At 29.4% G+C, this 57,671-nt stretch carries 56 protein-coding genes and 1 pseudogene; 10 read left to right on the top strand and 47 right to left on the bottom strand.

The genetic code is table 11. From position 1 onward, the window contains the following. A pseudogene (locus tag KPL37_RS01960) lies at positions 1 to 304 on the bottom strand (hypothetical protein); the annotation flags it as partial. 762 nt (positions 305 to 1,066) lie between these two features. On the opposite strand from KPL37_RS01960, the gene KPL37_RS01965 reads away from it, so the two are divergent. Then, entirely contained in the window at positions 1,067 to 1,249 is a 183-nt protein-coding gene (locus KPL37_RS01965; protein WP_071612906.1) for a hypothetical protein, read from the top strand. Positions 1,250 to 1,362: 113 nt separating this feature from the next. Here the strand turns inward: KPL37_RS01965 and pulA (KPL37_RS01970) are convergent, their stop codons facing one another. Continuing rightward, positions 1,363 to 3,255, bottom strand: a complete 1,893-nt coding sequence (gene pulA, locus KPL37_RS01970; protein ID WP_216145625.1) for a type I pullulanase — start codon at positions 3,253 to 3,255, stop codon at positions 1,363 to 1,365. A gap of 201 nt (positions 3,256 to 3,456) precedes the next feature. Between pulA (KPL37_RS01970) and KPL37_RS01975 the strand changes: the two genes are divergently transcribed. After that, positions 3,457 to 4,044 carry a protein kinase gene (locus KPL37_RS01975; RefSeq protein ID WP_216145628.1) on the top strand — a complete coding sequence of 196 codons (588 nt, stop codon included), beginning with the start codon at positions 3,457 to 3,459 and terminating at the stop codon, positions 4,042 to 4,044. Between the two features lie 118 nt (positions 4,045 to 4,162). Here KPL37_RS01975 and KPL37_RS01980 read toward each other — a convergent pair whose 3' ends face one another. Next, positions 4,163 to 4,651, bottom strand: coding sequence for a PIN domain-containing protein (locus KPL37_RS01980; protein ID WP_216145630.1), 489 nt, complete (start codon positions 4,649 to 4,651; stop codon positions 4,163 to 4,165). A 304-nt stretch (positions 4,652 to 4,955) separates the two neighbouring features. Here KPL37_RS01980 and KPL37_RS01985 point away from each other — a divergent pair, with 304 nt between their 5' ends. Next, positions 4,956 to 5,141 (top strand): hypothetical protein, encoded by a 186-nt coding sequence (locus tag KPL37_RS01985; RefSeq protein ID WP_216145632.1) that lies wholly within the window; start codon positions 4,956 to 4,958, stop codon positions 5,139 to 5,141. A 50-nt stretch (positions 5,142 to 5,191) separates the two neighbouring features. Here KPL37_RS01985 and KPL37_RS01990 read toward each other — a convergent pair whose 3' ends face one another. Next, complete coding sequence (locus KPL37_RS01990; RefSeq protein ID WP_216145898.1) at positions 5,192 to 7,207, bottom strand: YgiQ family radical SAM protein; 2,016 nt, start codon at positions 7,205 to 7,207, stop codon at positions 5,192 to 5,194. 262 nt (positions 7,208 to 7,469) lie between these two features. Between KPL37_RS01990 and KPL37_RS01995 the strand changes: the two genes are divergently transcribed. Next, on the top strand, positions 7,470 to 7,856 hold the full coding sequence (locus tag KPL37_RS01995; RefSeq protein WP_216145633.1) for a hypothetical protein: 387 nt from the start codon (positions 7,470 to 7,472) through the stop codon (positions 7,854 to 7,856). An 86-nt stretch (positions 7,857 to 7,942) separates the two neighbouring features. Here KPL37_RS01995 and KPL37_RS02000 read toward each other — a convergent pair whose 3' ends face one another. The 3 genes from KPL37_RS02000 to KPL37_RS02010 all read right to left on the bottom strand — a co-directional run bounded on the left by KPL37_RS02000 (position 7,943) and on the right by KPL37_RS02010 (position 9,744). Beyond that, positions 7,943 to 8,257, bottom strand: a complete 315-nt coding sequence (locus KPL37_RS02000) for a hypothetical protein (RefSeq protein ID WP_216145634.1) — start codon at positions 8,255 to 8,257, stop codon at positions 7,943 to 7,945. Between the two features lie 44 nt (positions 8,258 to 8,301). Next, a complete protein-coding gene (locus KPL37_RS02005; RefSeq protein ID WP_216145635.1) occupies positions 8,302 to 9,255 on the bottom strand; it encodes an ROK family protein in 954 nt (317 codons plus the stop codon). A gap of 165 nt (positions 9,256 to 9,420) precedes the next feature. After that, on the bottom strand, positions 9,421 to 9,744 hold the full coding sequence (locus KPL37_RS02010) for a hypothetical protein (RefSeq protein ID WP_216145636.1): 324 nt from the start codon (positions 9,742 to 9,744) through the stop codon (positions 9,421 to 9,423). A 183-nt stretch (positions 9,745 to 9,927) separates the two neighbouring features. Here KPL37_RS02010 and KPL37_RS02015 point away from each other — a divergent pair, with 183 nt between their 5' ends. Together KPL37_RS02015 and KPL37_RS02020 are read left to right on the top strand one after the other, a co-directional pair. Beyond that, complete coding sequence (locus KPL37_RS02015; protein ID WP_216145637.1) at positions 9,928 to 10,080, top strand: lmo0937 family membrane protein; 153 nt, start codon at positions 9,928 to 9,930, stop codon at positions 10,078 to 10,080. A gap of 206 nt (positions 10,081 to 10,286) precedes the next feature. Next, positions 10,287 to 10,586, top strand: a complete 300-nt coding sequence (locus tag KPL37_RS02020; RefSeq protein WP_216145638.1) for a hypothetical protein — start codon at positions 10,287 to 10,289, stop codon at positions 10,584 to 10,586. A gap of 63 nt (positions 10,587 to 10,649) precedes the next feature. On the opposite strand, the gene KPL37_RS02025 is transcribed toward KPL37_RS02020, so the two are convergent. The 4 genes from KPL37_RS02025 to KPL37_RS02040 form a co-directional block, all read right to left on the bottom strand. Beyond that, a complete protein-coding gene (locus KPL37_RS02025) occupies positions 10,650 to 11,594 on the bottom strand; it encodes a TRM11 family SAM-dependent methyltransferase (RefSeq protein ID WP_216145640.1) in 945 nt (314 codons plus the stop codon). 60 nt (positions 11,595 to 11,654) lie between these two features. Further along, entirely contained in the window at positions 11,655 to 12,569 is a 915-nt protein-coding gene (locus KPL37_RS02030) for an alpha/beta hydrolase (protein WP_216145642.1), read from the bottom strand. 121 nt (positions 12,570 to 12,690) lie between these two features. Continuing rightward, positions 12,691 to 15,429, bottom strand: coding sequence for a type I pullulanase (gene pulA / locus KPL37_RS02035; protein WP_246578094.1), 2,739 nt, complete (start codon positions 15,427 to 15,429; stop codon positions 12,691 to 12,693). Between the two features lie 436 nt (positions 15,430 to 15,865). Beyond that, positions 15,866 to 16,102, bottom strand: a complete 237-nt coding sequence (locus KPL37_RS02040) for a TIGR04540 family protein (protein WP_216145643.1) — start codon at positions 16,100 to 16,102, stop codon at positions 15,866 to 15,868. 412 nt (positions 16,103 to 16,514) lie between these two features. On the opposite strand from KPL37_RS02040, the gene KPL37_RS02045 reads away from it, so the two are divergent. After that, positions 16,515 to 17,138 carry a DUF47 domain-containing protein gene (locus KPL37_RS02045; RefSeq protein ID WP_216145645.1) on the top strand — a complete coding sequence of 208 codons (624 nt, stop codon included), beginning with the start codon at positions 16,515 to 16,517 and terminating at the stop codon, positions 17,136 to 17,138. Beyond that, entirely contained in the window at positions 17,131 to 18,129 is a 999-nt protein-coding gene (locus KPL37_RS02050) for an inorganic phosphate transporter (protein ID WP_216145647.1), read from the top strand. Before KPL37_RS02045 ends, KPL37_RS02050 begins: the two co-directional genes overlap by 8 nt. Positions 18,130 to 18,286: 157 nt before the next feature. Here the strand turns inward: KPL37_RS02050 and deoD are convergent, their stop codons facing one another. After that, positions 18,287 to 18,997, bottom strand: a complete 711-nt coding sequence (gene deoD / locus KPL37_RS02055; protein ID WP_484793062.1) for a purine-nucleoside phosphorylase — start codon at positions 18,995 to 18,997, stop codon at positions 18,287 to 18,289. A 387-nt stretch (positions 18,998 to 19,384) separates the two neighbouring features. On the opposite strand from deoD, the gene nudC reads away from it, so the two are divergent. Next, positions 19,385 to 20,212 (top strand): NAD(+) diphosphatase, encoded by an 828-nt coding sequence (gene nudC, locus KPL37_RS02060; protein WP_216145651.1) that lies wholly within the window; start codon positions 19,385 to 19,387, stop codon positions 20,210 to 20,212. Positions 20,213 to 20,270: 58 nt separating this feature from the next. Next, positions 20,271 to 21,446, top strand: a complete 1,176-nt coding sequence (locus tag KPL37_RS02065) for a DUF4317 family protein (RefSeq protein ID WP_216145652.1) — start codon at positions 20,271 to 20,273, stop codon at positions 21,444 to 21,446. A gap of 73 nt (positions 21,447 to 21,519) precedes the next feature. Here the strand turns inward: KPL37_RS02065 and KPL37_RS02070 are convergent, their stop codons facing one another. The 35 genes from KPL37_RS02070 to alaS form a co-directional block, all read right to left on the bottom strand. Further along, the gene (locus KPL37_RS02070) at positions 21,520 to 21,885 is read right to left on the bottom strand and encodes a hypothetical protein (RefSeq protein WP_216145654.1); all 366 of its coding nucleotides are present in this window, start codon (positions 21,883 to 21,885) and stop codon (positions 21,520 to 21,522) included. A gap of 126 nt (positions 21,886 to 22,011) precedes the next feature. Next, a complete protein-coding gene (locus KPL37_RS02075; RefSeq protein ID WP_216145656.1) occupies positions 22,012 to 22,743 on the bottom strand; it encodes a TIGR03915 family putative DNA repair protein in 732 nt (243 codons plus the stop codon). Beyond that, on the bottom strand, positions 22,736 to 23,998 hold the full coding sequence (locus tag KPL37_RS02080) for a putative DNA modification/repair radical SAM protein (RefSeq protein ID WP_216145657.1): 1,263 nt from the start codon (positions 23,996 to 23,998) through the stop codon (positions 22,736 to 22,738). Before KPL37_RS02080 ends, KPL37_RS02075 begins: the two co-directional genes overlap by 8 nt. Before the next feature lie 90 nt (positions 23,999 to 24,088). Continuing rightward, a complete protein-coding gene (locus tag KPL37_RS02085) occupies positions 24,089 to 24,292 on the bottom strand; it encodes a hypothetical protein (RefSeq protein ID WP_216145659.1) in 204 nt (67 codons plus the stop codon). A gap of 158 nt (positions 24,293 to 24,450) precedes the next feature. Then, positions 24,451 to 25,929, bottom strand: a complete 1,479-nt coding sequence (spoIVA, locus tag KPL37_RS02090; RefSeq protein WP_216145661.1) for a stage IV sporulation protein A — start codon at positions 25,927 to 25,929, stop codon at positions 24,451 to 24,453. Positions 25,930 to 26,097: 168 nt separating this feature from the next. Then, a complete protein-coding gene (locus tag KPL37_RS02095; protein WP_216145664.1) occupies positions 26,098 to 27,090 on the bottom strand; it encodes an NAD(P)H-dependent glycerol-3-phosphate dehydrogenase in 993 nt (330 codons plus the stop codon). Position 27,091: 1 nt separating this feature from the next. Further along, positions 27,092 to 28,408 (bottom strand): ribosome biogenesis GTPase Der, encoded by a 1,317-nt coding sequence (gene der / locus KPL37_RS02100; RefSeq protein WP_216145667.1) that lies wholly within the window; start codon positions 28,406 to 28,408, stop codon positions 27,092 to 27,094. Next, positions 28,408 to 29,745 carry a DUF512 domain-containing protein gene (locus KPL37_RS02105; RefSeq protein ID WP_216145671.1) on the bottom strand — a complete coding sequence of 446 codons (1,338 nt, stop codon included), beginning with the start codon at positions 29,743 to 29,745 and terminating at the stop codon, positions 28,408 to 28,410. Before KPL37_RS02105 ends, der begins: the two co-directional genes overlap by 1 nt. A 297-nt stretch (positions 29,746 to 30,042) precedes the next feature. Beyond that, on the bottom strand, positions 30,043 to 30,867 hold the full coding sequence (locus tag KPL37_RS02110) for a substrate-binding domain-containing protein (RefSeq protein ID WP_216145674.1): 825 nt from the start codon (positions 30,865 to 30,867) through the stop codon (positions 30,043 to 30,045). Positions 30,868 to 30,943: 76 nt separating this feature from the next. Beyond that, entirely contained in the window at positions 30,944 to 31,600 is a 657-nt protein-coding gene (gene phoU, locus KPL37_RS02115; RefSeq protein WP_216145676.1) for a phosphate signaling complex protein PhoU, read from the bottom strand. 23 nt (positions 31,601 to 31,623) lie between these two features. Next, the gene (pstB, locus tag KPL37_RS02120; RefSeq protein WP_216145678.1) at positions 31,624 to 32,376 is read right to left on the bottom strand and encodes a phosphate ABC transporter ATP-binding protein PstB; all 753 of its coding nucleotides are present in this window, start codon (positions 32,374 to 32,376) and stop codon (positions 31,624 to 31,626) included. Between the two features lie 12 nt (positions 32,377 to 32,388). Beyond that, the gene (gene pstA, locus KPL37_RS02125) at positions 32,389 to 33,276 is read right to left on the bottom strand and encodes a phosphate ABC transporter permease PstA (RefSeq protein ID WP_216145680.1); all 888 of its coding nucleotides are present in this window, start codon (positions 33,274 to 33,276) and stop codon (positions 32,389 to 32,391) included. Further along, positions 33,276 to 34,193 carry a phosphate ABC transporter permease subunit PstC gene (gene pstC, locus KPL37_RS02130; RefSeq protein WP_246578101.1) on the bottom strand — a complete coding sequence of 306 codons (918 nt, stop codon included), beginning with the start codon at positions 34,191 to 34,193 and terminating at the stop codon, positions 33,276 to 33,278. The genes pstA and pstC overlap by 1 nt, the downstream gene beginning before the upstream one ends. Positions 34,194 to 34,287: 94 nt before the next feature. After that, complete coding sequence (locus KPL37_RS02135; RefSeq protein ID WP_216145684.1) at positions 34,288 to 35,181, bottom strand: phosphate ABC transporter substrate-binding protein; 894 nt, start codon at positions 35,179 to 35,181, stop codon at positions 34,288 to 34,290. 174 nt (positions 35,182 to 35,355) lie between these two features. Beyond that, complete coding sequence (gene pnpS, locus KPL37_RS02140) at positions 35,356 to 37,059, bottom strand: two-component system histidine kinase PnpS (RefSeq protein WP_216145686.1); 1,704 nt, start codon at positions 37,057 to 37,059, stop codon at positions 35,356 to 35,358. 2 nt (positions 37,060 to 37,061) lie between these two features. Next, complete coding sequence (locus KPL37_RS02145) at positions 37,062 to 37,757, bottom strand: response regulator transcription factor (protein WP_216145689.1); 696 nt, start codon at positions 37,755 to 37,757, stop codon at positions 37,062 to 37,064. Between the two features lie 53 nt (positions 37,758 to 37,810). Next, positions 37,811 to 38,527 carry a peptidoglycan editing factor PgeF gene (gene pgeF / locus KPL37_RS02150; RefSeq protein ID WP_216145692.1) on the bottom strand — a complete coding sequence of 239 codons (717 nt, stop codon included), beginning with the start codon at positions 38,525 to 38,527 and terminating at the stop codon, positions 37,811 to 37,813. A gap of 63 nt (positions 38,528 to 38,590) precedes the next feature. After that, entirely contained in the window at positions 38,591 to 39,058 is a 468-nt protein-coding gene (gene nrdR, locus KPL37_RS02155) for a transcriptional regulator NrdR (RefSeq protein WP_216145695.1), read from the bottom strand. Between the two features lie 79 nt (positions 39,059 to 39,137). Continuing rightward, complete coding sequence (locus KPL37_RS02160) at positions 39,138 to 39,398, bottom strand: YlmC/YmxH family sporulation protein (RefSeq protein WP_216145698.1); 261 nt, start codon at positions 39,396 to 39,398, stop codon at positions 39,138 to 39,140. A gap of 240 nt (positions 39,399 to 39,638) precedes the next feature. Further along, on the bottom strand, positions 39,639 to 40,346 hold the full coding sequence (gene sigE / locus KPL37_RS02165) for an RNA polymerase sporulation sigma factor SigE (RefSeq protein ID WP_216145701.1): 708 nt from the start codon (positions 40,344 to 40,346) through the stop codon (positions 39,639 to 39,641). A 57-nt stretch (positions 40,347 to 40,403) separates the two neighbouring features. After that, positions 40,404 to 41,210 (bottom strand): sigma-E processing peptidase SpoIIGA, encoded by an 807-nt coding sequence (spoIIGA, locus tag KPL37_RS02170; RefSeq protein WP_216145704.1) that lies wholly within the window; start codon positions 41,208 to 41,210, stop codon positions 40,404 to 40,406. Positions 41,211 to 41,486: 276 nt separating this feature from the next. Beyond that, positions 41,487 to 42,581, bottom strand: a complete 1,095-nt coding sequence (ftsZ, locus tag KPL37_RS02175; RefSeq protein ID WP_216145707.1) for a cell division protein FtsZ — start codon at positions 42,579 to 42,581, stop codon at positions 41,487 to 41,489. Between the two features lie 15 nt (positions 42,582 to 42,596). After that, positions 42,597 to 43,850 carry a cell division protein FtsA gene (gene ftsA / locus KPL37_RS02180; RefSeq protein ID WP_216145710.1) on the bottom strand — a complete coding sequence of 418 codons (1,254 nt, stop codon included), beginning with the start codon at positions 43,848 to 43,850 and terminating at the stop codon, positions 42,597 to 42,599. Between the two features lie 476 nt (positions 43,851 to 44,326). Then, complete coding sequence (locus KPL37_RS02185) at positions 44,327 to 45,382, bottom strand: type IV pilus twitching motility protein PilT (RefSeq protein WP_216145712.1); 1,056 nt, start codon at positions 45,380 to 45,382, stop codon at positions 44,327 to 44,329. A 144-nt stretch (positions 45,383 to 45,526) separates the two neighbouring features. Then, complete coding sequence (gene sigK / locus KPL37_RS02190) at positions 45,527 to 46,228, bottom strand: RNA polymerase sporulation sigma factor SigK (RefSeq protein WP_246578102.1); 702 nt, start codon at positions 46,226 to 46,228, stop codon at positions 45,527 to 45,529. Between the two features lie 104 nt (positions 46,229 to 46,332). Continuing rightward, on the bottom strand, positions 46,333 to 48,033 hold the full coding sequence (locus KPL37_RS02195) for a penicillin-binding transpeptidase domain-containing protein (RefSeq protein WP_216145716.1): 1,701 nt from the start codon (positions 48,031 to 48,033) through the stop codon (positions 46,333 to 46,335). A gap of 57 nt (positions 48,034 to 48,090) precedes the next feature. Next, the gene (udk, locus tag KPL37_RS02200) at positions 48,091 to 48,723 is read right to left on the bottom strand and encodes a uridine kinase (protein ID WP_216145717.1); all 633 of its coding nucleotides are present in this window, start codon (positions 48,721 to 48,723) and stop codon (positions 48,091 to 48,093) included. Then, complete coding sequence (locus KPL37_RS02205; RefSeq protein WP_216145719.1) at positions 48,723 to 49,946, bottom strand: peptidase U32 family protein; 1,224 nt, start codon at positions 49,944 to 49,946, stop codon at positions 48,723 to 48,725. Before KPL37_RS02205 ends, udk begins: the two co-directional genes overlap by 1 nt. 14 nt (positions 49,947 to 49,960) lie before the next feature. Next, positions 49,961 to 50,620 carry an O-methyltransferase gene (locus KPL37_RS02210; protein WP_216145722.1) on the bottom strand — a complete coding sequence of 220 codons (660 nt, stop codon included), beginning with the start codon at positions 50,618 to 50,620 and terminating at the stop codon, positions 49,961 to 49,963. Between the two features lie 169 nt (positions 50,621 to 50,789). Continuing rightward, a complete protein-coding gene (typA, locus tag KPL37_RS02215; RefSeq protein ID WP_216145724.1) occupies positions 50,790 to 52,616 on the bottom strand; it encodes a translational GTPase TypA in 1,827 nt (608 codons plus the stop codon). A gap of 249 nt (positions 52,617 to 52,865) precedes the next feature. Then, positions 52,866 to 53,318 (bottom strand): Fur family transcriptional regulator, encoded by a 453-nt coding sequence (locus tag KPL37_RS02220; RefSeq protein WP_216145726.1) that lies wholly within the window; start codon positions 53,316 to 53,318, stop codon positions 52,866 to 52,868. A gap of 177 nt (positions 53,319 to 53,495) precedes the next feature. Beyond that, on the bottom strand, positions 53,496 to 53,753 hold the full coding sequence (locus KPL37_RS02225; protein WP_216145727.1) for a DUF1292 domain-containing protein: 258 nt from the start codon (positions 53,751 to 53,753) through the stop codon (positions 53,496 to 53,498). 71 nt (positions 53,754 to 53,824) lie between these two features. Then, positions 53,825 to 54,244: a Holliday junction resolvase RuvX gene (gene ruvX / locus KPL37_RS02230; RefSeq protein WP_216145730.1), complete on the bottom strand. Its 420-nt coding sequence runs from the start codon at positions 54,242 to 54,244 to the stop codon at positions 53,825 to 53,827. A gap of 73 nt (positions 54,245 to 54,317) precedes the next feature. Further along, complete coding sequence (locus KPL37_RS02235; RefSeq protein ID WP_071612958.1) at positions 54,318 to 54,575, bottom strand: IreB family regulatory phosphoprotein; 258 nt, start codon at positions 54,573 to 54,575, stop codon at positions 54,318 to 54,320. Positions 54,576 to 54,748: 173 nt separating this feature from the next. Beyond that, the gene (gene alaS, locus KPL37_RS02240; RefSeq protein ID WP_216145733.1) at positions 54,749 to 57,394 is read right to left on the bottom strand and encodes an alanine--tRNA ligase; all 2,646 of its coding nucleotides are present in this window, start codon (positions 57,392 to 57,394) and stop codon (positions 54,749 to 54,751) included. Between the last annotated feature and the right edge of the window lie 277 nt (positions 57,395 to 57,671).

Genomic DNA, 57,671 nt, shown 5'->3' on the forward strand with positions numbered 1-57,671 from the left:
TATCGAGAAGCTCAGCATAATGGGTAAAGTTTGCTTCGTGATATTTAGTTTTATATAGATCTATAATCATATGCCTAATATCTTTTGAAATTGTATGAACAGGTTTAGTTCCTTTATTACCATGGATAAAGAATTCCTTACCATTAGAACAATATCCTTTAATCATACGATTTAGATGTCTAACAGTGCACCCAATACGAAGGGCAGCAGCTTTCTTATTACCATTAACTTCTACTAATTTTTTGATGATTTGATATTTAAAATCTTCTTTCATACTTAAGTCTACCTTTCTGATTACGAACACCTCATTTATAAATTCTTATGAGGTAATTCTACACTATATTTTTGTCTGTTTGGGACATAATCAAAAATGGTATACTAGGACATTATCATAAACGGATCATAAATTTTGTACTTTATTTTAAAATTTACTTGCATTTAAATCTAAAATGTTATATACTAAGAAAGTTACCTAGTAACAATAAAACACATACAAAACTATCTAATACGTACTAACGCATTAAAAATTGGATCATTAAATCACTTAACAAAAGAAAAGACATGAATTTTAAAAACCCACGCTTAAGTTCTTACCCTTTTCATTCGAAAATTTCTTAATGAATCCCTTATTAAAATTTTGTTGAATAATGTACTGATAACACTTATAACATATTATTTGTTATAACATGAATTAAAATCACATTATATGAGTTATAATCAATATTTTTGTGTACCCATATACTATCAAGGAGGTGCCTAAATGAGAACAGATTACGTATTTGAAATTACAGAAGATGTAATAAATGAATGTTTGGAATGTCTAGACTAACAACTAACAACTAACAAATAAAAAGCAAATCTATCACTACTACGGCTCTAGTGAAGGTTTCTTTTTTTTATAAATACATATGTATAATTTTAAATTTAAAATGGATACTGGAGAGTATTTCTAGAGTATATATCCTCTTAATATTTTCAAATAAAAAATGTTAAAAAAAGAGGAAATTCCTTTTAGATATAGAATATATATTATAAGAGACTATTTACTTGAAAAGGAGTGACTAAAATGTTAACGATTTCTTTTATTAGTGGTGAAAGTGAAATATTGGATTTAAAACAATCTGAAAGTGATTTATTTAAAAACTGGTTTTATAATTTTGAAAATACAAGGCCCCATGAAGTTAATACTATGGGTAAAAAATATTTATTTAATAAGAAGGCAATAGCTTATATTGAGATAGAACCTTAGGTTCTAGTACTTTATTAAGCAAGTAAACGTTTTGTTATATAAATTAAATAAAAGAAACTGCATTTTTAAAATGCAGTTTCTTTTATTGTTCATAATCATTTTCAAATAATCTATTAGCTTTTACATAATATAAAGGTAGATAAGGATGATATAAGTATCTCATTTTGGCAAGTTTTAGCGCCTCTACATACTCCCCTCATATTCACTTCAAATTCATTTGCTATAATTAACCATTCATCAGTATCTGGCATAATAAATTTAATTTCATTCTTGTTAGCATTATGAATTATAAGTAATTTACTATAATCATCCGTGAAAGTTGAGGTTAGTTCATATGCAACGCATTTATAAGGTGATTCAAGGAATTTAAGCGAATTTCTTACATCGTTATCATTGTCTAGAGTCAAAACTTTTTGACTTTTTCTTAAAGCGATAAGTCCTTTAATGTATTCATAAGTTTCTGTAAATTCAGATTTTCTATCCCAACTTATTTTATTAATCATGTCTCCGGCATTATAACTATTATGGTTTCCTTGTTTAGTCCTTAATATTTCTGTTCCTCCTTGGATAAATGGAACCCCTTGCGAGGTAAGCACTATGGATAAGGCTAACCTATTCATTTTCTCTCTTTCTAACGGAGTATTATTAGGATTGCTTTTCTCAAATTTGTCATACAAACATAAGTTATCATGAGAGCTTACATAGTTTATTGTTTCTCCAGGATTCTGGGCAAAATTGTATATACTATTGTTATATCTTATTCCACCAACAATACCTTTTTTAATTTCTAACTCAAAACCTTCTCCACCGTTAACAAACCCTAAACTGTTGCCATCATTATCTCCCTTTATAGCATTTCTTAGATCATCATTAAATATGGATATCTGCATACCTCTTTGGCTTCCTTTCCTTAGTTGCCTATACTCAGGTAATGAAGTTGGTCCACCTGTCCATGGCTCACCATAAATAATGATATTTGGATTAATAATTTTAACTTCATTTTCAACCTCTCTCATAGTATCAATATCATAAAGTGACATTAAATCGAATCTAAAACCATCGATTTTGTATTCCTGAGACCAAAACTTAATACTATCAACTATAAATTTTCTCACCATTGGTTTTTCAGATGCAATTTCATTTCCACAACCAGAACCATTTGTATAGTTGCCATCATCATCTGTTCTATAATAGTATTTTGGAACTAAAATATCCATCGGAGAACTTTCTTTAGTAAAAGTGTGATTATATACAACATCCATAATTACAAAAATTCCATTTTCATGTAAGGTCTGAACCATTAATTTGAACTCTTTTATTCGTACAGTACCATCACTAGAATTAGTAGCATATGAACCTTCTGGAACATTGTATAAATATGGATCATATCCCCAATTATATCTCTCTTTAGTCTCATCCAGGCTTGCAAAATCATAAACAGGTAATAAGTGAACATGGGTTATTCCTAAGTCTTTGAGGTGATCAAGTCCTGTAATAACACCATTAGGTGTTTTAGTGTTTTTCTCAGTAAAAGCTAAGTATTTTCCTTTGCTTTTTATTCCTGAGTCTTCTGATGATGAAAAATCTCTAATATGTATTTCGTATATAATTGACTCTGTTCTATTAATTGATGTAGGTCTTTTGTGATTTTCCCAATTATCTGGATTTATAGAAGAAAAATCAACAATCATTCCCTTTTTACCACTATCACTTGCACCTTTGGTGTATATATCTGGTGTTTCTCTTTCTATTCCATCGTTTAATACCAAATAATTATAATATTTATTTTTATAATTTCCAATAAGTTTAAGTTCCCAAACTCCATTTTCTATTTTATTCATTTCATATTTTTGTCCTGATTTATCATTAAATGAGTTATAAACTATTACTGATACTTTATCTATGGTGGGCGCCCATACCTTAAATATTGTATTATCGTGTGAATAAACAGTGCCTAAGTCATTTCCATTATATATAAATTCATGAGTATCTAATATTTCTACCATTATCAAATCTCTCCTTAAAAATCCACTAATGTGGTCCAATTAATTTTATTCCAATATGTAATTGTATATATATTCCTTAACAGTATAATATTAATTGTAATATTAATCAAGATAGACTTATATATAATATTTATATATAGTAAATACAGACAAGCCTTTACCATATAATATAGTGATATCTATTGTAAAGAAGATGATAATATGAATGATGACAAAAACTACTACATTCAATTAAATAGTAAAGTTGAAAAAATGCTTAAAACTTCAGAATTTTTAGGGTCTGGTCATAATGGAATAGTTTATTTACTTCCTAACAAAAGAGTAATTAAAATTTTTAGAGATAAAAAAGTTTGTGCTGGAGAATATAATATTTTTATTAAAACTAGGAAAAGCAAATATTTTCCTAATGTTTATGAGCATGGAGCATACTATATTGTACGAGATTATGCAGGTGGACAACGTCTTGATAAATATATTAAAAAACATGGCATTAATGAAATAATATCTCTTAACATAATTAAACTTATTGAAGAATTTACAAAACTTAAATTTAATAGACTAGACATTAGGTGCAAAGATTTATATTTGATGGATGATTTTTCTCTTAATGTAATTGATCCTAAAAATAGTTACTCTAAAAATGTAGCTTATCCAAGACATTTAATGAAGGGATTAAATAACTTAGGGGTAGTAGATGAATTTTTATCAGTAGTTAGTGTAAAACGCCCTAAAACTTATAAGCTATGGAGTGTTAGATTTAAACAATATTTAGAAAAAAATATTAAGTAGGTATAAAAAATTTGTACTATAAACTTTCTCATATTTATATAATATGAATATTAGGTAATAATTAAAATAGAATAAGAGATTGTAATCCGTAAAGGTTACAGTCTCATATTCTAATGGTTTATTGCAACACATTTAACTCTCTTAAATCATCTAGAAATTCTTGAAAGTTTAGTGCTCTTGAAGAATTTAATATTATTTTTGCATTTCGAATTAACTTTTTATCATCCGTTACAAGGATATATTCTTTATTTTTTTCGCAAATATCAATTAAACTATAATCATTTATTGAAATTTTATCTCCATTAACTAAATATATCCTTTTATTTTGTTGATATTTAATAAAATCACTTGATAAACTAGAATCGATTAAATTTGAAGCTATTTCATTATTAGTAATGATATGTCCTAATAATTTCAAAAATTTATTTGAAAGTACAAAATCTTCATTGAATTTTACATATTCTTTTACTGATAATTCCCCTGCTATATCCTCTGAAATTTTAAAATCAATTGATTTTATATTTTCAATATCATCAAGCAAAGTAGGATATTTACTCCACACCTTTATAATAATATTAGTATCCAATAAATACTCTTTACATATCATAATCTTATCTCCTTTAGAAGTAAATGTATAGTAGTTTTTTTATTAAAAGATGGTTGGATAACTATTTTATTAATATTATATTCATTATTATCTAAATAGTTAACTAATATTAGTCTTTTATTTTATCTTGATAAATGTATATATTACCATTATAATTTAGATGATATTATATAATTTCTAGCTTTCTAAGGCGAATATTATTTAATAAAACTAACTTATAATACTAATATAAATACAACATTAATATTATTAAAGTGAGAATATAAAGAAAGGAGTAGCTGATTCGCAGCTAATAGATGAAACTATGGAAATACATGTATTTTTAAAAGGAAGTAAAAAAGCTGTTATTTATAGCGGTGATAGAATTGATGTTTTAGATTTTGAAATGAACAAAGTTAAATATAAGCAAATTAGATATTTTAGGAAGGGTTTCAGCAAAAGTGAGCTTATAGAACAAGAAAGTATAAACAAAATAATTACAATAGATTGATAATAAATACCTACATTCTTCAATTGAATGTAGGTATTTATTATCATTAATTATTGTCTTTTCTTAAGTTTTGATTTCTTTTTGTTAACACTTTTAATTGCCTGGTTTGTCCTACCTTGAGTGATTATAGGTTTACCTTTCTCTTTAAGTTTTTTATTTATAGGGGTATCCTTAGTCTTACTCCTTGTGGTATTAACTTTATTTCTATTTTCACTTTTATATTCTTTTTGCTTTCCATTTAGATTATCAGATGGTTCTTTTTTCTTTTTACCTCTAGGTTTTACTAGGCACTTAGGTCCATAACCAATGAGGTCTTCTCTTCCAGCTTGAGTTAAAGCTGATAATACTAAATCATATTTCATAGGGTCTTTATACTGAAGAAGCGCCCTTTGCATAGCCTTTTCGTTTTTTGTTTTAGGTATATGAACTTCCTCAAGAGTTACTGGATCAAATCCTGTGTAAAACATTGTTGTAGAAAGGGTTCCAGGGGTTGGATAAAAATCTTGAACTTGCTCTGGCTGATAATTAATATCTCTAAGATATTCTGCTAGTTCTATTGAGGACTCAAGTGTGCATCCAGGATGACTAGACATAAAATAAGGAATAACGTATTGCTTCTTTCCAATTTTATCAGTAGCTGCATAGAATTTCTCTAAAAATTTATTATAAGTTTTTCCGGCTGGCTTACCCATGTATTTTAAAACTTTATGAGATACATGCTCTGGTGCAACCTTTAGCTGTCCACTTACATGATGCTTTATAAGTTCATTTAAAAAAGTATCATCCTTGTCTGCCATAATATAGTCATAACGTAGTCCTGATCTTACAAACACTTTTTTTATATTAGGCAGTTCTCTTAATTTTCTAAGGAGTTTTAAATACTCCATATGATCAACATCTAAATTTTTACATGGGCTAGGATGAAGACATTGTCTATCCTTGCAAGCACCTACTTTCAACTGCTTATCACATGCTGGCTTTCTAAAATTAGCTGTAGGACCTCCTACATCATGAATATATCCCTTAAAATCCTTAAGTTTTGTAATTTGAATTGCTTCTTCAATTAGTGAATTTTCACTTCTACTTTGTACAATTCTTCCTTGATGAAAAGTTATGGCACAAAAAGCGCAGCTTCCGAAACATCCTCTTGAACTTACTAAACTAAATTGAACTTCCTCTATAGCAGGTATTCCGCCCATTGCTTCATAACTAGGGTGATAATTTTTCTGATAAGGCAGACCATAAACTTTATCTAATTCTTCTCTCGTAAGAGGCATTTCTGGTTTATTTTGTATAAGATATTTATTAGCATGTTTTTGTACAATGCCAATTCCGCGAATGGGATCTTGCTGATCATATTGTATTTTAAAGGCTTCTGAATATTTATGTACATCTCTACATACTTCTTTATAAGATGCTATTTCAATGTAGCCTTTTATGTTTGATATATCGTCAGTAACATAACAGGTGCCAAGTACTTGTGTAATATCTTTTATATCTATGCCTTCATTTAACTGCTCAGCAATGTTAACAACTTGTTTTTCACCCATACCATAAATCAACAAATCTGCTGCGCTATCTATAAGCATAGATTTTCTTACTTTATCACTCCAATAATCATAATGCGCAAAACGCCTTAAACTTGCTTCTATGCCACCAATAATAAGAGGAACATTTTTATATGCTTCTCTTATTCTATTGCAATAAACTATTGTTGCTCTATCTGGTCTCAGACCCATCTTTGCACCAGGAGAATATAAATCTTTTTCTCTTATTTTCTTGCTTACAGTATAATGATTAACCATAGAATCCATATTCCCGGAATTAACTAGAAATCCTAGCCTTGGTTTGCCCAATTTTTTAAAATCATCTATATTTTTCCAGCCAGGTTGGGCAATTATCCCTATTTTATAGCCTTCATTTTCTAGAACCCTAGAAATGATTGCAGTTCCAAAACTATGGTGATCTACATATGCATCACCAGTAACTATAATAAAATCTAATTCTGTCCATCCTCTATTTTCAATATCCTCTTTGCTTATAGGTAAATATTTATTATCCTTAATTAGGTCCACCTTCTTTTGATTTAATCGTAAGTTTGAATATATAATTCAAAATACAATTATATCATGCTTTACAGATTAATTCTCTAAAAATAATAAATTGAACTATATATTTAATTTATCTCTTATATTAAAAAAATTACAATTTCTTGTAATTTTAATAACAACATTTTTTATGTGTTTGCGTATAATATAATGAATTCATGTTGTGAAGCGAATTAGTTTAAACTATAATTTAATATTTTATAAAACAAGGAGGAAATATATGAAAAGTTTAATAGATAATGTGAAGAATAAAAACATAGGATATAGTGAAGAAGCAATAACAAGCACTACTAACAATATTCAACAAGATTTTAAAATAAATATTCATAATGGAAAAGGTTTTTTTGAAACTGGTATTAATAATTCCTTTTGGTCCAGCTTAATTATTACTGCTAAAATATTTCAGCCTCAAAATGGAGCTTTCGATATTGTAATTAGAGACAAAGCAAAAAGAAATTTAATAGTTTACGAAAATCACAACATGGTACATGATAAAGAGATATCATTTAAATATAAAACAGGCTTAAAGGTAAATCTTCTAATTGAAGCTATTTGGACGCAACCTAAAGATACAACTCTATGTGGAGAAATATCTATTAATTACTAATTCTTATATTTCTAATCCTATTTAGGTTTATTAAATTATTTATTATTAAATTATTTATTATTAAATTTAATAAACCTAAATAGGAATTAGACTTGTTCATTTACTTTTTCAAGTAATATTAAAAAGTCGTCCTGATTTTTCCTTTCCAAATACATATCTATAAGTGACTGAGTAGACAATTTATTAAGACCTTTATATCCATTATCTAAAATATCAGTTAAAACATTCATAAAATAGTCTTTACTTTTATCTATATTCTTAAGCATCTTTGTAGATATATCATTTATTATTTCTTCTTTTATATTTTCTCTAAGCTTTTCTGTATATTCTTTCATAAAAATTTGCGTATCTTCAGGGTACTGAGAAAAATCACCTGACATTATATCTTGAATTTTCATCATAACCACTCCTTAATAAATTATAACATTATTATTTAATATTAATGTTATACATCTCCATGTTTTGCGACCATTGCGGCACCAATTACACCTGCTTTATTACCTAACTGCGCTAAAACAATTTTAGCAATAGGTAAATCCTTATAATACTTATTTGCTATTACTTCTTTTGTAATCAAATCCAAAAGATATTGACCTGCACCTGCAATTCCACCACCCAATACAATTATTTCTGGATCAATAAAATTAACTATGTTAAGTATGCCTATACCTAAATATTTTATTAATCTATTAACAGCTAAGGTGGCTATTTTATCTCCTTTTTTAGCACAATCGAAGATTATTTTTGCATTTAGATTATCTATATTACCCTCCACATTTCCCAAAATTGTAGTAGGTTCATTCATTTCCATAATTAGTTTTTTCGTATATTTTATTATAGCAGTAGATGATGCAAATGTCTCTAGACAGCCGTTTCTTCCACAATTACAATTATAGAAATTTTCACCAATAACTGTATGTCCAAGTTCAGAGCCTACACCATTAAACCCACTATATATTTCACCGTTTATTATAATCCCACCACCAATACCTGTACCTAAAGTTAACATTAAACCACTTTTACAATTTTGCATTGAACCACTCTCATATTCAGCAAGTGCAGCCACTGTTGCATCGTTATCTATGTAAACCGGTGTATGAAGTGCGTCTTCTAACATCTTTCGTAATGGTACATTTCTCCAACCAAGATTTACACAAAATATTACATTACCATCCTTATCAGCTAGACCCGGGATTCCGACCCCTATAGCGGTTATTTCGTTAAGTTGAATATGAAATTCGTCTAGAACCTTTAGAACTAGAGCTATCATATCATCTATTAGTTCTTGGGGCTCTCTTTCTGACCTTGTTTCACATGATTCTTCGTGTACTATTTTTCCATTCTCATCAACAATACCAATAGCTATATTAGTACCTCCTAAATCAATACCTATATACATAAACTGCTTCCTTCCATAGCTTCTGCTATCATTTATTTTGGTTAAAAATATTTTTAGTTATAATTATATTTTTAAAAATTATATAATTTCATATACAAGTAAATTATAGCATATATACGTATTCATGCTTTGTAAATTTTTAAAATTGCCAATTTATTTATACATTTATTTTCTATGATACTTATAATATGCAATAATTTCTATATATTCACTTGTTTTATCATCAGTATAACTTAGAATTATTCCATTTTGGCTCATTAATTCTGAAGACTGTAAATTTTCTATGGAGTGTGTAAAAATAACATTATTATCATTTTGAATGTTAAATTGGTTATTTAAAATACTCATTATACAATTCTTCCCTATTATAGATTCACTATATTGAGTTGGATCTCTAGTTGTGACATATCTTACTTCAAAATTATTAATTCTTTTAAGTCTTGCTTCATTTTCTTTTTTTGCTCTTATTTTTTTATTATTAAAAAACATTTTATCACCCTATCTTATATAATAATTACATTATACAGTAAATCGTTAAAAAATAGTGTCACTAATAATGATGATTATTCTACAAAAATAGTTGCGAATTTCTTTGTATAATTAAAATGACTTCGGGTTATTATAATAATTAATGATAATAAATAAACATATATTAGAAAGGTAGTGTTTTATATGGGATTTTTACGTTGGATAGGTGGTATAATAGTATTCTTTTGGGCCTTAGGACTTATATTTAAAATAGGTGGTGGTATGATCCATATATTGCTTGTAATAGCTGTAATAGTATTTATATTGGATATGATTTCAGGAAGAAAAAAAGTCTGAAAAACTATTATCTAAATAATTATTCGTGAACTATAATTACATCATATTAAAACTATAGCATAATTGGCTCTTATTAATACTCATAAATAAGTATATTTGCATAAAAGCAGATATACTTATTTTTGTTAGTTAATTTAATATTGTAATGAATTATAGTTTTAACGTATAATATATATTATAAATGAATAAAATTGTGAGGGACAATAATGACAAAACAAGAAATTAGTAATGATATAAAATGTAATAAATCACTTGCTCAAAAGAATAAGAAATGGTGCCAACTTAAAAAAAAACAACAAATATATGTTTCAGATAAATTAAGAAACCAATATATTGATTCTGTATTAGAAAAAAAAAGAAAACCAAATAAAAATGAAAAAGAATTTATTATAGCTTGTGCTTATTTAGAAATAGTAGAGCATCAAATTTATATAACTGTAAATGATATAAGAAAATATTTTCAAACTAGAATACCTAAATATGATATTTCTATAGAAAAATTATAATTAGGTAATTCAAATCCAGATTTTAAAACCAAGGTGTATATAAATTTATGCACCTTGGTTTTATTAACTACATATGTATATGTATCTTTTAAAAGTTCCTTTAGATACGCTGCACCTATCATCTATGTGAAATCCAACAGATTTAATTTGTTCTTTCATATCCTCAAAAGTAACGATTACCATTTTAGATGCTATTCTACGTGTACTATCCATGATAGCTAACTGTTCATCTGCCGTAATTTGAGTAAAGATACCATATGGAAGATCGACTATGGCTACATCGTACTTATTTTGAATATTATTCATATCACCAATAGTTATCACATCTTCATATCCAAAATACCGGAGATTCGTCTTAGCGTTTTCCCCAATTAAAGAGTTTATCTCATAGCCTTTAATATTAATACCCATTGAAATAGCTTCAATTAATACTGTTCCAATGCCACAACATGGATCTACAACACTACAGCTTAGATTATTACCTACAGCTATATTAACAAGGGCTCTACAAACGTTAACCTTTAATGCATTAGAATAAGAAAAAGGTTTTTTATTTCGTTGTAGCCATTCAGAGGTGTTACTTTCACATTTACCAAATATCCATGTGTTCCCTATTTTTGTTATACCAAAAATATTTTCCGGTTTTTTCATTTCACATTCTCCAAGTATGCTAAAACCTATTTCAAATTCAATTCTACGACCCTCGTGAAAACCTATGTTTTCATGAGGAGCATTAATATAAACAACTTTATATTTATTACTAGTTAATTTGTCATTATTAATTTGTTCAATAATTCTTTCCATGGCATCTCCCACATACACCATTGAAATGCATTTTTTTATGAAAGGACTTCTAGATGGATTTATGTGTATATTAGAAAACAAATATTTATCATTAAGAGGCTTATCGAAAAGATATTTGATTTCCATTTTACATAAGCTTTCTTCGTCACTAGAATAATTAGTAATGTATAAATACTTTTTTTCATTTTGTGATAGATTAAACATTAAAACACAACCTCTCTATATAGAACATTCTATTTTATATTAGTTACACGCCTTTACCGTCTAAATTATATTAATATTTGTTAAAAACTTATAAACTCGTTTTGTATATTCATCTTTGTTATTCCAGTATGATTGAGCATGACCAGCCTTGGTCGCAATATATATATCTTTGTAACTATTGGTCTTTAAGTACATTTGTTTGCACATATAGGTAGGTACATATTCGTCATCTTCTCCGTGAATAAATAAAATCGGAATTCTTATTTCTGGAAGAGTTGTTATAGGTGACGCATCTTTAAAATCCCAGCCTGTTCGAATCTCACTAATTTTACTTGCTAATTTTATTAAAGCAAAATTATTTATATTATAATCCTTCTTCAGTCTGTGGCTAAATAAATCTTGCGCATCAGAGTAACCGCAGTCTTCTATACAAAAATCAATTCTATCATCGATTGCAATATATTGAAGAGCTATGCCAGCACCCATTGACTCACCATGTAAACCAATTATAATGTTTTTACCTAGTTTATCAAATAACCAATCAGTGCATTTTTTTAAATCAAACTTTTCGTAATAACCAAATGAAGTGTTACTTCCACCACTTAAACCATGATTCCTATGATCATAAATAAAAACAGCAAAATCTTTTTTTAAAAACATATCCATGTACTTAACAGAAGAATATAAACTACAAGTTATTCCATGACACAATATAATAACTTTTTTTGAACTATTATTTGGAAAGAAAAATCCATGAATTTTGTAATCATATTGAGAATCTATATATACTTCTAGCTTTTCTAAATTGTTGAATTTTTCTATTACTATTTTTCCATCATTTACTTCAGCATCATAGGTATAATTATAGTTTCTAACTTTAGGATAGATAATTATACTAGAAAAATGCCACCCTATAACTAAAATGATAATAGTAATAATAATTAGTGTTAATATAAAAAACATTACAATTAACATGCTAACACCTCTCTTTGATTATATTTCAAATGCGAAATACGTATAAATTTAATTGATTATTAAGCAAAAAAAAGGGCCCTTATTTTTAGGGCCTTTTAAAAATATGCTAAGTAGTATATTTTTAAACTTTCTTTCTTTTTTTCAGAAAAAACATTATACAAACAACTATACCTAGAACTAATATAATACAAGTTCTAAAAGTTAATGATGTAAATATATTTTCTGATTCATAATAAATCACAATGGAACTTAGTGCAGGAACAACTAAAGATTCTCCGCTAAATTGTTTTATAGTTTTAACTCCTGCTTTTTCGCCATCTACTACGATATTCCATGTACCCTTCTTTGATAATTTTATAGTTTTATCTTCCCTATTTGCATTATATGCAACTACAATGTGTGCCCAACTATCCATATTTGCATTATAATTCATTTCATATGCTACCATATTTTCAGGGACTACTAAAAATTTCAAGTTTTTCTTAATCATATCCGCAGAGGTCATTCTAAAAGCAGGATGTGCTTTCCTTAATTCAATTAAACCTTTGAAATAATCAACAGTTTCAATGTTTTTAGATTCCCTTGTCCAATCGATCTTATTTATATTATCACTTGACTTATAAGAACTTTTAACACCCGCTTTAGTTCTTAAAAATTCTTGACCAGCTTGAAAAAATGGAATGCCTTGTGAAGTAAGAATCATAGAATCTGCCATTTTGTGCATTTTTGTTCTTATTTCATCACTGTCCTTAGGGTTTGTTAAGAGGAGCTTATCCCATAATGTATTGCTCGAGTGGGATTCAGCATAATTAACAATTTGTACAGGTTCTATATTTCCATAGGTCTCTATAATATTAGAGTAATCTATACCTCCAACTATTCCTTTTTTTATATCTGTCTCTTTTTGAAATGCACCATTAATAAAGCCACTTGTTTTTGGAAAAAATACACTTCCTATTAGCCCATCTCTTATTTCATCATTGAATTGTGCTATTTCAGTCATTTTGCTTGCATTTTGTTTATTTGCTTTTGCTTCTGGGGAAAGGGTAGTTCCTTTATCTGATCCATCTCCCAAAACAAGGATTGAAGGATTTATGCTGCTTAGTTTTTTTCTAATTTCATTCATAGTCTTTACATCAAGAAGTCCCATCTGATCAAATTTGAACCCATCTAGATTATATTCTTTTGCCCAATACACAACTGAATCAACAATGAATTTTCTTGCCATAACATTTTCAGAAGCTACTGTATTCCCATAACCACTTTCATTTGAATTAGTACCATTTTGATTAGTTCTAAAATAGTACCCGGGTACTATTTTATTGAAATTAGAATTGGTACCGCTGTACATATGATCATAAACCACGTCCATGTTTACTCTTAATCCATTATCATGAAGGGCTTGTACTGCTTGTTTTAATTCTTTAATTCGCGTACTTGGATTATATGGATTTGTTGAATAGCTTCCTTCAGGTGCATTGTAATTCTTTGGATTGTAACCCCAATTAAATTGTGATTTATTTAAAGTCTCATTTATAGTAGAGTAATCGAATATGGGCATAAGCTCAACATGTGTTACTCCTAAGGCTTTTATATAATCAATTCCTGTTGGGTTACCATCGATTCCAGTTGTGCCTATTTCAGTAAATGCTAGAAATTTACCTTTATTTTTCATACCACTGTTTGGGTCTATAGAAAAATCTCTAACATGTAGTTCATATATAATTGCGTCAGTTAAATTTGAAAAGTCAGGTTTTTCATTCGGCTTCCAAATTGTAGGATCTGTTTTTTTAAGATCTACAACAGCACCCTTGTCGCCATTTGCGGATACAGAACGCGCATAAGGATCAACTGCCTCATTCCAAACTCCTTTAATGTTAACTTTATAAGTATAAAATATACCATTTTGATTTCCATTTAGGTCAAAAGTCCATGTTCCTTTTTCGCTCATCTTCATTTTGATTTCAGTACCAGTTTTATCATTCCAATTTTTATAGGTTACTAGCTTTACTTCAGATGCAGTTGGTGCCCAGACTCTAAAACTCGTTTTACTAGTAGAATAAGTATTACCTAAATCATTTCCTTCGTAAGAAAACATTTTTTCAAAACTAGCACTTTGTAATACATCACCAAATACTACATCTTTTTCTGAAAAAGCTGTCTTTGAGATTGTAATCTTTTGATTTAAATTTACATTTTCACTAAGTTCTATATTTACAACTGTTGTAAAACCACCAATTACCTTTGAACTTGTTATTTTATTTATTTTTAACACTTTTCCATTTGATTTAACTATAAAGCCTTGATCACCCACTGAGACAAATGGAAATGATACATTGGTTTCTATGTTTATGTTTTTCAAATCGTCTAGTTTTGCACTTACAAATTTATTGGGCTTGTTTATAATCTTACTAGGTATAATTGTAACTTTTGATTTGGTTGCTTCAGCTAAAGAATAGTAAATTTTAGGGTCACCACCATTAATCCAAACTTCACCTACACCATTCTTAAATTTTTCAATAAATCTATCATCGTCCGTATCTTTTTCCCACTCATTTGTGTAAATTATAAAACCTACTTTATTAAAGTCTCCAGCGAACTCAGTTTCACAAATCTGGCCAAATGAATCTTTACTTGTAAAATCAAACTTAGCTCCCTCTTTTTTGTCCGGCCACAACCACATCTTCCATATTGAATTATTATCTGGATTTTTGGCATAATGAATAATTATTTTTGTTCTATCACTCTGTGCAAAAGTATTGCTAGTTGGCAATATAAAAAGAAAACCTGCCATAACTAAAACAGTTGCAAGAAAAATAATTAATGTCTTTCTTTTGTTATTTTCGTTCCAAAAGTTCATAAACTTCTCCTCTAAAAATAAAATTATGGTCTATATTTTTTTGATTCACCTATAGCTTATGTAATAATTGTGTGTAAATTTAGTATATATTATATTGAAATATTTTACAACAATCAACTAATTTAAATAACTATTTTGTTAAGTTTAAGCAATATACTATTTAATGCTGTTTATATAAAATTAGTTTTACACATAAATAAATAGAGCTAATGATTAAAATATCAAGACACAAATAGCAGACTAAAAGCCTGCACACTTGATGTCTTTTTAAAATCAAATAGCCCTAAACGAATTTTATCATTTATTTTTATTCAACATACCAATTCTTGCTATTTAAACATTTTGTCTTAATACATTATATGATTTAAGTAAGATATATACAAGTTGTTTGTTATTCTATCATACATAGCTTATTTCTTTTATAGAATCATAAAAATTAATTTTCTTTTTCAGATAATACTTTCTTAATGATATCTACTCTAGAGGCACCTAGTATATTCGAAATTTTTATAGGAATATTACCATCTTTATAAAGTCTATCCCCATTGGCATTAGCTAATATAATTATTTTTTCTTTTAGCTTATTATATTCCATAACATCATCTAAATAAAAATCTACTAGATCTTTTAAACATGTTCCAAGTTCTTTTGGGTTCTTATAAGTTTTTCTCATATTTTACTCCTTATTGATTTATAATTAATTTTTTTAATAATATGTAAGTTAAATCCTAAACTCGACTAAAATTATATCACAGATTTTTATTATAATCTTATATTAATGATAAAATATTTAGTTTAAATTTATATAGGGTTACTTCATTTAGCGAAGATACTCTAAAATAATTATTTTATTTTCCTTAATATAGAATTTATAGAAAAATAGTTTAAAGTAAAAAATTTCATTATATTCCTTAATATTACACGCTACGTTAAGTTATGTTAAATATGTTAATACAATATTGTACTTTGTTAAGTAATATCATATAATTAGGCTTGTACGATTTAAAATATATCTTATTTTTAAGTTCAGTAGTACAAATCTTTGTTTGAAACATGTTTTTTATTTATCGAAGGAGGAACAATATATGTTTAATTTTAAACCACAAGACAATTTATTTTTTGAGCTTTTCTCGAAGGGAGCTCAAATATTCAATAGTTCCGCAAAAGAGCTGAAATTGTTAATGAATGAACTCGATAATCCTAATGAAAGATTAAAGAAACTAGTAAATCTTGAGCATGAAGGCGACCTTGTAACCCATGAATTAATTGAATATACTAAGAAAATGTTTATAACTCCATTAGACAGAGAAGATATATTTAATATAACAAAAGGAATAGACAATATTACTGATAGTATAGAGTCAACAGCCCATTTGTTCTATATGTATAACGTGACATCGGCTACTCCAGAGGCTATTGAACTTGTTGATAAACTTACGGTTGTTTCGTCAGCCCTTGTTAAGGTAATTTTAGAATTAAAATCTCTTCGCAAAAGCACTATCTTAGTGGATAAAATCATCGATATAAACACCTTGGAAAATGAAGCTGATTTGATTTATAGAAAAGCGATGAGAAAACTATTTGAAAATCCCCAAGATATTTTGTTCGTAATGAAATGGAAAGATCTATACCATTATCTAGAAGATAGCATTGATGCTTGTGAAACACTTGCAAATGAAATTCGAGGAGTTGGTATGAAATATGCTTAGTTCTTCAATTATATTATTTGTAATAATTTTAGCTCTTGTCTTTGATTTTATAAATGGATTTCACGATACGGCTAATTCTATTGCTACAGTAATTGGGACTAAAGTACTTACTCCTATGCAAGCATTAGGAATGGCTGCAGTGCTGAATTTTGTCGGTGCTATGTTACATACAGAAGTTGCAAAAACTATAGGAACAGGGATAATAAACGAAGGCATAGCTACTCCACAGATTGTAGCTATAGCTTTAGTCGGCGCTATTATTTGGAACCTACTAACTTGGTATTTCGCTATTCCTAGTTCTTCTTCCCATGCACTTATTGGTGGACTTTTAGGTGCATCTATTACTACTCATAAACTAGATTTTTCTGTAGTTAATTGGAAAGGATTTTTTGATAAAATCATAATTCCACTTATATCGTCACCAATAATAGGACTTGTATTTGGATTTTTATTTATGTTCATTCTTACTTGGTTATTCCATAAAGCAACTCATAAAAAAGTTAATGGTGTGTTTAAAAAATTACAAATTTGTTCTGCAGCTTTAATGGCATATAGCCATGGTTCTAATGATGCTCAAAAATCTATGGGTGTTATAACTATGGCGCTAATTGCTGGAGGATTTTTAAATGCAACTAACTTTGCCATACCATTGTGGGTAAAAATTGCGTGTGCATTATCAATGGCATGTGGTACAATGATCGGTGGTTGGAAAATAATCAAAACGATGGGTGTTAATATGATAAAGCTAGAACCGATTGATGGATTTGCAGCTGAAACTGCAGCTGCACTTACTATTCAAGCAGCGACTGCATTAGGTGCTCCTGTTAGTACAACTCATGTAATAACTAGTGCAATAATGGGTGTAGGGTCTTGTAAGAGGCTTTCTGCCGTTAGATGGAGCCTTGCAAGAACTATACTTGTTGCCTGGGTTTTAACTATTCCGTGTAGTGCCCTTATATCTTCGTTAATTGCTCTTGTATTTTATAGATAACTCAATGCATTTAAATAAATTTCATATCGTAGAATTAAAACTTTTAATGCATATATAATGAAGACTTCTATTAATGAAGTCTCCATTAATAAAACTTCTTTAAAAATCCCCAATAATTTTATATTGAGGATTTTTTTATTATTTAATTTATTTAATATTATTCTGCCATCTCCAAAGCTATTTCTATCATATGTGTAAACGACTGTTGTCTTTCTTTAGATGTAGTTAACTCATGAGTTACTAAATTGTCTGATACTGTTAATAAACAAGCTGCTTTCTTATTTAATACCTTTGCATTACTAAATAAAGCAAAAGATTCCATTTCTACGCAAGTACAACCGTACTTTTCATAAATATCCTTATAAGTATCAATGTTTTTACTATAAAACACATCCGAAGAATGGACTTTTTCTTTATGCACCATGATTCCTAAAGCATCGGCAATTTTTTCTAACTTATTATTAAGTAAAGAAGATGCGCCAATAGTATCTTTATCATATCCACTTTGAACTTTTGCATACGTAGATTCACTCCAAGCCTCAGTACATAATACTACATCATATAACTTTAGATCAGTAGTGTAGGCACCACAAGAACCAATACGGATAATATTATCTACATCATAAAAATCAAAGAGCTCATACGAGTAGATACCTATGCTTGGCATACCCATACCACTAGCCATTACAGAAATTTTACGACCTTTATATGTACCAGTATATCCAAATATATTTCGTACAGTGTTAAATTTACAAACATTTTCTAAAAAAGTTTCTGCAATAAATTTTGCACGTAATGGATCCCCCGGCATTAATACTGTTTTTGCAATAATTCCTTTTTCTTTTACTTCAATATGTGGTGTAGGTATCATATTGAACCTCCTTATAATTGATTTCTAGTTTTAAGTAGCAAAAATAATAATTATAATATAGTTTAATTATACCAAATAATATTATAAAAAGAAGGTTATAGGGTATATATATTTTTTCTATTTCGTATTTATATTAGCGAGTATTTATTTATTATTGGTTTACATTTTAGGATTAGTTTACATAATTATAAATATGTAAACTAACTATTAGCTAAAGATAATATTTGTCTTTACCATTCATATATGCTCTATTTATATATTATTATTATTTTTTACAATATTTTCTTTTAAATATCAAAACATATATATATATGATATAATTACGTGATATTTATATGAATAATAAATAACATACGTATTAAATAGATTGGAGATATGATACTAATGTTTAACAATGGAAAAAGTACAAATTATATTCCTGGAGTAGTTGCAATTTTACCCAAAACAAATATGGATTTATATTTTCTGTTTTGCAATAATAAATTACTAGTAAAACTAGAAAATAATATAGCAATTATACCGACTTTTAGTGAATTAAAAAAATTAGAAATAGATAAGCTTCAATATCTTGGTTCTGTAAACGGTAAGAATTGTTACTGTGGAGAAATAAATGAAGACTTGGTTATTCCAAATTTCATGATATGTATGAATCTTAAAGATTTAACTCACAAGCTACCAGAAGATATATTTTGGATTTGTGGTAGGGCAGTTCAAGTTGTAAATTGGAAAAATGATCATGTATATTGTGGGAGATGTGGTACATTAACTCAAACGGTGGATGGAGAAAGGGCTAAAAAATGCCACAAATGTGGACTTTCAAATTACCCTAGAATATCACCAGCAATAATTGTAGCGGTTGTGCGTGAAGATAAATTACTTCTTGCTCATAACCTTCAATTTCCTAATGACCTATATAGTGTAGTTTCTGGATTTGTAGAGGTTGGAGAAACTTTGGAGGAATGTGTTATTCGTGAGGTACAAGAAGAAACAGGCATTACTGTAAAAAACATTAAATATTTTGGAAATCAACCTTGGCCTTTCCCGAATTCCATAATGATCGGATTTATAGCTGAATATGCAAGTGGAGAAATACAAGTGGATGGAGAAGAAATAGGCCATGCTAACTGGTATAGTTCAAGTGAGATGCCTATAACACCCGACAGTATAAGTATAGCTAAAAAATTAATTGATTGGTTTGTGGAAAATTATTAATTAATCAAACCACGTGGCATAATTTTAATATAAAATAACAACGAAAAGAGGGTTAATAATGAATAAAAAAGAGCTTTCAGACATAAGAAAAGAATTTAAATTGGATAATGGTATGATAAAAATAGAAGAAATTTATAGCGTTTATCTAAAAAAAGATAATGTACAAATTGATTTTGAACCTGTTATTCATTCAGAGTTTGATTACTTCGATAGAATGGATGTTGATAAAAAAGAGTTATTTATTGGAAATTTCAAGAAAGTGCTCACTGGTGCGCTTGATACTAAAATATTTGAATTAGATTTCCAACATGTTGAAGATGAAGATAACACTCAGAAGTTTTTAACCAGCGCTTTGAAATCAAAAACCAAAGATGAAATAGAGAATTATATTAATAAAATCATTAATAAAATTGCCGCTAATTATAGATATGAAACAGATGTTGTTGTTACATTTATAAAAGCTGAGTACTATATAGGGTCAAGCCATAAACATAATGATGTAGATGAAAGTATCAATGATTCAATGAAAGCTTTTAATTTTATTTTATCAAGTGTAAATAAAATAGACATTCCCAAAAGAACCCTAAAATTTGATTATACTGATAAAGAATTTAAAGCAAATTCAGTTTTAGATTCAGTTATTAATCTCAATGCTCCACTAGAGGGGTTTATGTTCCCTAGCCTTAGTAATGGTTATTCAGATTTCAATAAGTGTGTGTATTATGCTTCAAAGCCTAAGGAATTAAATACATATTTTATAGAAAATGTTCTTAACTGTGGTTTCAAATTTACTGCTGAAGATGAAAAAAATTGTTTTGGGGATATTTTAAAATCTATAATTGGGGATAAAATAAAACCAGAACTTATGCAAGATATCTATGCTAATATACATGAATTAGCAGAGCAAGCAAACGACGGTGAAACACCAATCCTTGGAGTTACAGATGTAAAAAATATTCTTAGTAATTGCGGTGCAGATATTATATCTGATATAGAAACGGCATTTGAAGAGACTTGTGGTAGCACTTATGATTTTAAAATAAATAATATAGTACCAGAATTCAATTCTAAATCAATTAAGATTACTAGTGAAATAGCAAATATCACTTTAACTCCGAAGGATCTTAACTCTATTAAACAGGTAAGAAACAAGGATGGTAGAAGATGTCTACTTATTGAGATTGAGGATGATATAGTTATAGAAGGTTTTAAATTAGAAACTGAAGAATTATAAAAAAAAATAAGTCTTATAATTAAGACTTATTTTTTACTTCTTATGCATTTAAATTAGCTAATAATTATATAAATTACATATCTCTAGGGTCTATATCTTCAATCTTTTTTTTGTTACCTCTAATATACCATGTAGTTTCTCCCTTTTCTACACTATACACTTTTCCTATTATTTTTGCTTTAGACATAACTCCTGAAAGTGAACCTACAAATGAGGGTGTATTCAATTGCACTTTCTTGATCTTTTTTCCAGTATCTATGTCTTTAACCGTAGGTTCGTCAGGAATACAATTGTGTATCTCCTTACTAGTTTTTGCCGTTTCCTTACTAATAGCTCCTAAGTCTTCTAATGTTTTGTAAATTGTTTCCATCATCTTTTTTCTTTTTTCCATACTTATAATAGGACTTTCAACCTGTATGTATTCTTCAGTTTTCTTCATAATAATCGTTCCTTTCTTTAACTAACAATAATTTAGTAAATATACTCATGTCTATTATATCACGATTTTATACATTTTAAAAAGAATCAATAAAATATAAGAAAAATGCCCTGATATTTCCAAGCATTATTTCATCTCAATTAGATTATTCCAATACTTTTTAGGCATGTTTTGCATTTGCAAACTTTCATTCTTTCTTTCTTTTATTGAAACACTTTTATGGAATACCTTCCATAATTTTTGATAAAATAACTCTTCCTCTTCATGACTCTCTAATTTCTCAAAATTCAGTTCTCTAAGTATCCATTCATTATTCTCATAAACTATACCAAATTTTCTCTTAACATCATGTATTATCCATTTTTCATTGGCAAGTCTTTCTTTAAAATGATTCGCAATCAGTTCTGAAATATTATATGTTGGTTCTATTGCCGCATATAATATACCTTTAAATTCTTGAAATCTAACTAGTCCTAAAAATCTGTGAGCTTCCGCCCCTACTTTTCTAGAATATTTTTGTACCTCATCCACAAATTCATTTAACAAATAATCATTAAGCTTACTTCCCATTTTGAATCCTAATTGTATATATTTAAGTAATTTTAATTCTATGCCTTGGGCCTCAGATAAAAATGATTGATACACATGAATTAATGCTTCTGTTGATATTTTCTGGGCTATAGCTTTTGATACTTTATTGGATTTAACTAAATCACTTGTTATGATATTATCCTCAAATAATATATTAAATGTATACCTATCTTCCCTCTCTATACAATCAGGTATTTTATTATAATAACAATTATATATAACGGATAAGAATCCATCAAAGGTAGAATCATAAATATATCTAAGCAAATAAATCACCCCTTAGATTAAACAAGCTTATTTGTTGTGGATTATCAAAACTTTCTGGATCTAATAGATGATTTTTAAGAATCACTCTCTCCATACTCTTGTCCCCATAAAATTTACCACTACAAGTTATAAAGAACCTAGCTCTTTTAAGTACTACTCCTAGTTTTTTTAAGTTATCATATGAAAGATTACAAAGTCTCCTTGCTCTTACAATTCTTAAGGCAGATTTCACTCCTAGTCCAGGTACTCTAAGAAGCGTCTCATATGATGCGTTATTTACCTCAACTGGAAATTTGTTTAAATTATTCAAAGCCCAAAATGCTTTAGGATCTAAATCAGTGTCAAAGTTAGGGTTTAGATCATCTAATAATTCATTAGCTTTAAATCCATAGTGCCTTAAAAGCCAATCTGCCTGATACATTCTATGTTCTTTAAGCAGTGGTGGCGTTGTTTGAATCGCTGGTAGATTTACATGCTCCATCACTGGCACATAAGCAGAATAATACACTCTCTTAAGGCCAAAAGTGTTATATAACCCTTCTGTAAGTCTAATGACGCTCAAATCGCTTTCATTAGTTGCTCCAACCATTATCTGCGTACTTTGGCCACCTGGTGTAAATTTAGGGGCTTTAAAACCTTTCTTCCTATATTCATTAGATTCTATTATACTATGTTTAATAAGACCCATAGGTTTTAAAATGTCCGCTTTGTTTTTTTGTGGTGCTAATAGTTTCAAGCTTTTCTCAGAAGGCAATTCGATATTCACACTCATCCTATCGGCATATAGTCCTGCCTCATAAATAAGTTTTGGATCAGCTCCAGGAATAGCTTTTACATGAATGTAACCATTAAATTTGTAAACTAATCGTAATTCTTTTATTATTTTCACTAAATTTTCCATAGTGTAATCTGGACTTCTTTCTACACCAGAACTAAGGAATAATCCTTCAATATAATTTCTTCTGTAAAAATTTATAGTCAAATCTACTATTTCTTTTGGTGTGAAGCTCGTCCTTTCTAATTCGTTACTAGAACGATTAATACAGTATTTACAATCATATATACATTTATTACTGTACAAGATCTTAAGTAATGAAATACATCTACCATCTTGTGACCATGAATGACATATTCCAGAGGTTGCGGCATTCCCTATTCCATCTTTTGTATTTTTCCTATTAGAACCACTTGAAGAACAAGAAGCATCATACTTTGCTGAATTCGATAATATCTCAAGTTTTCTCATTACGTCCATTTTATCACCTCACAAACGTTTGTTCTTATTTTATCATGTTTTATTCTAAATTAAAAGAGTTATTTGATGGAATTTTAACTTTCATATGTACTATAATAGTTTTATTAAATACAATCCATCATCCAAAACACTTTGTTCACAACTAAACTTAACCCCCGCGTCAATTAATTCGAAGCATACGTCTCTTGTACTGTTTATATCAAATAAACATTTTCCTTTTTCATCTAATGCTTTTGTTGCATCTTCATGTATTCCTTCTCTAATCAAACTTTCTTTAACTTCTCCATTTAACATTTCTAAACCTCCGATTAAATAATGATTTATTATTTTATTGTAACCTAAATTCATAGTGAATATATATTAATTATATCTAAATAAGTTTTTTTAATAGAGTATAATATTAAAAGCCTGCAGCATTAAGGCTACAAGCTTTTAATATATTCTAAATTAATTTATAAGATAATGCATATTAAGCTACCATTACCCTCATTTATAATTCTTTGTAACGTCTTTTGAATTTTAACTTGAACATCATCAGGCATTTTAAATAATTTATTTTGAAGACCCTCTTTAACTAATACTTCTAGTGACTTGCCAAACATATTACTCTGCCAAATTTGTGATTTATCATTTTCAAATTGATCTAAAATTGATTTATAGAAATCTTCACTTTGCTTTTCAGTACCCATAATAGGCGATATTTCTGTTTGTATATCTGCCTTAATAAAATGAAGTGAGGGTGCTGATGCCTTTAATTTAACTCCATATCTGCCACCATGTTGCACAATTTCAGGTTCTTCTAACGTCATTTCTGAAAGCTGCGGTGCTACTAAACCATAACCTTTTTCACGAACATCTTTTAATGCACCTGCAATTTTATCATATTCAACTTTTGCTCTTGAAAACTCTCCCATCAGTTTTAATAAATCATTTTCACCTTTAATTTCACAATTACAGGTTTCACCGAGTATTTTATAAAATAGTTCATGTTTAGGAATTATTTTAACTCTAGCAGTACCTTCTCCCATATTTACTTCATCAAGATTTGCCGACTCTAAAAAATCAACTTCCTTAAAACCTAGTAAAGATTTAGTTATATCGCGAACTTTAAAAATATCCTTGCACATATCTTGCAAAACTTTCATGAAGTTAACTTTAACCCAATGTTTAGAACTTAGATTTTCTATCCATTCTGGCATATCTATGTTAATTTCTTTAACTGGGAATTCTTTAAGAACCCTTTGAAATATATTAGAGATATCCTCTTCATTCATATTTATAACATCCATAACTTGAACTGGAACATCATACTTCTCTTCTAATTCTCTTGCTAAAGCTGATGTTTCAGGAGCAGCTGCATTACTAGAGTTTAACACCATTATGAAAGGTTTATTGATTGATTTAAGTTCATCTACTACCCTTCCTTCAGCCTCTAAGTATTCGTTTCTTTCTATTCCAGTGATAGATCCATCAGTTGTAATTAAAAGTCCAATAGTTGAATGTTCATTAATTACTTTTTTTGTTCCAATTTCTGCGGCTTCTTCAAATGGGATTTCATGGTCGTACCAAGGCGTATTAACCATTTTAGGTACTTCACCTTCTGCGTATCCAAGGGCTCCTTTTACAATATAACCAACACAATCAACCATTCTAACTTTAAACTTTGTACCACCTTCAAATTCAATTTCTACTGCTTCGTTTGGCACAAATTTAGGTTCAGTAGTATGAATTGATTTACCTGAGCCACTTTGAGGAAGTTCATCTTTTGCCCTTTCTTTCTTATGTGGATTGTCTATGTTTGGAATTACCATAAGCTCCATAAATCTCTTTATAAAAGTTGATTTTCCAGTTCTTACAGGCCCCACAACACCTACATAAATATCTCCTTGTGTTCTCTCCGCTATATCTTTATATATATCAAAATTATCCAATATATGCCTCCCAATACTTATTATTATCAATATAAATATACTTTAGAGTTCATCAAATTATTACTACTGATTAAAAAAATATAAAAAAAATCCGATTTTCATTAATTTCTTAATGAAAATCAGATCTTTTATATTTCTATGTGACTTACATTTAGTAACTTGATATAATTAAAACTCACTTTTTTTATCTCTTGACATTAATTCATATACTCCATATTTAGGATCTTTACCTTCAAATAAAACTTTGTATAACACATCTGTTATAGGCATAGATACTTTTTCTTTTTCCTTAAGTTCATAAAAAGCTCTTATAGCTTTTATACCCTCAACTACCATGCCTATATCATTGCAAGCCTTCTCCACTAGAACACCTTTCCCAATTAGAATACCAGCTTTTCTATTTCGACTATGCATGCTAGTACAAGTTACTATAAGATCTCCCATACCTGTTAATCCATAAAACGTTTCAATTTTGCCACCAAGCCTAGTTCCTATTCTTATTATTTCATTCATTCCCCTTGTCATTAGTGCAGCCTTAGCATTATCACCATAGCCTATACCATCAGATATTCCTGCAGCTAATGCAATTATGTTTTTAACTGCTCCACCAATTTCTACTCCTATAATATCTTCATTAGTGTAAACTCTAAATTTACTAGTCATAAAAACATCTTGAACAATCATTGCATATTCCATTTGTTTAGATGTGGCTACTACTGTTGTAGGTATATCTAAAGCAACCTCTTCTGCATGGCTAGGACCTGAAAGTATCACAATTGGATTGCTTGGTATTTCTTCTTCTATAACCTGTGAAATTCTTTTTAATGAACCCTCTTCTATTCCTTTAGCAATACTAACAATAATTTGGTTCGGTTTTAAATATGGTGATATCATCTTACTTATATTTCTTATAACATGTGAAGGCACTGATAACACAATTAAATCACAATTATTTATAACTTTTTCTATGTCAATATATGCTGTTACTCCTGCTGGGATTATAATACTTGGTAAATATTTAATGTTTTCTCTTTTTATGTTAATATCATTGATAACACTGAGCTTTCTATCCCATATGTTAACACTAGTTCCTTTTTTCGCAAGCATTATGGATAATGCAGTACCAAAACTACCTCCGCCTATAAAAGCAACTTTTGACATTTTATTCTTTCCTTTCTCTGAATATAAGCTTTATGCCTGTTCCACTAAACTCAAAACTATTTCTCAATTGGTTTTCCAAATATCTTTGATATGAAAAATGTAATAAATTAGCGTTATTTACAAAGAATACAAATGTTGGTGGTTTAGAGTCTACTTGAGTAACATAAAATATTTTAAGTCTCTTATTTGCTACCGTTGGAGGTTCATTCATAAGTACAGCTTTGTTTATAACTTCATTTAATATACCTGTACCAATTCTCTTTGAATAATTATCATAACATTCTTTTATTGATGATAATACCTTATGTACTCTTTGACCTGTTTTGGCAGATATAAATAAATATGGTGCATATGCCATAAAGTTTAAGCCCGCTTGAATTCTCTGTTTAAACTCAAGCATAGTTTTAGTATCTTTTTCTATCAAATCCCATTTATTTACTATAACTAAAATTGCTTTTTTCATTTCATGAGCATAGCCTATAATCTTCTCATCTTGATCACTTAATTCTTCAGTAGCAGTTATCATAAGTATAACAACATCAGCTCTCTCAACAGCAGCGAGTGACCTAATAACACTATATCTTTCAATACCCTCTTCTACTTTACTTTTTCTTCTTATTCCTGCAGTATCTATAAGAACAAACTTTCCTTCTTCAGTTTCTAATTTACTATCGATAGCATCTCTTGTAGTACCTGCTATATCAGTTACTATATTTCTTTCTTCTCCAAGCATTCTATTTATGAGTGATGATTTACCAACATTTGGTTTACCTACCACTGCAACTTGAATATACTCTGCATCTTCTGTATTTGAATAAACACTATCAAAATGTACAACTACATCATCTAACATATCTCCAAGTCCTAAACCTTGAGTTGCTGAAATAGCTACTGGTGTTCCTATTCCCAAATTATAAAATTCAAAAGCATTTGCTTCTAATTCTAAATGATCTATTTTATTTACTACAAGTACTATTGGCTTTTTACTTTTTCTTAACATTTGTGCAACTTCATAATCCGAACCTGTAAGTCCTTGTTTACCATCTACTATAAAAATTATAACATCTGCAGTTTCTATAGCTATTTGTGCCTGTCTTCTCATTTGAGCTAAAATGATATCTTGACTTTCAACTTCTATACCACCTGTATCAATTATTGTAAAATTGTGTCTTAACCAATCTGCATCAGCATACACTCGGTCTCTTGTTACCCCTGGTGTATCTTCAACTATTGATATTCTCTTACCTGCTAATTTATTAAATAATGTAGATTTACCTACATTGGGTCTTCCTACTATTGCTACTATTGGTTTTGCCATTACTTTGCCTCCCGACTATTTTGGTTTATTATATTTATTAAATCTTCTCCTGAATAATCACATATTAAAACTTTTGTACTTAAGCTTTTTTCTAAATCGCTCACTGTAATATTATCCAAGAAAATTTGTTGTTCATTACTTCCTAGTTCATATCCGCTTTTGAACATATTACTAGGAAGTATTAAATATTCACCGAGTTTTTCACCTGTCAGTTGCTGGATTATGTCATTTCCTGTTAAAAGACCTGCTACTGTAATAGTTTCGCCAAAAAAAACATTTAGTATTTGTTTTACATCAATATTTATTTTATTATTACATGCAGTTATTTTCTCAGCTACCTTTAATATTTCTGCATAAGCTGAATAACCTGTTACAAATGTAAAACTTCCTTCATTATTAAGATTTAGTTTTTCTATATCTTTGTCAATAACGCTTCTAAGTAGTCTTATCATACCAATTCCATCTTCAAGTTGAGAATAACCATCATAGAACTTCTCGCAAGGAACATCAATGTTTGCTACAACATAGAATTCATCAGACAATCTAATAAAAGGTGAATCTATTTCTCTAATATACTTCTCTTGTAATTCTTTAACACTCTCTATTTCATCTGTGGCAGTCTTTTTATCATACAATGTTAAATTAAACAGTCCTTCTCTATACTTTGTTACTCCAACTGGTACAACCGCTAGATTTTCAATGCTCGGATAAAGCATATACAAATCTTCGATAGTTTTTATAAGTTCTACACCATTGTTGATGCCAGGACATGCGACCACTTGACAATTAATTTTTATACCGCCCTGAGCCATTCTTTTTAACCTATCATACACGTTTCCTGCAAACTTGTTATTTAACATTTTCTTTCTAATCTCAACATTTGTAGTATGAACTGAAACATTAATAGGGCTTATCTTATACCTTATAATTCTATCAATGTCCTCTTCACTCATATTGGTAAGTGTTAAAAAATTGCCTTGAAAAAATGATAATCTTGAATCATCATCTTTGAAATATAAAGTATCTCTCATTCCGTCAGGCAATTGATCAATAAAACAGAATATACAATTATTATGACAGCTCTTTGGTTTATCCAAAATGGCATCAACAAATTGGATTCCTAAATCTTCATCATAGTCTTTTTCAAATTCAATTTCAATAATCTCGCCATCTACTTTTTCAATTTCAATGACAAGAAGTTCATCTGTAATTAAAAATTTGTAATCTATAATGTCTATTACCTTATTGCCATTTATACTAATTAATCTATCTCCTACTTCAAGCTCAATTTCTTCTGCAATGCTCCCTGGAAGTATCTTAGCTATTTGGTTTTTCATTTTAACCTCCTGTTTTACAATAACCTTTTAAATAAAAAGGTTTTATGAGGAATTAGAATTACTATATTAAGACCAAATATGTTCTTAATATAATAAGAAATTAGTTATACAATAAATTATAGCATTCCATTAAGTTATATTACATGAATTAAATACCTAAGTCAACGGTATTTGTCTTTAAATGAAGATAAATAGCATATTTCGCTTATTAACAGGTTTTTTCGACACTTTAAAGTAAACAATTCAAATTGTGATATAATTTAATACAGAATAAAAATACCTCCTAAGAAGGAGGTATTAAAATGCTTCTATGCAATATTTTCTTATGATTTTCTTACCATCTTCACTTTTAAAATACTGAAAAAGATCTTTTAAACTCTCTTCTTTTTTTTCCGAATAATACATTTTTATTGGAAATCTCAAAAAATAAAGATTATTTTTTAAATTTGGTGTAGTAATTTCAATTCCACTTAATTTCAAAAACTTACTATCTTTATTATACCATTGTCCTGGTATAAAACCTATAGAATTTTTGTTTTGAGCAATAAAAGTTTTCATTCCTTCAATACTTGATACATATTGAGTGCTTTTTGTCATTTCTTCTTTCGTAGGTGTATCCTTTACTTTCAAATTAAACTCTTGCTGAACTGAATTCAATTTATCTTTAAATGCTACAGGAATTATTGACTTTGATTCACCATTTAAATTTTTCCAATCTACTATTTTACCAATATAAATTTTTTTTAATTCCTGAATTGAAACACTATCTACTTTATTCCTAGTATTAACAATGATTCCTATACCATCATAGGCTAACATTTCAGCCTTTATTTTTTCACTGTTTGGCTGAACATATCCTATCAACACATCAACCTTATCATTATATAGTTTATTAAATGCACTTTCTCTATCTTCCGATCTCACAGTTATTTTATTCTCATTATTCAAATTATAATCACGTACTAAATCACTTACCATTGGGAAAACTGTATCTTCACAAATTATACTAATATTTTTTGAAATAATTGCTTTATTCCCAACATCTTTTTTACATCCTGTACTTAGCATAATTAAACTAATACAACAAAGCATATAAAAAGTTTTAATTTTTTTGTTATTCATAATCACTACTCCACTATAATATTTTAGATATAAATATATCCATTTAATATTATAGTTTCTGTAATTTTTTTAAAAATTATTCATTCAAATTAACCTTTTCACCTGTAACTAAATAAATTGTCCATTCACATATGTTTGTTGTATGATCTGCAATTCTTTCTAGCCATTTACAAATAAATAAAAATTGAGTAGCTTGATTTACGGTTTTTTGATTTTCAAACATTATTCTTAGAAGTTCGCCAAACACTTCTTTATATATATCATCTACTTCATCATCCCGTTTGCATACAGCATAGGCCTTTTCAATGTCACCTGATACATATGCATCCAAGGAATCTCTTATCATAAGAACTACGATTTCAGCCATCCTAGGTATATCAACGAGTTGTTTTATATACTTTTCATCTTTCAATCTTACTGTGATTTTAGCAACATCAACAGCATAATCAGCCATTCTTTCAAGATCTGTTACTATTTTTGTTGTAGTAAAAATATTTCTTAAATCTATTGCTAAAGGTTGCTGCATAGCAATTAACCTTATTGCTTTATCTTCTATTTCTCTCTCCATAACATCAACAATATCATCATCTTCCATTATTTTTTTAGCTTTCTCAATATCTTGAGTAACTAAGGCATCGATACAGTCATGAATTTGTTTTTCTACAATGCTTCCCATTCTAATTAAATCATTATGGAGCTCTTGAAGATTTGCTTCGAATACTTTTCTTGCCATATTATCACCTTCCTCACTTTATTTTAGCCGAATCTTCCTGTAATATAATCCTCTGTTCTTTTATCTTTAGGTTTATAAAATATTTCTTCCGTTTTCCCACTTTCAACAATTTCTCCATTCAAGAAAAATGCTGTAAAGTCAGAAATTCTACCAGCTTGTTGCATATTATGTGTAACAATAATAACTGTATACTTTTTCTTAAGTACATCCATTAACTCTTCAATCTTTAAAGTTGAAATAGGATCTAATGCAGAAGTTGGCTCATCCATAAGAAGAACCTCAGGTTCTACGGCCAAAGTTCTTGCAATACATAAACGCTGCTGTTGTCCACCCGATAATCCAAGTGCACTCTTTTTAAGTCTATCTTTTACTTCGTCCCAAAGCACCGCCCCCTTAAGACTTTTCTCTACAATTTCATCAAGCAACTTCTTATTTTTTACTCCATGAATTTTTGGACCATAAGCAATGTTTTCATATATTGACATAGGAAATGGGTTAGCCTTTTGGAATACCATACCAACTTTTTTTCTTAGACCTATAACATCATAATCTGAACCATATATATTTTCACCTTCATATAAGACTTCTCCATCTATTTTAACAGAATCTATTAAATCATTCATTCTATTAACAGTACGGAGAAATGTTGATTTACCACACCCTGATGGTCCTATAAGTGCAGTAACTGAATTTTTCTCTATATCAATATTTACATTCTTTAACGCTTGCGTATTTCCATAATATAGATTTAAATTCTTTGCTATAATTATTCCCATATTGTTACCTCCTTATTTACTACCTGCATGAGATTCATATAATTTTTTTCCAATTATTCTTGCAGATACATTGAATATTAGTACTGCTATTATTAAAACAGCAGAGGCTCCATTAGCTATCTTAGTAGCATCAGGTACCATTCCTTCAGAATTAAGTTTCCATATATAAACAGCTAAAGTTTCAGCAGGCCTAAATAAACTATAAGCTGAATCCTTATTGTTTACTGCAAAATTAGCAAAGTCAACAGCCGGTGCACTCATACCTGCAGTATATAGTAAAGCTGCTGCTTCTCCAAATATCCTACCGGCTGCTAGTATAACACCCGTTAAAATTTGAGGCATTGCAGAGGGTAATACGACATTTTTAACAGTCTGCCACCTAGTAGCTCCTAATCCTAAACTAGCTTCTTTAACACCTTCTGACGCAGTTTTAATAGCATTTTCACAAACTCTAGTAAGTCCTGGTAAATTTATTATAGTTATAGCTAAAGCCCCAGCAAAAAGAGAATATCCCCATCCTGTCATTGTAACAAAAACTAAAAGTCCAAATAAACCAACGACAATTGATGGTAATGATGCCATAGTTTCAATACACAATCTAATAACATTTAGCATCTTTCCTTTTTTTGCGTATTCAGCTAAATATATTCCAGCTCCTACGCCTAATGGAACTGTAATTATAAGAGTTACTACAAGTAAACTTAATGAATTATATAGTTGAGGCCCAATTCCTCCACCAGATTCACCAATCTTTGGTTCACCTAATAAGAACTTTAAATTTAATGATTCTCTCCCATTGTATACTATATATCCAATGAGACTTACAAGCAAAAGAATTACTAAAGCAGAAACTATATACAAAACTATTGTTGCAATTTTATCCTTAAGTTTAGCACTCATTACTGCTCACCTCTTTTCCCTATTTTTCTAATAATAATTATAAATATAAATGATATTATTAGTAATAATAATGCTATTGACCATAATGCATCATTCCAAGCTGTACCATTTATTGTATTTGCCATGTCCATAGTAAGTATACTTGTTAATGTAGTTGTTGTTCCAAATAACCCCTTAGGGAAAGTAACTGAATTTCCTATAACCATTTGCACCGCAAGTGCCTCTCCAAATGCTCTTGAGACTCCAAGTACAATACTTGTAAGTATTCCACTTTTAGCTGCAGGTATAATCACTTTAACTATAGTTTGCCACCTTGTTGCACCAAGCCCATAAGATGCTTCTATATAATCTTTTGGTATGGTTCTTATGGCATCAGATGAAATGCTTGTTATTGTTGGTAAAATCATAACACTTATAACAAGCACTCCTGCAAGTAAGCTAAATCCTATTCCTCCAAAGAAGATTTTAATAATAGGAACTAATACACTTACACCTATCCAACCATATACAACAGATGGGATTCCAACAAATAACTCCACGGCAGGTTGAAGAATTTTGGATCCTATCTTTGGTGAAATCAGATTCATAAATACAGCCAGCGCTACCCCTACTGGTGCACTTACTAGTACCGCAAGAAAAGATACTATTGTAGAACCAAAGATAAATATTAAGGTTCCAAATTGAGGAATTGAGGATTCTCCGCTACCTTCAGGGTCCCAATTCCCAGAAAATATAAAATTAAATATTGAGTATCCATGTTTAATGAATGTACTTAAACCTTTAGTAGTTAGAAATATTATTATTGAAAAAGTAAGAATTACTATAATCGCGCCACAAAACGTTGCAAAACCTCGTCCCAAATATTCGTTTTTAAGCTTTAATGTTACTTTTTCAAAATCGTTTTTTAGCTTTAACATTATTTTTTTAGCATCATTTTTTTTCATAATATTTTACCTCAAAAAATTATTTTAATGAAAAATAAAGGTTGGTTTTATCCAACCTTAATCAACATTAATCTCTTTTAACTTTCATATCAGTCATTGGAATATATCCTAATTTTGTTATTGATGCATTCATTTCAGAACTTGTCATAAAAGTTAAATATGCTTTTGTTACTCCAGTAGGTTCACCTTTAGTATACATATGCTCATATGACCAAATTTTATATTTATCTGTACTTATATTTGCAGCCGTTGCTTCAACACCATCAATTTTTAATATGTTTAATCCAGCTTTATTTGTTGCATCAGCAAAATATGATAATGCTAGGTAACTTATTGCTCCATCTGTTTGTTTAACTGCTTGTTTAACAGCTCCACTTGAATCTGAAGTTAAACCAGTTGCTTCTTCTTTTTTATCCAATCCAAATTCTTTAAATGTTGCTCTACTCCCTGAGGATTTTGGTCTATTTATAATAGTAACTTTAATGTCAGCTCCGCCAACTTCTTTCCAGTTTTTTATCTTCCCTGTAAAGACATCTATTAATTGCTGTTTTGTTAATGATTCAACTTTTACTTTTGGATTTGTTACTGCAGCAAATCCTATAACACATACCTTAGTATCTGTTAATGCAGCTGCATCAATTCCTTCTTTATCTTTTGCATATATATCTGAATTGCCGATTTCTACACTACCTTCTCCTACTTGCTTAAGTCCAGTACCGCTTCCACCACCTTGAACATTTATAGTTGCATCTGTATTTTTAACTTTAAAATTTTTAGCACCAAGCTCAGCTAAAGGTTGAAGAGCTGTTGATCCTGCTGCAGTTATTGAACCTGATATTTCAGCTGATTTAGTCGCAGTTTTAGGAGTCGTTTCGGTTTTACTTCCACACCCAGTAAAAAATCCTGCTGTCATTGCGACTGTTAGAGCAGCAACCATCATTTTCAAATATTTTTTTTTCATTAATATTCCCCCATTCATTTATATCGTTTTATTAACTAGTCTTTACTATTATAATAATATACCCATAAAGTTAACTTTATATTATGTTAAAGTTAACTTTAGTTTAACTAATGTTAATTAAACTTTACATTCAATAAAAATAAAGCTACCACTTTACACTGTGGTAGCTTTATTTTACTCTGAATATGGAATTTCTATTATAAATTTGCTTCCAACTCCCAATTGACTTTCTACATGTATTTTTCCGTTAAATTCTAGCACTATATGCTTAACGATGGCTAACCCTAGTCCTGTTCCACCTTTTGATCTAGAACGAGCCTTATCTACTCTGTAGAACCTCTCAAAAAGACGTGGAATTTGATCTTTAGCTATTCCAACTCCAGTGTCTTGTACCCACAAAATAAATCTATCAGGTTTACTCTCAGTTCCTATAAAAACACTATTACCTGACTCAGAATAATTTATACCATTATCTACTAAATTAATTAACATTTGTTTGAATCTATCAGTATCACCTATCAATATTTTAACATTCTGTTGATTCACTGATAACTGAATTCCTTTTAAATCTGCTGTATTTTTCATTAAATTATACACATCATCTACAATTTTATTAACATTAATTTTTTCTCTTTTTACTTCTTCTTGTTGCTCTATATGTGAAAGCGTTAAAATATCTGTAATTAATCTAGTTAGCCTATCAGCTTCCTCATTGATTATATTTAAAAACTTTTCTTTTGTTTCTACATCATCAACATATTTTAAGGTTTCAGCAAATCCTTTAATAGATGTTAGAGGCGTCTTAAGTTCATGAGAAACATTAGCAACAAATTGTGTCCTCATATTCTCTAACTTTTTCACTTCAGTAATATCTTGAACAACAGCTACAGTACCAATATGAGCATTTGCATTAATAATATCTGCAGTTTTTATCCTAAGTTCTCTTTCTTTTGGCCAAGATATTCTTATTTCTTTATAATTATCATCACTCTTATGTAATATGTTTTCTAATTCGAAATTTCTTATATTATCTAAAAGATTTTGTCCTATAATATCCTTAGTTATACCAAATATTTTTTTAGCATATGGATTAATTATTATAACTCTATTTTTCCTATCAACAGCAATAACTCCACTATCCATACTTTGCAAAATTGCTTCTAGTCTATTTTGCTTATCAGTAACTTCATTTAATGTAGACTCTAGTTTGTCAGCCATTTCATTAAAATTCTTAGCTAATTGTCCTATTTCACCATCTGACAATATACTAGCTCTCCTATGAAATTCCCCCTTACTAATCCTTGAAGTAATAAAAATCAAATCCGTAATAGGTCTTACTATGATATGTGATAGTTTTAAAGAAAACCAAATTGACATTATGGCTGAAAAAATTATAGCTAAAATATAAAGCTTAAAATAATTACTACCGAGTCCACTTACAATTTTAAGTGGATTAGAACTTCTAATAATAAAACCATCGCCAAACTTAGTTGCAAAATACATCATATTCTTCTTAGTAGAAGCACTATATCTAACTATAGATCCACTTCCACTACTTCGTGCTTTTATTATTTCTTCCCTACTATTGTGATTATCCATAGTACTCGCATCTACAGATGAATCATAAATAACCCTTCCTTTTTTATTAATGTATGTAACTCTAAGTTGTGAACTCTTTAGATTCTGAGTGAAAAATTTTTTATGATCTTTTAAATTATTGCTTTGCAATAAACTAATTATCATATTATTGTTTATTTGAAGTTTATTTTTTAAATTTTCTTGATATTCATAATTAAAGATGGATACTATTAATGCAGTTACAATTACAAATATAAAAATTACAGTACTTAATAAATATATTATTAATTTTTTTTTCATTATTATTCTCCAAAATTGAATCTATATCCTATACCACGAATTGTCTGAATATACACTGGATTTTTATCATCTTCTTCAATCTTTTGTCTTAAATGTCTTATGTGGACGTCTACAGTTCTTGTTTCTCCTACATATTCATAACCCCATATTTTGTCTAGTAAAAAGTCTCTTGTCATAACCCTACCTTTATTCTTTATTAAAATTTGTAATAATTCAAATTCCTTTAAAGTCAAATCAATTCTTATTTCACTTTTTATAACCTCATGTTTACCAAAGTCAATAACCAGATTACCAATTTTGAAAGTTTTTTCAACTATCTGCATATTAGTTCTTCTAAGAATAGCTTTAACCCTCGCTACAAGCTCCCTTACTGAAAAGGGTTTTGTAATGTAATCATCTGCGCCAAGTTCCAGTCCTATTATTTTGTCTATTTCTTCTCCTTTTGCTGTTATCATAATTATAGGCATACCTGACATATTTGAATCTTTTCTAATTTCCTTACACACATCTAATCCGTCCATTCCAGGCAACATCAAATCTAACAACATCAATTGAGGAACTTGCTCTTTAGCAAGTTTTACAGCATCTATTCCATTGTCAGCACATATAACTTTATATCCATTTTTTTCTAAATTAAATTTAATTAATTCCCTTATATGTTCTTCATCATCCACCACTAATACTTTTTCTTCAGCCATCTTAATCCCTCCATATTTTCATGTATTTATTACTTAATTACCACCTATTTCTTTTAAATGTCTTTCAAATAAACAAATGAAAACATTCTACCATAATTATTTTCACTACTTCTATATGAATATAATTCATACTCTTTACTACAAGAAGTGCACGCATTAGTAGTTTTAATGTTTTTTTCTTTTATACCCCTTTCATTAAGCTGCGCTATAATGCACTTTTCTAGATCTAATTTATTATTATAACTTATTTTAATATTACTATAAATATCTTTACTCGTAAACTCTTCTATAAGTTCCTTGCTAACCTCATAACAACATCCTCCAATATGTGGTCCAATATACGCCATAATATTTTTAGTTAATGTGCCATAGGTTTCTTGCATTCTTTTAATAGTTTTGCTTACTATCAATGCATTTGTACCTTTCCATCCACTATGTATAGCAGCTATAACATTTTTATTAGTATCTACCAAAATTACAGGAACGCAATCTGCAGTAAAAACACCTATAGCTCTATTCTTTTTATTTGTTATTAAAGCATCTCCATCTTTTATATTACCATCAAAATCAAAAATTAAGTCACTATGAATTTGATTTAAATATCCAATAGATTGAAGGTTATAATGTGTTTTTATTTTTTCTACGTTTACTAATCCTTCATCAGTATGACAATTAAAATCAAGTCCACCACTTGCTGTCGAAAACAAAATAACGACATTATCAACTTGAAATTTTATAAATTTATATTTATTAAAAGTTTCTATTTCCATTAATTTACCTCCTGTATATCTTACATCCATTATTATTTGATTTTTACAAACTAAAAAAAATGCCTAAGGGCATTTTTTTTCATTAGACATCAATTTTCTTATCTCTTCCATAAATGTATTAATATCTTTAAATTGTCTGTAAACTGAAGCAAACCTCACATAAGAAACTTCATCTACATTTTTTAATATACTCATGATAAGTTCTCCAATATAATCAGATTTTACTTCTGTAAGCATTTCATTGTTTAACTGTTTTTCTACTTCATCACATATGGCTTCAATTTGTTTTCTTGAAACTGGTCTCTTTTGACATGCCTTCATAAGTCCATTTAGTATCTTTGTTCTATCAAAATATTCTCTGTTAAAATCTTTCTTTATTACTAAAATAGGTACATTTTCCACTTTTTCATAAGTCGTATATCGTTTAAAACACCTTAGACACTCACGTCGACGTCTAGTAGCAATATTGTCATCTGTTGATCTAGAGTCTACTACTTTACTTTCTTCACAGCTGCAATATGGACACTTCAATGTTCTTCACGCCCTTTTACTAGTATAGTTAACAAATATACTAACATTATACACTTATCTTATAAATTAAAATAGTATATTATTCGTTTTCCATAATTACATCACTACCGTCTACAAGAATTACATCAATACCAACTTTTTTCACTTTTTCCCAAGGGATCTCAATACTATTATTTTTATTAAACCAAGATGACTTCTGAGTTGGCATTAGTATTGAAATGATTTTATAGTCATCACAATCCACTTTCAAGTCTTTAATATATCCCATTTTTGATCCTGAATTTATATCTATAATTTCCATCTGTCTTAAATTATTAATTGCAAACATTAAGTTCTCCATTTTATTACCCCCTTAGACCGTTTTAAAACCTCTTATTCAAGTAGCAAGACATCTTCTATGTCTTGTGAATGCCTACCACTTTATATTATCTATATTCATTAGACACTAAAAATATATTTATAAATAGAATTTTCTTTAATTTTTTTAAATAAGGCACATGAAAATAAATAATAAGTCAAAAATAATAGTATGCTGACTCGTTATTTATTTTCATGTGCCTAATACTAATCCAAAATTATCTTACACCATTTTATTAATTTCCTTTTGCAATCTTTTTATTATCCTTTTTTCAAGCCTTGAGATATATGATTGTGATATACCAAGTATATCAGCAACTTCCTTTTGTGTCTTTTCCGTTGTTCCATTTAATCCAAATCTAAGTTGCACAATTTCTTTTTCCCTTGAATTTAACCGTTGCATAGCAAGCCAAAGTAATTGTTTATCTACATCTTCTTCAATAATATTGTAAACCACATCATTGTCAGTTCCAATTATATCAGAAAGCAATAATTCATTACCATCCCAATCAACATTTAGAGGTTCATAAAGAGAAATTTCAGTTTTTATTTTACTATTTCTCCTAAGATACATTAAAATTTCATTTTCAATACATCGTGATCCATATGTAGCAAGCTTAATTTTTTTTTCAGGATCAAAGGTATTCACGGCTTTAATAAGACCAATAGTTCCCACTGAAATCAAATCTTCAATATTAACACCCGTATTTTCGAATTTCCTTGCTATATAAACTACGAGCCTTAGATTTCTTTCAATTAAGGTGGCTCTTACACTTTTATCTCCAGTATCAAGTCTAACTACCAATTCATCCTCTTCATCTTTAGTCAAAGGAGGTGGTAGTGCATCATTGCCTCCAATATAAAACAAATTGTTTGAAAACATTTTAAATTTAGCAAATAACTTGTTTAACATCACTTTAAAATTAAACATAATTTCCCCCTTATATATATATATTATTATAAAAAATAATTGCTAATTTTAGGCTTATTAGCTGAGTATTCCTCTAGACATAAGTCCATTATAATCATTGTCTTTACTTAATTTATACTCACAAAATGCTACAATTACATCTTTTGTTTCTATATTTTTTTTACTAATATGAACATTAATATATTCTGGTTTAAATCCCATAAGTCTACCACTAGTTCCATTTACTACTGTATAAGGAATGGAATATGTATTATTCTTTTCTATGGAAAATCCACTTAAAATATTTCGTTCAACAATCAATACGGGTAAATTGGAAGCAGGCTCGCGAAGTTCATTCCCAGTATCTAAAAATGCCTTTATAGTTTTTATATAATTCTTATTTACTATATCTACAGTATATATAAGCGTAGATATTTTTTTCCTATCTCCTATAAAAATTATGATCCTATATATCACTATATAGATGATCATTACTGAAAGCAGTAACTTTTCATAAGGAAAATTTATTATAACTACATCAAATGACATATCTTTTTTACTATTCATTTGAATAAAAAAACACATCCCAGCTAAAAGAATTGAGTACAATAAAAAAATTAATGTAGCCTTAATATTAAATAAAAATCTTTTTTCATGAAATACAATAAATATCATAACAATTACTATCAATATCTTAAAAGGTAAAAATGTCATCCACTTAAGACTAGGATATAATACTGTTATAACATATAAGCTACCTACTAGGCTTGAAATGAACATCCACTTAAGTTTTACTCTTTTTCTTAATGTTTGAACAGTAACGTGTAATATGAATAGATTAACTATAAAATTTACTAATATGAGAACATCTACATATACTACCATTCTTTCTTCCTCCTTTAAGATTATTATATAACTAATCTCATTAAAATTTTGTCATTTTTTACCACATATCATTATTTTTATTCTTTTATAAAACGCCACTTATTCCCATATTATTGTAAATAGTTTTGATATACAATAGATATTTTTTTATAAATTATACACATTACTTAAAGGCCTTAATTACATATAAGTAAATTATAATTGGCTAAACGCAAATAAAGTGCCCAAAGGGCACTTTATGATTTTATTTATTTGTTTTGTATTTTCTGTTGTTATTTATTTGTTTGGTCTTCTTAAAAAAGCTGGAATTTCTAAATCAGAATCTTCATAATCTTTAGTATATGCAACTTCTTCGTTAGGTTTAACTGTCTCTTTTACTTTAGGTTTTTGTACTGGTTTATCTGGTTTTACAACGTTATCACTTTCAAAACCAGTTGCAATAACGGTTATTCTTATTTCATCTTTTAACTCCTCATCTATTACTGCTCCAAAAATAATATTAGCATCTGGATCAGCTGCCCCCTGCACAATCTCTGCAGCTTCATTTATTTCAAGTAATCCAAGATCCACTCCACCAGTAATATTTAAAAGCACACCCGTAGCACCAACTATAGATGTTTCAAGTAATGGGCTTGAGATAGCTTGTTTGGCTGCCTCTTGAGATCTATTATCGCCAGAAGCTCTACCAACTCCCATATGGGCAAGCCCTTTTGCAAGCATAATCGTCCTCACATCTGCAAAATCTAGATTTACAAGACCGGGTATTGTAATTAAATCAGATATACCCTGTATACCTTGTCTTAAAACATCATCTGCCATTTTGAAAGAATCCATCAATGTAGTTTTTTTATCAACCATAGTTAATAACCTTTCATTTGGTATTGTTACTAGAGTATCTACTGTTTCTTTAAGAGTTTTTATTCCTATTTCAGCATTAATCATTCTTTTCCTGCCTTCAAATGGAAATGGTTTTGTGACAACTCCTACAGTAAGTATTCCCATGGATTTAGCAATTTCTGCCACCACAGGTGCAGCACCAGTACCTGTACCACCACCCATACCTGCAGTAATAAACACCATATCTGCACCCTTTATTGCTTGAGAAATTTCTTCTTTACTTTCTTCAGCTGCTTTCATACCAATTTCTGGATTAGCTCCTGCTCCAAGTCCCTTAGTAAGTTTATCACCAATCTGAATTTTTTGAACAGCATGTGAAAGAATTAAAGCTTGCTTGTCTGTATTAATAGCTATAAACTCTACATTTTTAAGTCCCTCCATAATCATCCTGTTTATAGCATTGTTTCCTCCACCTCCACACCCAATTACTTTAATTTGAGCAAACTCTTGAACATCAACATCAAAATCTAACACAACAATACCTCCTTTTTAGAAAAAATCCGCAAAAAAACCTTTAACTTTTGCTGCAAATTTATTTTTCCCTTTTGTATTTTGGTTTTTTGACCATTTATTATCGTATAATGGTTCATCTGAATCTTCAAATGCACTAGTATTAGTTTTAAGATTATTAACAGCCTGAAGCACTATGCCTACTGCTGTAACATATATTGGGCTAGCTGCGCCTACATATTCAGGCGACCCTACTCTCACTGATTTTTCTAGTATATCTTTGGTCAAGTCATTCATTCCTCTAAACAACGATATACCTCCACCAACTATTACTACACCTGTGATTTCCTTATAAAAGCCACTACTTAATAAATTTCTTTTAATTAAATGTAATAATTCCTCTACCCTAGCACAAATTATATCAATTAATAAATTATTATCAATCTCCATTAAATTGTTATAAGAATCTTTAACTCTAATCTTCTCAGAATCAACTTCTGAACCTTTGATAAGACTTCCATATTTATGTTTTAATCGTTCAGCTTCGCTAAAAGGAACTTTAAGACAAATTGATATATCATTAGTTATGTTGTCTCCACCCAATTGTACAATAGATGTATATTTTAATTTTCCACTCTTATAAATCGATATATCAATAGTCTGAGCTCCAACATCAACAAGTGCTATTCCCATATCTTTCTCTTCTTTTCGAAGTACAGCCTCAGATATTGCTGATGGTTGAAGCACTATCCCATTTACTTTAATACCAGCTCTTTTAACACTTTTCAATAAATTACTAACAGCTGTAGATTGCGCCATTACAACTTGTCCCTCAACTTCGAGCCTTATTCCACTCATCCCTCTAGGATCTTTAATATTGTCATATCCATCAACAATATATTGTTCTGGCTCAACACCCACTATTTCTTTATCAGCTGGAACTGAAATAAGTTTCGCTGCTTCGATTACTCTATCTACATCACTTTGTTTGATTTCCCTATCTTCAGAAGATATTGCAATCATCCCAGTATTCCTTACTAATTCACAAATTCCTCCAGGCAGTGATATATATCCTTCACTAATTTGTGTATCTGTCATACGTTCCAATTGCGTAACACATTGCTTAATAGCTTCAGCTGTACTGTCTATGTCTATTACAACTGATTTATTTAAACCACTACATACAACTGATGTAATGCCTATAATCTGAAGTTTTCCATTACTACTAATTCTACCAACTGCCCCACATATTTTTGATGACCCTAAATCTATTCCTACAATCTGTTCATTCATTAAGTTTATCCCCCCTCATAAGAGAAACCTCAAGTGTATATATTCAACAAAAAAATAAATTTTCCTCTTATTTTTATCTTTTTTTTTAAAAATTTATTATATGTTTAAATATAGTTAAAATTTATTGCATATTTATAAACCAAATTAAACCAATAATACTAAAAAGACAATTTATTTTCATATACTAAGTATAATATCAATATATAGAAAATGCAATGTTATATTATATGGGAATATTCCCAAGGTAATATTTTCTTGTAATTTTAATTATAACTTTAAACAGAAAAAGAACAAGCTAAAAGTTGTAATTTCTCTTTGACTTTAGCTTATTTAAAAATTACTAATTAAATCATCTCCTGGGTCGCTGAAATATTAACGACTTCAGAAGGAGATTTATACTTCAACTGAAGTTTTCTAATTGTTAAGGTGTTTACTTCCCACTTATATAAGTGGAAGACTTTCCTCCTGAAATGTCGTTAAAGTGCTAACATCCTTACCATCATTTCATTGTCAACAGAGTAAGTTATTGCATCCTCTTTAGATATAACTGATCTTTTATATAAATCTGAAATTGACATATCCATAGTTTTCATACCATATTTCCCGCCAGTTTGAACACAAGACTGTAATTGATGTGTTTTACCCTCACGAATAAGATTTTGAATTGCTGGGGTTGATATCATTACTTCAAGAGCCGCCACCCTTCCTTTTTCATTAATTTTAGGTATTAATTGTTGTGAAATTATTCCTTGCATCACTGCAGCTAATTGAACCTTAATTTGTTGTTGCTGATATGGAGGAAATACATCCACGATTCTATCTACTGTTTTTGCTGCTCCAATAGTATGTAGTGTAGAGAAAACCAAATGTCCCGTTTCAGCTGCAGTAATCGCAATAGAAATTGTTTCAAGATCTCTCATTTCACCTACTAAAATAACATCTGGATCTTCTCTAAGTATTGCTCTCAATGCATTTTGATAATTTTTACTGTCTTTTCCGATTTCTCTTTGATTGATAATTGATTTATTGTGTTTGTGTAAATACTCAATAGGATCCTCAAGTGTAATAATATTACATGCTCTAGTTGAATTAATTTCATTAACCATAGCCGCGAGCGTTGTACTTTTACCACTTCCAGTAGGCCCAGTCACTAAGACTAAGCCCCTTTGTTTTGTGGTAAGTGCACGAACAACTTCAGGAAGTTCAAGTTGTTTAAGTGTAGGTATCTTTAATGCAACTACCCTAATAGCTACAGTGTCACTTCCTCTTTGCTTATAAACATTAACTCTAAATCTTCCAAGTCCCCCAATAGAGTAAGAAGTATCAATTTCACCATTATTATAGTATTCTTCATATGAATCATCCAATATTTCTCTTGCATATTTTTCAGTATCTGCTGGAGTTAATTTATCTTCACCAACTTGCAATAGATGACCATTAACTCTAATAACAGGAACTGAGCCAACTGTTAGGTGCAAATCTGATGCGTTTTTTTCTATTGTCCATTTTAATAACTCGTTAAGAGGTTTCATCTTTTGCCCTCCTGTTTTTAATGAAGTTTCTAATATCAATTTTGTATAGTTAACTCTAATTTTAAATTTAGGTTATTTAATATTTTGCTTTACTTACAGTTATACATCATATAATTATACCATAGTTGTTCTAATTTGCTAGAACTATTTACCATATTTTTTTGTGCTGTTTAATTCTTTATTAAGTTTCTTCAATGCTCTTTTCTCAATTCTTGATACATATGATCTAGAAATTCCCAGGATCAATGCAATTTCTCTTTGAGTTCGAGGATTACCATCAAGCAATCCATAGCGCATTTGAATTATTATCTTCTCTCTATCCATTAATGCTACGTTTATCTTGGAATACAACTTTCTTATTTGTATTTTACTTTCTACTATATCAATTATAGAATCTTCATCACTACTAAGTACATCCATAAGGGATATCTCATTTCCCTCTTTATCTGTTCCAATAGGATCTTGCAGATACACTTCACCTTTTGTTTTCTTATTATTTCGAATAAGCATAAGTATTTCATTTTCTATGCACCTCGCAGCATAGGTAGCAAGCCTTGTTCCTTTATTTGTATCAAAAGAATCAATGGCTTTAATAAGTCCTACAGTTCCAATAGATATAAGGTCATCTACATCTTTCCCTGGATAGGAATATTTTTTTACTATGTGTGCAACTAGTCTTAAATTTCTTTCAACGAGTATTCCTTTAGCTAGTAAATCACCTTCTGCAAGCTTTATTAAATAGATTTTCTCTTCTTCTTCACTTAGTGGTTGAGGGAATGAACTACTACCTGTTATATAGGCTGTCAAAAATGTAACATTTCCAATCATATCTAATAAACAATTCATGAAAAACACAGATGTTCCTCCTAATAGAGCTTATTAATATAATATGAATTATTGTATTAAAAGTGCATGGACTTAGAAAATTATTTATTATTAATAAATGCTTTTTACTGCATATTTTTAAGTGAATTAACCACTTTTTTGAATATTGGAGCAGCTGTACCCCCACCTTCTTCATCTGCTATACCAGCTATATTCATCTTAATATCATTCACATATACGACCATAGAATAATTTTTTCCGTTTAAATTAAAAAATCCTACAAACCAACCATCCGATTTATTTCCTTGTTCATATGTAGTCGTGCCTGTTTTCCCACCTATATCCATTCCTTTAATATATGCCGCATCTCCAGTTCCCTTGTTTACAACATCAATCATATGAAGTTTCACTGTTTCTGCTGTTTGTTTTTTTAATACTCTAGTACTTTTAGGAGTGACTTTCTCTAAAACTTCTTTCTTGTCATTTACATATGCGTCTATTATGCTTGGTTTAACATACACACCATTGTTTATAATAGTATTTGGGATACTAAGCGCTTCTAAGGGTGTTATTGTAATATTTTGACCAATAGCTGTTTGACTAGTTTGTGCATACGTAGGGTTTGATATATCCTCCTGAAAGTTACCAATATCCTCTTGCTCAAGATCTAACACTTTACTTACCATGCCTTGTTTCTGAGCATAATTATATATGTTTTGAACACCAACTTTCCAACCTATTTGGGCAAATATATTATTTGAAGATTTGGCTAAAGCCTCTGCAACTGTAAATGTGTTTCCTTTAAATGGTTCCTCTGAGAATATTTTAGAATTTATTGTAAATTCTTGATAGTTATTTATTTTGTTCATATCTATACCAGCTTCATCAACAATAACTTTAAAAATTGATCCTGGTAAAGCTCCATTAGTGCTTGGATATCCTAGATTTACGTTATATGCATTATCATCTTTTTGTGCCATAGCCCTTATCTTTCCACTACTACTCTCCATTAGTAAAATACCAATTTTATTATACTTTTCCTCATGAAGAATATTCTCAACTTTAACTTGAATTTGTTCATCTATAGTAAGTCTTACATTTATGTTATTTTTAGGTGTAACAGTTGTACCAGCTCCTATTTCACCATTAACGCCTTTAGAAAAACTTGTTTTTGTGTATTCGTTCTCTTTAGTTTTATTATATAATTGCATTTCTAGGGAATCAGCGCCCTTAGATACAGTCTTACTAACTACCTTTTTAGATTCTGGGTTAACAGTTACTTTATTGTAAGTTGTACTTGTTAATACGTTTTCTATTTTCCAATAACCATCTTTTACAACATCATTAGAATAATAAGTATAAAAGCCTTTTACCTTTTTAATATCCTTAAGCTTTTCATATGTAACTTCATCAATTTCATATCTTAACTTTTGTCCAGTACCAGTTCCTTTTATTTTTTCTAAATCATAAGTTTTATTAAAATTTCGAAGCGTTATTGTTAAAATTTCTAAATCATATTTACTAGTATATTCATTAAATCTAAGATAATCTACCGGATCGATAATTGCATAAAAATGTTTTTTATAAGTTAAAAGGTCGTTTCCATTACAATCAAGTAATTTGTATTGCGGCCCATATTTTTCATCAATAGTATATTGCGCATCGGCCATAGTTTTTAATGGTTTAGAATTAAAATACATACAATTTGAAACCCTCCAAAATAATAAACAAATTAATAGCATAAATAGGACCATTACAATCCACGTTCTTTTTTTAATTTCACTCTTTCGGTTTGAGTAACCAAAGATATTATTTCTACTTGACATAAAAACACCTCCCCTAGACTAATTCTAGCCTAGAAAGAGATGTTTTATACTAATCATTTATTGTTTTGGTCGTCTTTGTAATATCTGACTTATATTCGCAGTAAGTATATCAATAGCTACCTTGTTATGCCCACCTTCTGGTATTATAATATCTGCGTATCTTTTGGTAGGCTCGATAAATTGTTCATGCATTGGTTTAACTACGTTTAGATATTGCTTTATAACAGACTCCATCGTTCTTCCTCTTTCTTTGATATCCCTTGTAAGTCTTCTTATAAACCTTACATCTGCATCAGTATCTACATATATTTTAATATCTAGCATATCACGAAGAATTTTATTATCCAATATAAGTATTCCTTCAAATATAATTATGTCCCTAGGTTGTACCGGAATTGTTTGTTTTGTTCTGTTAAATATTTTAAAATCATATATAGGTTTTTGAATGACTTTTTCCTTTAAAAGAAGATTAAAATGTTTTACTAAAAGCTTCGAATCAAATGCATCAGGATGGTCATAATTTGTTTTTATTCTATCTTCAAGAGAAAGTTCACTTTGATCTTTATAATAAGAATCTTGTTCAATCATAGCAATACACGACTCATCAAACTGTTTATATATTTCTCTAGCAATAGTGCTCTTTCCAGATCCTGTCCCGCCGGTTATCCCGATTAGTATAGGGTGATTCATTATTTTTTCTCCTTAGCCTTAATAAGAATATCATTCGCGCGTAGTATTTCCTTAACATTTACAGTAAATATCATCTGAGCACTTGGGGCAGAAGGTATGATTTCTCCTTTAGAATTTTTCATATCATCTAAAGTAATTAAAACATTTTCGCCTATCGGTCTTAATACTTCTACTGTATCGCCAAGATATGTTTTATTTTTTTGCTCAATTGTTGCAATATTATTCTTTTCATCGTAGCCTCTTACAACTCCAACTATATCATAATTTCTAATATATGACGAAGATTCATATATCTGGTTGCTCGGATCACCAAAATAAAATCCAGTATAGAATTGTCTATGACTAGGTTTTAATAGATTATCCAACCATCTCGCTTCAAATTTATAATTTGCTCTATCCTGTACATATGCATCCAGTGCCTCCCTATAAGATTTACATACAGATGCAACATAATATGAGCTTTTCATCCTTCCCTCTATCTTAAAGGACATTACGCCTGATTCCATAAGTTCTGGTATGTGTTCTATCATACATAAATCCTTTGAATTCATTATATAACTACCTTTATCGTCTTCAATTATAGGAAAATATTCTCCATCTCTCTTTTCTTCCATTAAGAAATATTTATATCTGCATGGCTGAGCACATTGTCCACGATTTGCATCACGGCCAGTCATGTAATTTGACATAAGACATCTTCCTGAGTAGGACATACACATAGAGCCATGAACAAATGCTTCAAGTTCACAAGTATCAGGTAATTTTGCTCTAATTTCTTTAATTTCTTTTAACGACAATTCTCTTGCAAGAACAATTCTTTTAACCCCTTGTTTATGCCAAAAAATAGCAGATTTATAATTTACATTATTAGCTTGAGTGCTTAAATGTATTTCTAAATTTGGTACTACTTCCCTCGCCGTCATAATAATCCCTGGATCAGACACAATAATAGCATCTGCACCTATTTCATATACTTCTTTTAAATAATCTTCTAGGCCATCTAAATCATCATTATGAGGAAACACATTTAAAGTAACATAGACCTTTTTACCCCTTACGTGTGCAAATTCAATTCCTTCTTTTAAATCCTCATTACTAAAATTATCTGCAAAAGCCCTTAAATTTAATTTGCTCCCGCCTAAATAAACTGCGTCTGCACCAAAATTTATAGCCGCTTTTAATTTTTCTAAATTACCTGCTGGTGCAAGTATTTCTGGTTTCATAAGTTTTATTCCCCCTATCTGCTACCCATATTTTTTCTTATCGTAACTGAGATGCCATCTCCCATAGGTATTACGGAAGTTATAAGGTCATCATTACTAGATACTAGTTCTAAATAGCTTTTCATACGTTTTATTATAGTTATTTTTCTGTGTGTTGCTAGTTCTTTTGATGCAACCATTCCTCTAAAAAGTACATTATCTGCAATAAGAACTCCATCTTTTTTTAAAAGCCTTAAGCAATGAGGAAGAAAATGATTATAGTGTCCTTTGCCCGCATCCATAAAAATCATATCATATTCATCCTGGAGATTTTCTAAAATTTCTAAACAATCTCCCTTTACAATAGTAATCTTGTCTTGCAGTCCGCATTTCACTATATTAGCGGTTGCAATTTCTATCATTCTTTGATCTCTTTCAATAGTTGTAATTTCACTTAAACCAGCTGATGCTATATTCATTAAAATAGCAGAATATCCAATAGCAGTTCCAAGTTCTAAAATCTTTTTAGGTTTATTCATTTTTACCATTAACTCTAAAAATTTAGCAGTTTCCTTTTGAACTATAGGAACTCTGTTTTTAATAGAAAACTTTTCTAAATCATCTAAAATACCACTATTACTTGGTATAAGTTCTCTTAAATATTGCTCCATATAATCATATGTTACACCACTCATTTACTTTCCTCCAAAATTAATAACACAAGTTAAATAAATTCCTTGCGCTTCATGTTTATATTAATATGTATATATAACCTTTTTATATTAAAAAAGAAAACCATATAAATTAATTTTCTGGTTTTCTTTCTCATTAATAAAATTATTTATTTTTTATTTTTTATTTTATCTATTTCTTTTTTCCACCGGCTCTTTTTCTTTCACCTGAGTCTAATATTCTTTTTCTCATCCTAATATTTAGTGGTGTAATTTCAACTAACTCATCTATAGCTATAAATTCTAAGCACTGCTCTAGTGACATAGGTTTTACTGGAACAAGTTTTGGTGATTCATCTGCTCCTGAAGATCTAGTGTTTGTTAATTGTTTCTTTCTACAAACATTTATTTCCATGTCTCCACTTCTTGCACATTCTCCAGCAATCATTCCAGCATATACAGGCACTCCTGGTTCTAAGAAAAGAGTACCACGATCTTGAGCATTAAATAATCCGTAAGTTATAGTTTCTCCACCTTCAAATACAATTAATGAACCTCTACTTCTATCTGGAATCTCGCCCTTAAATCTATCGTAACCATCTAGAACGTGATTCATTATACCATTACCCTTAGTATCAGTCATAAGTTCACTTCTAAATCCAATCAATCCTCTTGATGGTACTTTAAATTCTAATCTAGTGTATCCGTTTATAGCAGAAGTCATATTAACCATCTCTGCTTTTCTAGGTCCCATTTTCTCCATAACAACGCCCATAAATTCTTCTGGAACGTCAATTGTAAGGAATTCAATTGGCTCTGTTTTATGTCCATCTTCTTCTTTATATATAACATTAGCTTTTGACACTTGGAATTCATATCCTTCACGTCTCATAGTTTCAATTAGAACTGAAAGATGAAGTTCTCCTCTTCCACTTACTTCAAAACCATCTGCTTCTTCAGCTTCTACTACTCTTAAACTAACATTTGTTTCAAGTTCTTTCATAAGTCTATCTCTTATGTGTCTTGATGTTACAAAAGTTCCTTCTTGACCTGCAAAAGGAGAATTATTAACCATGAAATTCATAGTTAGTGTAGGCTCATCAATTTCAACGAATGGAAGTGCCTCTGGCTCAAGTACATCAGCTATTGTTTCACCAATGTTAATGTTTGGAATACCAGAAACTGCTACGATATCACCAAGCATTGCTTCTTCAGTTTCTACTCTCTTAAGTCCATCATAAACGAAAAGAGCTGAAACTTTAACGTTGCTTATTGTGCCATCTTTAGCTATAAGTGCAACTTGTTCATTTCTTTTAATTGATCCTCTTTGGATTTTTCCTATTCCAATTTTTCCAACATACTCATTATAATCAATAGTAGAAATAAGCATTTGAAGTGGCATATCTAAATATCCTTCTGGTGCCTTTACATTCTTTACTATAGAATCAAATAATGGTTCCATATTATCACTTACATCATCAACTTCAAGCTTTGCAAAACCTTCTCTAGCAGAAGCATATACCACTGCAAAATCTAATTGTTCATCATCTGCTCCAAGTTCAACAAATAAGTCAAAGACTTCATCAAGAACTTCAGTTGGACGAGCATCTTTTCTATCAATTTTGTTTATAACAACTATAGGTCTAAGGTCTAATTCTAATGCTTTCTTTAAAACAAATTTAGTTTGTGGCATTGGACCTTCATATGCATCAACTACAAGAAGTACACTATCAACCATCTTAAGCACACGTTCAACTTCTCCACCAAAATCAGCATGTCCTGGAGTATCAACTATATTTATTTTAATTCCATTATGCATTACTGCAGTATTTTTAGAAAGAATTGTTATTCCTCTTTCTTTTTCTAAATCATTTGAATCCATTACTCTCTCTTGTACTTTTTCATTTTCTCTAAAGATATTACTTTGTTTAAGTAAACAATCCACTAGTGTTGTCTTGCCGTGATCTACGTGGGCAATAATTGCTATATTTCTGACGTCATTTCTTGTAAATAAATTCATATTAATCCTCCAATTTTTTTCATGTGTTTACACATTTTACACAAACGAAAATTGGATACGCCTTGAAGTATCCAATTTTCGCACTTACTATACTTATTCTAATATTATCTTGCAAAAAAGTCAACTGTGTCTAGTACTCAATATTAAAAAATGATAAATTCACTTAAATTATATCATTTAATTTGTTTTTTTTATTATATCACCCAACATAAATCCGAATATTTACTTTATATGCCATTAATTCAAAATTTATTTTCCTGCACATTTTTCACAAATACCATAGAATTTCAAACTATGGTCTTCAATCTTAAAATTATATTCTTTTTCAACAATAGATTCTAATTCTTCAAGTAAATCTCCTTGTACTTCTAGTACTGTACCACAGCGATTACATATCAGGTGATGATGTTGATGATGCTCATCTTGATGGTTAAGTTCATATCTGCTACATCCATCATCTAAATCAAATTTTCTAATTACACCCATATCCTCTAAAAGTTGAACTGTTCTATAAATTGTAGCAAGACCTATTTCTGGGCAGTCAATTTTAACCAAGTCATATAATTCTTCTGCGGTAAGATGGCTACCTTCACTTTTAATTATTCCATTTAAAATAGCTCTTCTCTGTGGAGTTAGTTTATATCCCTCTTGTTTTAAGGTTTCTTTTAAACTCTCAACACTCTCTGGAGATACCTTTGACATATATATACCCCTTTTCTAATAACCATCATTTGGCCTATAAGTATAAATTTCTTTACTATAGGTTTATTTTAATACTTTTTTTAAATAATGTCAATTGATAATCATTTAGTATTAAGAAAACAGGATAATTTGTTTAAAATTTTTTAAAGTTAATTAACATCTTCTTCTATAATAGGACTAAATCTCATCAGAAGAAATCGCGTCATACGCTTCTGAAATCATTTCAAACTCTTCATCGTCTTCTATTGTAACTAAAATATCACTACCTTCTGCATCCTTTTCAACTCTTAATGCAATCGCATCAATGTCTTCTTCTCCAGTTGGTGCAACTATAACATATTCCTTATCTTTAATGTCCAATTTTGTCAGCACATCAAATTCTATTTCCTTACCTTCTTCATCATATAATAGTATAGTCTCTACATTGTTATCCATTTTTTTATCTCCTTTTTAATTATGTAATAAATAATATTTTAATTTAATATCCTGATTTGTGATCGTTTGCTTTATAAACGTGTGCCTAAACTGTCTAAATATCCTTGCAAAATGAATGTAGCCGCAATTTTATCTACAATTTTTTTTCGTTTTGATCTGGATAGATCACCTTCAAGCATTATTCTATTAGCAGCTACTGTAGTTAATCTTTCATCCCACATTTTTACTTCTAAGTTCAATGTTTCGCGAAGCTTTTCACAAAACCGTTGAACCTTTTCTCCTTGTGGCCCAATAGTACCATTCATATTTTTAGGAAGTCCCGATACAAAACTTTCTACATCATATTTGTTACATATTTTAGCAATTTCTTCTATGTCTATTACTATGCTTTTTCTTTTAATTGTTGTGATTCCTTGCGCTGTTAGCCCTAATGGATCACTTACAGCTATCCCTATTGTTCTGTCTCCAATATCTAATCCTAATATTCTCATGTAAAACTCCTTTACCATTTGACTTATTATGATATAGTATTATCTTAAAAAATAAAATGCCCATATGGGCATTTTATTTTTTTATGTCTAGATAAGATTTTAAAACTTCTTCTAATATTTCATCTCTTTCTAGCTTTCTTACTAACGCCCTTGCTCCATTATAGTTCGTTATATATGTAGGATCTCCAGATATTAAATATCCTACCATTTGATTTACTGGGTTATATCCCTTTTTTATAAGCGAATTATATACGTCAGTTAAAATAGTTTTTGTTAAATCCTTTTTATCTTTTACAAAATCAAATTGGACTGTATTTTGATTACTATCCATTCTATACACCCCTTCCTTATAATACACTAAACGCCGTAATTTACCACATTTTAGTACACTAGGAAATCACTTCGTTATATTTTATAATTTTTTAATCATAATTAATTGTAAAATTACATATTAATAATACTTTTAACTAATTATATTATAAAACAACTATTACAAAAAGTATACTATTTTACCAATCTTTCAATAATAGAGCACACATTCTCTATTGCTTCATCTAATTTATCTGGAAGTTTACCACCGGCCTCTGCCATATTTGGTCTACCACCACCGCCACCACCAGCAATTTTAGCTACTTCTTTAATTATTTTTCCACAATGTATTCCTTTATCTATTGCAGATTTAGATGCCATTGCAACAAATTGTACTTTATCACCTACACTACTTCCAAGTACTACTACTCCATCACCAAGTTTATCTCGAAGTTTATCTGCTAAGTCTCTTAATGCCTCTGCGTCCATATTACGTACTGTACCAAAGATAACTTTAACACCTTTAACTTCTTTAACATTGTTTAACATATCATCTACTGAAGAACTCGCTAATTTCCGTTTCAATAATATTATTTCCTTTTCTTTCTCTTTTAATTCAACTAATTGAGTTTGTAATTTATTAATTATGTCTTTTTCGAAGCATTTTAATGTACTTGCAATATCTTTTAATTGATTATTTTTATCCTCTAGAAATTCAATAGAATTAATACCTGTTATAGCTTCAATTCTTCTAACTCCTGCAGCCACTCCTGATTCAGATAAAATTTTAAAAAGGCCTATTTCTCCTGTGTTTTTAACATGAGTACCTCCACATAATTCCTTACTAAAATTTCCTATAGATACAACTCTAACATCATTTTGGTACTTTTCATCAAACAATGCTATAGCTCCACTTTCCTTAGCCTTTTCTATAGTCATGACATTAGTATTAACAGCATATGCCTTTAAAATATTGTCATTTACTATCTTTTGAATTTTATTAACTTCATCCTGGGTTAATGCAGAAAAATGAGTGAAATCAAATCTTAATCTATCTTCATTTACGTATGATCCTGATTGATGAACATGATCTCCAAGGACCTCTTTCAAAGCTTCTTGTAGCATATGTGTTGCTGAATGATTTCTACATATTTCTGCTCTTCTATCCTCATCAACCTTAAGAATTACCGATTCATCTGTTAACAATTTTCCACTAATTATTTTTACAAAATGTACAATTTTTCCAGAAACGCTCTTTTTACAATCATAAACCTCAGCCTTAAAATTATCATTAAAAATTATTCCCTTGTCTCCAGTTTGACCTCCCATTTCAGCATAAAAAGGTGTAACTTCCGTTATAATTATACCCTTTGAACCTTTTGAGATTTCTGTAACAATTCCTTCACCACTAATTAAAACTTTCACTTTAGACGACAACTCAGTTTTATCATATCCTTCAAATTTAATATCTAAATCTTTAGGGATTAAATTCAATACATTATCTGCGTTACCCATGTAATCAGAGTGTCCCCTGGCATCCCTTGCCATCTGCCTCTGGTTTTGCATTTCGGTATTAAATTCTTTCAAATCAATCTTTATACCTACATCTTCTAGTATTTCTTCTGTAAGTTCATACGGAAAACCATAAGTATCATATAATTTAAAAGCCTTATCTCCACCTAATATTTTATCGTTATTAACTCCAAGTTCTTGTATATAACCTTTTAATATATCCATACCAGAACCTATAGTTTCAAGAAACCTTTCCTCTTCAATTTTTACAACTTTTTTAATATAAGATGCTTTCTCATTTAGTTCTGGATATGCTACGCAGGAATTTTTTATAACCATATCACAAAGTTCATATAAAAAAGTATTCTTAATTCCAAGTAGTCTGCCATGCCTTGCTGCACGCCTTATTAACCGTCTTAATACATAACCTCTGCCTTCATTAGATGGAAGTATACCATCACTTATCATGAAAGTTGCACTCCTGATATGGTCAGTTATAATTTTCAATGATACATCGCTTGCAGGACTTTCTCCGCTTTTAGTATCAGTAACGCTTGATACTTCCTTTAAAATGTTTTTTATAGTATCTACTTCAAATATGCTATCCGTACCTTGCATAATAGCAGATATTCTCTCAAGTCCCATACCTGTATCTATATTAGGATTTTTTAATTTATTATAGTTGCCTTTTTCATCCTTATCAAATTGAGTAAATACTAAATTCCAAAATTCTATTATTCTATCTTCATTTCCTGCTTTAATAAACTCTTCACTAGTCTTTATTTTGCCTAATTTTACATTTCTATCAAAATGTATTTCTGAACTTGGTCCACAAGGTCCTTGACCTATTTCCCAAAAGTTCTCTTCTTTTCCTAATTTGAAAATATGTAATGGATCAATATCAGTATTTTTATTCCATACATTAAAAGCCTCATCATCCTCTAAATATACAGTTACATATAACATTTCTTTTGGTATATTTAAAACCTCAGTTACATATTCCCAAGCCCATGGAATAATCTCCTTTTTAAAATAATCACCGAAAGAAAAATTACCTAACATCTCAAAGAAAGTACCATGCCTTGAGGTCTTACCTACATTTTCAATATCTCCTGTTCTAATACACTTTTGACAGTCAGTTACTCTAACACTAGGCGGCGTTTGAATTCCTGTAAAATATGGCTTAAGTGGTTGCATACCTGCATTTACAAGTAATAAACTATTATCATTCTTAGGCACTAGAGGAAAACTCTCAAGTCTAAGATGTTTTTTATCTTCAAAAAATGTTAGAAAGGATTCCCTAATTTCGTTTAGCCCTAAATTTTCCATAATATCTCCTCCGTTATTTAAATACATAAATTTTTATAATATAAAAAAAACCTTCACTCCCCCAAAACAAGGGACGAAAGTTTTCCGCGTTACCACCCTAATTATACCGCTAATAATTAACAAAATTAACTATTTAACAATATCTCTCAATAAAATTAGGTTCAAAGATAGCTTCAATATACCCATCAAGAAGTTTTCACCATCCACTTCCTCTCTAAATGACTCCATATATTTACTAACTCTCATCATTACCTAATATTAACTTTACTATTCATTA

The organism is Clostridium frigoris, from assembly GCF_018861865.1.
In the GTDB taxonomy this organism is placed as follows: Bacteria; Bacillota; Clostridia; order Clostridiales; family Clostridiaceae; genus Clostridium_AD; species Clostridium_AD frigoris.

Bases quoted from the DNA above. Each gene is read 5' to 3' on its own strand.
- KPL37_RS01965 (WP_071612906.1), top strand. From the start codon at position 1,067: ATGTTAACGATTTCTTTTATTAGTGGTGAAAGTGAAATATTGGATTTA.
- pulA (WP_216145625.1), bottom strand. From the start codon at position 3,255: ATGGTAGAAATATTAGATACTCATGAATTTATATATAATGGAAATGAC.
- KPL37_RS01975 (WP_216145628.1), top strand. From the start codon at position 3,457: ATGAATGATGACAAAAACTACTACATTCAATTAAATAGTAAAGTTGAA.
- KPL37_RS01980 (WP_216145630.1), bottom strand. From the start codon at position 4,651: ATGATATGTAAAGAGTATTTATTGGATACTAATATTATTATAAAGGTG.
- KPL37_RS01985 (WP_216145632.1), top strand. From the start codon at position 4,956: ATGGAAATACATGTATTTTTAAAAGGAAGTAAAAAAGCTGTTATTTAT.
- KPL37_RS01995 (WP_216145633.1), top strand. From the start codon at position 7,470: ATGAAAAGTTTAATAGATAATGTGAAGAATAAAAACATAGGATATAGT.
- KPL37_RS02000 (WP_216145634.1), bottom strand. From the start codon at position 8,257: ATGATGAAAATTCAAGATATAATGTCAGGTGATTTTTCTCAGTACCCT.
- KPL37_RS02005 (WP_216145635.1), bottom strand. From the start codon at position 9,255: ATGTATATAGGTATTGATTTAGGAGGTACTAATATAGCTATTGGTATT.
- KPL37_RS02010 (WP_216145636.1), bottom strand. From the start codon at position 9,744: ATGTTTTTTAATAATAAAAAAATAAGAGCAAAAAAAGAAAATGAAGCA.
- KPL37_RS02015 (WP_216145637.1), top strand. From the start codon at position 9,928: ATGGGATTTTTACGTTGGATAGGTGGTATAATAGTATTCTTTTGGGCC.
- KPL37_RS02020 (WP_216145638.1), top strand. From the start codon at position 10,287: ATGACAAAACAAGAAATTAGTAATGATATAAAATGTAATAAATCACTT.
- KPL37_RS02025 (WP_216145640.1), bottom strand. From the start codon at position 11,594: ATGTTTAATCTATCACAAAATGAAAAAAAGTATTTATACATTACTAAT.
- KPL37_RS02030 (WP_216145642.1), bottom strand. From the start codon at position 12,569: ATGTTAATTGTAATGTTTTTTATATTAACACTAATTATTATTACTATT.
- pulA (WP_246578094.1), bottom strand. From the start codon at position 15,429: ATGAACTTTTGGAACGAAAATAACAAAAGAAAGACATTAATTATTTTT.
- KPL37_RS02040 (WP_216145643.1), bottom strand. From the start codon at position 16,102: ATGAGAAAAACTTATAAGAACCCAAAAGAACTTGGAACATGTTTAAAA.
- KPL37_RS02045 (WP_216145645.1), top strand. From the start codon at position 16,515: ATGTTTAATTTTAAACCACAAGACAATTTATTTTTTGAGCTTTTCTCG.
- KPL37_RS02050 (WP_216145647.1), top strand. From the start codon at position 17,131: ATGCTTAGTTCTTCAATTATATTATTTGTAATAATTTTAGCTCTTGTC.
- nudC (WP_216145651.1), top strand. From the start codon at position 19,385: ATGTTTAACAATGGAAAAAGTACAAATTATATTCCTGGAGTAGTTGCA.
- KPL37_RS02065 (WP_216145652.1), top strand. From the start codon at position 20,271: ATGAATAAAAAAGAGCTTTCAGACATAAGAAAAGAATTTAAATTGGAT.
- KPL37_RS02070 (WP_216145654.1), bottom strand. From the start codon at position 21,885: ATGAAGAAAACTGAAGAATACATACAGGTTGAAAGTCCTATTATAAGT.
- KPL37_RS02080 (WP_216145657.1), bottom strand. From the start codon at position 23,998: ATGGACGTAATGAGAAAACTTGAGATATTATCGAATTCAGCAAAGTAT.
- KPL37_RS02085 (WP_216145659.1), bottom strand. From the start codon at position 24,292: ATGTTAAATGGAGAAGTTAAAGAAAGTTTGATTAGAGAAGGAATACAT.
- KPL37_RS02095 (WP_216145664.1), bottom strand. From the start codon at position 27,090: ATGTCAAAAGTTGCTTTTATAGGCGGAGGTAGTTTTGGTACTGCATTA.
- der (WP_216145667.1), bottom strand. From the start codon at position 28,408: ATGGCAAAACCAATAGTAGCAATAGTAGGAAGACCCAATGTAGGTAAA.
- KPL37_RS02105 (WP_216145671.1), bottom strand. From the start codon at position 29,745: ATGAAAAACCAAATAGCTAAGATACTTCCAGGGAGCATTGCAGAAGAA.
- KPL37_RS02110 (WP_216145674.1), bottom strand. From the start codon at position 30,867: ATGAATAACAAAAAAATTAAAACTTTTTATATGCTTTGTTGTATTAGT.
- phoU (WP_216145676.1), bottom strand. From the start codon at position 31,600: ATGGCAAGAAAAGTATTCGAAGCAAATCTTCAAGAGCTCCATAATGAT.
- pstB (WP_216145678.1), bottom strand. From the start codon at position 32,376: ATGGGAATAATTATAGCAAAGAATTTAAATCTATATTATGGAAATACG.
- pstA (WP_216145680.1), bottom strand. From the start codon at position 33,276: ATGAGTGCTAAACTTAAGGATAAAATTGCAACAATAGTTTTGTATATA.
- pstC (WP_246578101.1), bottom strand. From the start codon at position 34,193: ATGTTAAAGCTAAAAAACGATTTTGAAAAAGTAACATTAAAGCTTAAA.
- KPL37_RS02135 (WP_216145684.1), bottom strand. From the start codon at position 35,181: ATGAAAAAAAAATATTTGAAAATGATGGTTGCTGCTCTAACAGTCGCA.
- pnpS (WP_216145686.1), bottom strand. From the start codon at position 37,059: ATGAAAAAAAAATTAATAATATATTTATTAAGTACTGTAATTTTTATA.
- KPL37_RS02145 (WP_216145689.1), bottom strand. From the start codon at position 37,757: ATGGCTGAAGAAAAAGTATTAGTGGTGGATGATGAAGAACATATAAGG.
- pgeF (WP_216145692.1), bottom strand. From the start codon at position 38,527: ATGGAAATAGAAACTTTTAATAAATATAAATTTATAAAATTTCAAGTT.
- KPL37_RS02160 (WP_216145698.1), bottom strand. From the start codon at position 39,398: ATGGAGAACTTAATGTTTGCAATTAATAATTTAAGACAGATGGAAATT.
- sigE (WP_216145701.1), bottom strand. From the start codon at position 40,346: ATGTTTAATTTTAAAGTGATGTTAAACAAGTTATTTGCTAAATTTAAA.
- spoIIGA (WP_216145704.1), bottom strand. From the start codon at position 41,210: ATGGTAGTATATGTAGATGTTCTCATATTAGTAAATTTTATAGTTAAT.
- ftsA (WP_216145710.1), bottom strand. From the start codon at position 43,850: ATGAATGAACAGATTGTAGGAATAGATTTAGGGTCATCAAAAATATGT.
- KPL37_RS02185 (WP_216145712.1), bottom strand. From the start codon at position 45,382: ATGAAACCTCTTAACGAGTTATTAAAATGGACAATAGAAAAAAACGCA.
- sigK (WP_246578102.1), bottom strand. From the start codon at position 46,228: ATGAATTGTTTATTAGATATGATTGGAAATGTTACATTTTTGACAGCC.
- KPL37_RS02195 (WP_216145716.1), bottom strand. From the start codon at position 48,033: ATGTCAAGTAGAAATAATATCTTTGGTTACTCAAACCGAAAGAGTGAA.
- udk (WP_216145717.1), bottom strand. From the start codon at position 48,723: ATGAATCACCCTATACTAATCGGGATAACCGGCGGGACAGGATCTGGA.
- KPL37_RS02205 (WP_216145719.1), bottom strand. From the start codon at position 49,946: ATGAAACCAGAAATACTTGCACCAGCAGGTAATTTAGAAAAATTAAAA.
- KPL37_RS02210 (WP_216145722.1), bottom strand. From the start codon at position 50,620: ATGAGTGGTGTAACATATGATTATATGGAGCAATATTTAAGAGAACTT.
- typA (WP_216145724.1), bottom strand. From the start codon at position 52,616: ATGAATTTATTTACAAGAAATGACGTCAGAAATATAGCAATTATTGCC.
- KPL37_RS02220 (WP_216145726.1), bottom strand. From the start codon at position 53,318: ATGTCAAAGGTATCTCCAGAGAGTGTTGAGAGTTTAAAAGAAACCTTA.
- KPL37_RS02225 (WP_216145727.1), bottom strand. From the start codon at position 53,753: ATGGATAACAATGTAGAGACTATACTATTATATGATGAAGAAGGTAAG.
- ruvX (WP_216145730.1), bottom strand. From the start codon at position 54,244: ATGAGAATATTAGGATTAGATATTGGAGACAGAACAATAGGGATAGCT.
- KPL37_RS02235 (WP_071612958.1), bottom strand. From the start codon at position 54,575: ATGGATAGTAATCAAAATACAGTCCAATTTGATTTTGTAAAAGATAAA.
- alaS (WP_216145733.1), bottom strand. From the start codon at position 57,394: ATGGAAAATTTAGGGCTAAACGAAATTAGGGAATCCTTTCTAACATTT.